This is a genomic window from Pseudomonas sp. GD03862 (assembly GCF_029840855.1).
GTDB classification, from domain to species: Bacteria; Pseudomonadota; Gammaproteobacteria; order Pseudomonadales; family Pseudomonadaceae; genus Aquipseudomonas; species Aquipseudomonas alloputida.
On sequence record NZ_JAOCDI010000048.1, the window covers coordinates 1 to 46109 of the forward strand.

The 46109-nt window shown below is 62.8% G+C and carries 38 protein-coding genes; 32 read left to right on the plus strand and 6 right to left on the minus strand.

The window, feature by feature from the left end:
- The 12 genes from N5D53_RS23465 to N5D53_RS23520 form a co-directional block, all read left to right on the plus strand.
- Positions 1 to 850, plus strand: an 850-nt coding sequence (locus N5D53_RS23465; RefSeq protein ID WP_279840911.1) for a citrate:proton symporter, incomplete at its 5' end; no start/stop codon positions are given.
- Between the two features lie 293 nt (positions 851 to 1143).
- Positions 1144 to 1713: an acyl carrier protein gene (locus N5D53_RS23470; RefSeq protein WP_010953688.1), complete on the plus strand. Its 570-nt coding sequence runs from the start codon at positions 1144 to 1146 to the stop codon at positions 1711 to 1713.
- A gap of 11 nt (positions 1714 to 1724) precedes the next feature.
- A complete protein-coding gene (locus N5D53_RS23475) occupies positions 1725 to 2999 on the plus strand; it encodes a beta-ketoacyl-[acyl-carrier-protein] synthase family protein (RefSeq protein WP_104961901.1) in 1275 nt (424 codons plus the stop codon).
- A gap of 169 nt (positions 3000 to 3168) precedes the next feature.
- A complete protein-coding gene (locus tag N5D53_RS23480; RefSeq protein WP_279840934.1) occupies positions 3169 to 4083 on the plus strand; it encodes a beta-ketoacyl synthase in 915 nt (304 codons plus the stop codon).
- The gene (locus tag N5D53_RS23485; protein WP_279840912.1) at positions 4080 to 5378 is read left to right on the plus strand and encodes a beta-ketoacyl-[acyl-carrier-protein] synthase family protein; all 1299 of its coding nucleotides are present in this window, start codon (positions 4080 to 4082) and stop codon (positions 5376 to 5378) included. Before N5D53_RS23480 ends, N5D53_RS23485 begins: the two co-directional genes overlap by 4 nt.
- The gene (locus N5D53_RS23490; RefSeq protein WP_064493109.1) at positions 5375 to 6586 is read left to right on the plus strand and encodes a beta-ketoacyl synthase N-terminal-like domain-containing protein; all 1212 of its coding nucleotides are present in this window, start codon (positions 5375 to 5377) and stop codon (positions 6584 to 6586) included. The genes N5D53_RS23485 and N5D53_RS23490 overlap by 4 nt, the downstream gene beginning before the upstream one ends.
- A gap of 38 nt (positions 6587 to 6624) precedes the next feature.
- On the plus strand, positions 6625 to 9495 hold the full coding sequence (locus N5D53_RS23495; RefSeq protein WP_279840913.1) for an aminotransferase class III-fold pyridoxal phosphate-dependent enzyme: 2871 nt from the start codon (positions 6625 to 6627) through the stop codon (positions 9493 to 9495).
- 9 nt (positions 9496 to 9504) lie between these two features.
- Positions 9505 to 10242: a 3-oxoacyl-ACP reductase FabG gene (locus N5D53_RS23500; RefSeq protein ID WP_279840914.1), complete on the plus strand. Its 738-nt coding sequence runs from the start codon at positions 9505 to 9507 to the stop codon at positions 10240 to 10242.
- On the plus strand, positions 10239 to 11003 hold the full coding sequence (locus tag N5D53_RS23505; protein ID WP_279840915.1) for an SDR family NAD(P)-dependent oxidoreductase: 765 nt from the start codon (positions 10239 to 10241) through the stop codon (positions 11001 to 11003). The genes N5D53_RS23500 and N5D53_RS23505 overlap by 4 nt, the downstream gene beginning before the upstream one ends.
- Before the next feature lie 2 nt (positions 11004 to 11005).
- On the plus strand, positions 11006 to 12289 hold the full coding sequence (locus N5D53_RS23510) for a DUF1302 family protein (protein WP_279840917.1): 1284 nt from the start codon (positions 11006 to 11008) through the stop codon (positions 12287 to 12289).
- A 50-nt stretch (positions 12290 to 12339) separates the two neighbouring features.
- Complete coding sequence (locus tag N5D53_RS23515) at positions 12340 to 13176, plus strand: outer membrane lipoprotein-sorting protein (RefSeq protein ID WP_190869409.1); 837 nt, start codon at positions 12340 to 12342, stop codon at positions 13174 to 13176.
- Between the two features lie 33 nt (positions 13177 to 13209).
- Positions 13210 to 15819 carry an MMPL family transporter gene (locus N5D53_RS23520; protein WP_274141148.1) on the plus strand — a complete coding sequence of 870 codons (2610 nt, stop codon included), beginning with the start codon at positions 13210 to 13212 and terminating at the stop codon, positions 15817 to 15819.
- Positions 15820 to 15888: 69 nt separating this feature from the next.
- Here N5D53_RS23520 and N5D53_RS23525 read toward each other — a convergent pair whose 3' ends face one another.
- The 3 genes from N5D53_RS23525 to N5D53_RS23535 form a co-directional block, all read right to left on the minus strand.
- The gene (locus tag N5D53_RS23525) at positions 15889 to 16272 is read right to left on the minus strand and encodes a MerR family transcriptional regulator (protein ID WP_003253954.1); all 384 of its coding nucleotides are present in this window, start codon (positions 16270 to 16272) and stop codon (positions 15889 to 15891) included.
- 165 nt (positions 16273 to 16437) lie between these two features.
- Positions 16438 to 17016 (minus strand): NAD(P)H-dependent oxidoreductase, encoded by a 579-nt coding sequence (locus N5D53_RS23530; RefSeq protein WP_003253953.1) that lies wholly within the window; start codon positions 17014 to 17016, stop codon positions 16438 to 16440.
- 418 nt (positions 17017 to 17434) lie between these two features.
- Positions 17435 to 18349, minus strand: coding sequence for a LysR family transcriptional regulator (locus tag N5D53_RS23535; protein WP_003253946.1), 915 nt, complete (start codon positions 18347 to 18349; stop codon positions 17435 to 17437).
- Between the two features lie 206 nt (positions 18350 to 18555).
- Between N5D53_RS23535 and N5D53_RS23540 the strand changes: the two genes are divergently transcribed.
- The 3 genes from N5D53_RS23540 (at position 18556) to N5D53_RS23550 (ending at position 22833) form a co-directional block, all read left to right on the plus strand.
- On the plus strand, positions 18556 to 19578 hold the full coding sequence (locus N5D53_RS23540) for a zinc-dependent alcohol dehydrogenase family protein (RefSeq protein ID WP_014591301.1): 1023 nt from the start codon (positions 18556 to 18558) through the stop codon (positions 19576 to 19578).
- Positions 19579 to 20092: 514 nt separating this feature from the next.
- The gene (locus N5D53_RS23545) at positions 20093 to 21478 is read left to right on the plus strand and encodes a hypothetical protein (protein WP_279840923.1); all 1386 of its coding nucleotides are present in this window, start codon (positions 20093 to 20095) and stop codon (positions 21476 to 21478) included.
- Positions 21478 to 22833 carry a GntR family transcriptional regulator gene (locus N5D53_RS23550; RefSeq protein WP_279840924.1) on the plus strand — a complete coding sequence of 452 codons (1356 nt, stop codon included), beginning with the start codon at positions 21478 to 21480 and terminating at the stop codon, positions 22831 to 22833. Before N5D53_RS23545 ends, N5D53_RS23550 begins: the two co-directional genes overlap by 1 nt.
- A 127-nt stretch (positions 22834 to 22960) precedes the next feature.
- Here N5D53_RS23550 and N5D53_RS23555 read toward each other — a convergent pair whose 3' ends face one another.
- Both N5D53_RS23555 and N5D53_RS23560 read right to left on the minus strand, forming a co-directional pair.
- Positions 22961 to 24262, minus strand: coding sequence for an MFS transporter (locus N5D53_RS23555; RefSeq protein ID WP_104961875.1), 1302 nt, complete (start codon positions 24260 to 24262; stop codon positions 22961 to 22963).
- 66 nt (positions 24263 to 24328) lie between these two features.
- Positions 24329 to 25642, minus strand: coding sequence for an L-fuconate dehydratase (locus N5D53_RS23560; protein ID WP_049586184.1), 1314 nt, complete (start codon positions 25640 to 25642; stop codon positions 24329 to 24331).
- Positions 25643 to 25743: 101 nt separating this feature from the next.
- Here N5D53_RS23560 and N5D53_RS23565 point away from each other — a divergent pair, with 101 nt between their 5' ends.
- From N5D53_RS23565 to N5D53_RS23600, 8 genes are all read left to right on the plus strand, one after another.
- Positions 25744 to 26691 (plus strand): LysR family transcriptional regulator, encoded by a 948-nt coding sequence (locus N5D53_RS23565; RefSeq protein WP_104961874.1) that lies wholly within the window; start codon positions 25744 to 25746, stop codon positions 26689 to 26691.
- A 27-nt stretch (positions 26692 to 26718) separates the two neighbouring features.
- Positions 26719 to 27690 carry a LysR family transcriptional regulator gene (locus N5D53_RS23570; protein ID WP_104961873.1) on the plus strand — a complete coding sequence of 324 codons (972 nt, stop codon included), beginning with the start codon at positions 26719 to 26721 and terminating at the stop codon, positions 27688 to 27690.
- A 146-nt stretch (positions 27691 to 27836) separates the two neighbouring features.
- Positions 27837 to 29378, plus strand: a complete 1542-nt coding sequence (locus N5D53_RS23575; RefSeq protein WP_064493097.1) for an altronate dehydratase family protein — start codon at positions 27837 to 27839, stop codon at positions 29376 to 29378.
- A 35-nt stretch (positions 29379 to 29413) separates the two neighbouring features.
- A complete protein-coding gene (locus N5D53_RS23580) occupies positions 29414 to 30472 on the plus strand; it encodes an Ldh family oxidoreductase (RefSeq protein ID WP_104961872.1) in 1059 nt (352 codons plus the stop codon).
- Between the two features lie 20 nt (positions 30473 to 30492).
- A complete protein-coding gene (locus N5D53_RS23585; RefSeq protein WP_129932676.1) occupies positions 30493 to 31710 on the plus strand; it encodes a fumarylacetoacetate hydrolase family protein in 1218 nt (405 codons plus the stop codon).
- Positions 31711 to 31809: 99 nt separating this feature from the next.
- Positions 31810 to 33117, plus strand: a complete 1308-nt coding sequence (locus N5D53_RS23590; RefSeq protein ID WP_232968798.1) for an MFS transporter — start codon at positions 31810 to 31812, stop codon at positions 33115 to 33117.
- Positions 33118 to 33242: 125 nt separating this feature from the next.
- Positions 33243 to 34892, plus strand: a complete 1650-nt coding sequence (locus tag N5D53_RS23595) for a VRR-NUC domain-containing protein (RefSeq protein ID WP_104961869.1) — start codon at positions 33243 to 33245, stop codon at positions 34890 to 34892.
- Positions 34889 to 37150, plus strand: coding sequence for an ATP-dependent DNA helicase (locus N5D53_RS23600; RefSeq protein WP_104961868.1), 2262 nt, complete (start codon positions 34889 to 34891; stop codon positions 37148 to 37150). The genes N5D53_RS23595 and N5D53_RS23600 overlap by 4 nt, the downstream gene beginning before the upstream one ends.
- Positions 37151 to 37247: 97 nt before the next feature.
- Here the strand turns inward: N5D53_RS23600 and N5D53_RS23605 are convergent, their stop codons facing one another.
- A complete protein-coding gene (locus tag N5D53_RS23605) occupies positions 37248 to 38429 on the minus strand; it encodes an NnrS family protein (protein WP_104961867.1) in 1182 nt (393 codons plus the stop codon).
- A gap of 215 nt (positions 38430 to 38644) precedes the next feature.
- Here N5D53_RS23605 and N5D53_RS23610 point away from each other — a divergent pair, with 215 nt between their 5' ends.
- The 9 genes from N5D53_RS23610 to ureG all read left to right on the plus strand — a co-directional run bounded on the left by N5D53_RS23610 (position 38645) and on the right by ureG (position 45405).
- Complete coding sequence (locus N5D53_RS23610) at positions 38645 to 39559, plus strand: tyrosine-type recombinase/integrase (RefSeq protein ID WP_004576552.1); 915 nt, start codon at positions 38645 to 38647, stop codon at positions 39557 to 39559.
- Positions 39560 to 39836: 277 nt separating this feature from the next.
- A complete protein-coding gene (locus N5D53_RS23615) occupies positions 39837 to 40670 on the plus strand; it encodes an urease accessory protein UreD (protein WP_020193707.1) in 834 nt (277 codons plus the stop codon).
- 9 nt (positions 40671 to 40679) lie between these two features.
- Positions 40680 to 40982: an urease subunit gamma gene (locus N5D53_RS23620; RefSeq protein WP_003253929.1), complete on the plus strand. Its 303-nt coding sequence runs from the start codon at positions 40680 to 40682 to the stop codon at positions 40980 to 40982.
- A 19-nt stretch (positions 40983 to 41001) separates the two neighbouring features.
- Positions 41002 to 41319 carry an urease subunit beta gene (locus tag N5D53_RS23625; protein ID WP_010953752.1) on the plus strand — a complete coding sequence of 106 codons (318 nt, stop codon included), beginning with the start codon at positions 41002 to 41004 and terminating at the stop codon, positions 41317 to 41319.
- Positions 41316 to 43019, plus strand: coding sequence for an urease subunit alpha (ureC, locus tag N5D53_RS23630; RefSeq protein ID WP_014591285.1), 1704 nt, complete (start codon positions 41316 to 41318; stop codon positions 43017 to 43019). Before N5D53_RS23625 ends, ureC begins: the two co-directional genes overlap by 4 nt.
- Positions 43020 to 43028: 9 nt before the next feature.
- Positions 43029 to 43532, plus strand: a complete 504-nt coding sequence (gene ureE / locus N5D53_RS23635; RefSeq protein ID WP_003253926.1) for an urease accessory protein UreE — start codon at positions 43029 to 43031, stop codon at positions 43530 to 43532.
- Between the two features lie 18 nt (positions 43533 to 43550).
- The gene (locus N5D53_RS23640) at positions 43551 to 44096 is read left to right on the plus strand and encodes a HupE/UreJ family protein (RefSeq protein WP_064493089.1); all 546 of its coding nucleotides are present in this window, start codon (positions 43551 to 43553) and stop codon (positions 44094 to 44096) included.
- Positions 44096 to 44770, plus strand: a complete 675-nt coding sequence (locus tag N5D53_RS23645) for an urease accessory protein UreF (protein ID WP_047605152.1) — start codon at positions 44096 to 44098, stop codon at positions 44768 to 44770. Before N5D53_RS23640 ends, N5D53_RS23645 begins: the two co-directional genes overlap by 1 nt.
- Positions 44771 to 44781: 11 nt before the next feature.
- On the plus strand, positions 44782 to 45405 hold the full coding sequence (gene ureG / locus N5D53_RS23650) for an urease accessory protein UreG (protein ID WP_010953755.1): 624 nt from the start codon (positions 44782 to 44784) through the stop codon (positions 45403 to 45405).
- The last annotated feature ends 704 nt before the right edge of the window (positions 45406 to 46109 follow it).

Sequence of the window (46109 nt, forward strand, 5' to 3'; positions counted from 1 at the left end):
CATGAGCCCGTGGGGTGGTCCCGCCACCCGTGCCATTGCCGCGCTCGGCCTGGATGCGACCGAATACTTCATTCCGATGTTGCCCACCGTCATCGGTGGGGCGGCATGGGTCGTGTTCACCGCCTACCTGCTGGGCCGTGCCGAGCGCCGGCGTATCGGCAATATTGCCCTGGAGTCCGGTGGCGGCAACTGCTACATCAAGGAAATCCTCGGCGACAGCCCGCACAAGCGCCCGCGCCTTGCCTATGTGAACCTGGTGCTGGTGATCGCCGTGATGACCGCGCTGGTGCTGGGGCTGATGCACGCGGCCATCCTGTTCATGATCGGTTTCGTCGCCGCACTGATGATCAACTACCCGCAGCTGGACCTGCAGAAAGAGCGCATCCTCGCCCATTCGGGCAACGCCATGACCGTGGTGCTGCTGGTGTTCGCCGCGGGCATCTTTGCCGGTATTTTCTCGGGTACCAAGATGGTCGATGCATTGGCCCAGACGCTGGTGGACTGGATTCCGGAAGCGTGGAGCCACTGGTTCCCGCTGGTGGTGGCGGTGACCAGCATGCCGCTGACCTTCGTGCTGTCCAACGACGCGTACTACTTCGGCGTTGTGCCGATCCTGGCCAATGCCGCGGCCGCGTACGGCATCGACCCGGTGGAAATCGCCCGCGCTTCGGTGCTTGGCCAGCCGGTTCACCTCATGAGCCCGCTGGTGGCCTCGACCCTGCTGCTGGTGGGCATGGTCGACCGCGATATCGGTGACTTCCAGAAAGCCACCGTGAAATGGGCCGTGCTCACCTCTCTGGTGATCACTGCGCTGGCACTGCTGACCGGCGCCTTGTCCTTCATGGTTTGAAGCACTCAGGGCGCCGCTTGCGGGTACGGTGATAACCCACTTCTGGAACTTTCGTGCTGTTTCAAGCAATCGATTTTGTCATTTTACGACCCCTCTCCAAGCCCCATTGAGCTGCATAAACCAAAGGTTTCAGGGCGCGTCGGGATTTCTCGCAAAAAGCACTGATGGCACGTTGACTCTCCCCTTAGGGGGAGACTTTAGACTCCCGGCCCCCGATAGATCTGGCCTCAAAACAGCTTTTTTTGGCCCGATGACTTTATTCATTCAATGCGGCTTTTGTAGGGAAACACTCAATGAATAATCCGTTGGAATTGGACAGCGTTATCAGCAGTACACAGGATATTCTTGCGCAGTTGCTGGTGCTGGATAGGGGCGACGTGACAGAGCACAGCAGTATTGTTGACGACCTCAGCGCCGACTCGCTGGACATCGTCGACCTGAGCTTCCAGCTGGGCCGTCAGTACGGTTGCACCTTGCCGAAAACCAGCGTGCTGGATCACGCGGTAGCGGTGTTCGGCGACGCCACCCGGTTTGTCGAAAATGGCCGAATCACGCAGGACGGCGTGGCCTTGCTGGAGCAGAGCCTCAGTGCTTATGCGCCGGGCCAGTTGCACGTGGGCATGCAGCCGGGCGATGTCTTCTCGGCCACCACCGTGCGTAACTGGGCGCAGCAATGCCATAACGTTTTCAACTACCTCCCCGAGACCTGCCCTGAGTGTGGCGCGGTTCATGCCCAACTCAATGAACGCCAGCAAGTGGTGTGTGGCGGTTGCAGTGCTCGCCTGACCCCTCTGGACGGTGACTCGATCTCGCGTCTGTTGGTTGAGCAGTACGCGGCCGCCCAGTTGAAGGCTTCGGCGTAGGGGGTGCCTTGATGCAGGCCCGAGAGGTTCTGGTCACCGGCTATGGACTGGTGGCTCCCACGGCACTGGATGCGGCCTCGCTGTTCACGACGATCAGCGAAAACCGTTCCTGCATTGGCCAGCACCCGGCGTTTGTCGAACTGGGGTTTGCGAACCCGGCGGCCGGATTTATCGATGAGCAACAATGGCAGGTCATCGCGGCGGCCTTTCCGGGCGACCTGCAGACCACCTCCCGCCAGGAATGGCTGGCGCATTACGTGGCCCGTCAGGCGCTGGCCCATGCCGGGTTGGCCGACGGCGCTTTTGCCCGAGTCGCCAGCGGTATTTTCGTCGGGGCCAACAAATATTGCGTGAGCGGTGATTTGCGGGACGCCAGCCGTTACATGGACGATCAGGGGCGGGTCGATCTCGACCAGTTCCTGGATAACCACACCCTCAGCGGTGGGGCGTTTGCCCGACGGGTTGATCAGCAAACCCGCCATCTCGCCGAATGGCTGGGTGTCCGTGACCATATCTCCACGCATTCCGATGCCTGTGCCGCCGGCACCATGGCCATCGGCAGTGCCTATCGAGCGATCGCCCGTGGCGAGATCGACCTGGCGTTGTGTGGCGCTGTGGAGTTGATGGCCCATGAATTGTCCTACTACAGCTTTGATGGGCTGGGCGCACTCTGCCAGCGCGTGGACTTTTCCCCGCAAGAACAGAGCCGGCCATTCATGCCGGACCGCTGCGGCTTTGTGCTGAGTGAAGGGGCGGCGCTGTTGGTGCTGGAATCCCGCGAGCATGCCGAGCGTCGTCAGGCCTGTTCGCTGGGCCGGGTGCTGGGTTACGCGAATCTGTGCGAGGCAGAGAAAATCACCTCCAGCAGCCGCGATGGCAGCAAGTATGCCGCCTGCATGACGGCGGCCCTGGCCGATGCCGAACTGACCAGTGCGGCTGTGGACCATGTGAATGTTCACGGTACGTCGACACAGGCCAATGACCGTTGCGAGGCCCTGGGCCTGGTGCAGGTCTTCGGCGAAACCCTGGAGCAGATGACGTTCACCGCCAACAAATCTGCCGTAGGGCATTCGTTGGCCGGCAGTGGTGCCATTGAGGCGGTGCTGTCGTTGATGAGCATTCAGTTGGGCGTGGCCTTGCCGACCCTCAATTTTCAGCCGGAAAAATCCGAATTTCCGGCGTTGAAATTCCTTTGCGAACCGTTGCAGCAACCGATCAATGTCGTGCTCTCCAACTCCTTCGGGTTTGGTGGCGTGAACAGTTCGTTGGTGCTGGGCAGGGCATGACATGACCAGATCCAATTCAACCGCTGTTTATATCACTGCGGCGTCGGTACTCAACGCTGCCGGTACTGAATGTGCGCCTCGTGACAGTCAACCTCAGGCCGCGCAACCGCTGGATTTCGACCCGGCACGTCTGGCCCATTGTGTCGCAGCGCCCGCCTTGCCGGCGGGTGTGTACGACCGCAGACTGTCCCGCAGCCTCGAGCCTCAGGGCGCGCGCCTGCTGTATTGCGCCGGCCGTCTCGCCGAGACCTTGCGTGGGCTGGAGCTGCCCGACGAGCGGATCGCATTGACCGCTGCCATTCCGGAAGTGGATGGCCCCAGCTCGTGCTGGGATGCAGTGCAGGCCATTGGCGCACAACCGGCAGATCTGTTGGCGCAATTCTTTGCCCATACACCGCCGCTGCATGCGCTGATGATGCTCAACAGCAGCGTCATGGCCCACGCGGCTGAGGCCTTGCGTTGCAAGGGGCCCATGGGCGGTTTTTGCTCCCAGGGCAATGCGGGGCTGGATGCTTTGATGGAGGCCGCTGCCCATCTGAGCGAAGGCCGTGCCGATGCTGCCGTCGTCGTCAGTAGCAGTCCGAACATCACCCCGGCGTTGTACCTGCGTGACACGAATCACCCACCTGTGAACCCCGGCCCGTGGGTTTTCGGCGAAGGTGCTGCGGCACTGTTGCTGACGACCAACCCGGGCAGCGGTGCTCGATCTGCGTTGCGTATTGCCGGGTTTGCCCGTGGTTACAGCGCGCAACCCGAGCGTGGACTGGCGGTTGGTCGCGACGTCATTGAGCGTGCTTTGAGCAACGAAAAACTGTGCCTCAACGATATCGGGCAAGTCGTCGCCGATGCACAGGATCCGCAGATTGCCGCGTTGTTTACCCTATCGGGGCACACCCTCGAACACTCCAAGGCGTTGCTAGGTGACTTGGGCGCCAGCGCCTTGCTCAGCGAAATCGCTGTGACCTGGGCACTGGATTGCAGCCGTTACACGCTGTTGCTCGAACATAGCCGAGGCGGGCATTGGGGCGCGGTACTGCTGGCCAGAACGTCGTCGGACACAGAGACAATGGAGAGTTACCCATGAGCCCCACACGGATTGTGATCACGGGCATGGGCGCCGTCACCGGCTTCGGTTTCGAGTGGCAGTCCATGTGGCAAAGAATGTTGGCCGGCGAGCATTGCATTCGGCCATGGCAACCGGAAGGCGTCGAGGCGGGTGCGTTCCCCGTGCGTTACGCAGCGCCCGTGGATATGGGCTTGATACCGGCACACTTGAAAGACCATCCGGCCTGGGGATTGTCGCTGGAAAAACGCACCCGCTTTGGCTGGATCGCGGCCACCCAAGCCATTGCCGATAGTGGTCTGAGCCCCGAACAGTTGCGTGGCGCGGCGGTATTGTCAGCGTCCGGCGCACCTGCTCATCGTTTGCAGGACATGCTGCTCAGCCTGGCGGATAACCCGGCGCAGGCGCCGTCCTGGGCTCAATTGATGGCGCGACAGGCGCAGGTCGATCCTGACAGTTCACTGTGTCAGAGCAACGACCGCCTTGCGCGGGTGATTGCCGATGGCATCGGCAGTGAAGGCCCGGTGATCAATGTCAGCAGCGCCTGCGCGGGAGCGTCCCAGGCCATCGGCAATGCATTCCAGATGATCCGTCGCGGCGAGATCGAGCTGGCCATTGCCGGGGGCGCCGATTCGGTGCTGAGCCTGGACACCATGACCGCGCTGTATCTGCTCGGCGCCGCCAGCAGCGAACAGCGTTGGGGCACCGAACTGTGTCGGCCGTTCGACCGCCATCGCAGTGGCTTGATTGCGGGTGAAGGTGGTGGTTTCGTAGTGCTCGAAACCCTCGAACGGGCGCTTGCCCGAGGGGCAACGCCGTACGCCGAAGTGCTGGGTTTCGGCAGCAGCCTGGATGCCTACAAAATCACCGCACCCGACCCGCAGGGCCGGGGCGCGGTGCTGGCGATGCAGGCGGCCCTGACGGATGCCGGGCTGGCGCCGCAACAGGTCGATCTGATCAATGCCCACGGTACCTCGACACCCCTCAACGATGCCGCCGAAACCCTGGCGATCAAGACCCTGTTCGCCGAGCGCGAACATTATCGGCGGTTGCTGGTGACGGCCAACAAATCCCAGTTCGGCCACCTGATTGCGGCCGCCGGAGCACCGGAGTTCATGCTCACGGCCCTGGCCTGCCGGGATGATCGAGTCACGCCGACCCTGAACCTGCAGGATGCCGACGAACAATGCGACCTCGACTACTGCGCCCACCAAGCGGTCAAGCGCAAGGTCGACGTTGCCCTGAGCAACTCCTTCGGTTTCGGCGGCCTCAACACTTCGCTGGCGCTGGGCAAGTACCGGGAGGCGCCGCGATGAAACAGGCGGTCGCGATTGCCGGTGCGGGTTGCGTGTTGCCCAGCGGCTGGGGTGTCGAGTCTTTCTGGGCGGCCGCAACCGAAGGGCGCAGTGCAATTACGGCGCTGAACGCCCGACGGTTCAGCAGCGAACGCGTGGTGGCGTTCGGGCAAATTCAGGATCAGGACCACCAACGCAGCCGACAAGACCTTGCGCAAAACCTTCAGCGTTACTGCACGCCGGCAGTGATCTGGGGTGTCAGCGCGGTACGTCAGGCGTTGGAAGAAGCCGGCCTGGCCGATGAGCAGCCGGATGTCCGTTTCGGTTTGTATTGCTGTCAGGGCGGCTACACCCATCCGTCTCTGGAATCCTATGCCGAGTTGTTGCACGGCTGTCGGCAGGACGGCGTCGCCGACATGGCGGCGTTCGCCAAACGGATCCTGCAAGACCGTGCCCAGGACCCTTTTCTGGTGCTCAAAGGCTTGAGCAACTGCTTGCTGGGTGTCACCAGCCTGGCGCTGAAACTGGTGGGCGAGTGCAACGCCTATATGCAAGGTGTCGCCGGCAACCTGGCAGCCTTGCGTGAGGCTACGGCCGCTTTGCAGGATGGCCGAATTGACGCGGCAATCGTTGTCGGCGCGGGCAGCGAGCTGGATGCCCTGGCGCTGTCCGGGTTGGTCCAGGCGGGTGTCATCAGCGCCAACGGCTCGAACACGCTGCTGCCGTTTGACCTTCGGGGCACTGGCGGCATTGCCGGGGAGGGCGCGGCAGCGCTGGTGCTGCGCCGGCGCGAAGACCTGCCGGCCGGTCCTCAGGCGTGCCTCGCCGACATGACGGCCCATGCCTCCCTCGGTCGCTTGAGCCTGCCCGACAGCCCAACCGATGTGTTGGTGTGCAGCGGCACCGGCGATGCGCACAAAGACCGCGTGTTGTGCCAGACGCTGGCCCTTGCGCGCGCCTCGCACATCACCAGCGGGTTGGCGATCAACGGCATTCTCAGCGCGGCGCCGAGCCTGGTGGATCTGACTCTTGCGCGTTGCGCATTGCTGGCCCAAAGCGTGCCGCCGATTGCCGGTTTGCAGCAACCAGTGGCGAACCTGCCGTTCATTCAGGGCGCGCCCCACGCCGCGAGCCTTGCGCATTGCCTGGTGCTGAACCGCGACGACAACGGATTCAGCGCCGCCTATCAAGTGCTCTACAGCGCAAAGGTCACTCAGGACTGCCGCTGACTGCCGCCTCTTTTTTACTTTCAAGGGATATGACTGTCATGGATTATCGCGATTTCGTTCGGCCCAAATTCGTCGGCCTGCTGCAGGCACTGGGCCTGGAATGTGAATTTCAGCGCGCCCTCGGTAGCCAGTTGTTCTACCGCAACCCCAAGGGCGACATGGTCACGGTCACCGACTTTCTCGGCGGTTACGGTGCGGCACTGTTCGGCCACAACGACCCTCAGTTTGTCGATCAGCTATGTGCGCTGCTGCGCAGCGACGTGCCGTTCAACGCACAAATGTCGATCCGCGGTGCGGCCGGGCAATTGGGGCGAGCGCTCAGCGACGCCTTCAATCGCGTTCTGAAGAACACCGAACGTTATATTTCGACTTTCTCCAACAGTGGCGCGGAGGCGGTGGAAATCGCCGTCAAGCACGCGGAGTTCCGTCGCCAGAAGAGCCTGCAAAAGCAGTTCGACGACATCGATTTCGCCCTGGCCAGCCTGACCGCCAGCGAACACGCTTACCGCGAACTGGATGTGGCCGACCTCGACCTGCCTGCAGGTGTCCTGCCGGCCACCCTGAACAGCGTGACCTTGCGTCAGGTGGTTGAAGCCGTTCGCCAACACAACCTGGCGCAGTTGCACATCGAACCGGTATTCGTCGCCCTGCGCGGCAGCTTCCACGGCAAATTGGTCAATACCGTGCAACTGACCTATGGCCGTCAGTACCGCGCGCCGTTTGCCCGTTTTGGGCTGAACGTCGAGTTCATCGACCCACAGCAGCCCCATCAGTTGCAGGAATTGCCGGCCCGGCACACGCACCATTGGTTGAGCCTGCAATGGGACGGCGAACACCTGCACGTCCTGCAACTGCCGTTCAGTGCGATTACCGCCGTGTTGATGGAACCGATTCAGGGCGAAGGCGGTATCAACGAGTTCGCGGCCGAGTTCTATCTGGGGCTGCGCAAGCTGTGTAACGAGCAACAATGCCCGCTGGTGGTCGATGAAGTGCAGTCGGGTTTTGGTCGCGCCGGGACGTTTCTTGCCAGCAGCCAGTTCAACCTGCAAGGCGACTACTACTGCCTGTCCAAGGCCCTCGGCGGCGGCTTGATGAAAATCGCCGCGACGGTGATCCGCAGCAGCCACTACGAAGGCGAGTTCAGCTACATCCACAGCTCGACCTTCGCCGAGGACGATCCGTCCTGCCATATCGCGCTGTCGGCATTGCGCCGGTTGTTCGCCGATGACGACGCGATGCTCAAAGACATACGCACCAAGGGCGCCTACCTCAAAGCCTCGCTCAATGAACTGAAGATGGCCTATCCGGATGTGATCGCCGATGTGCGCTGGCGTGGCTTGCTGGTGGGGCTGGAACTGCACGATTTGAGTGTCAGCAGCTCGCTGGTACAGGCGTCGGCCCAGTACAATGATGCCTTGGGTTACTTGATCGCCGGTTACCTGTTGCAGTTCGAAGCGTTGCGGGTGGCACCGTCGGGCAGCAACTCCAACGTGATTCGCCTGGAGCCGCCAGCCTGTATCACCCTGGGCGAAATCGACAAGCTGATCGCTGCCCTGCAACGGGTCTGCGACATGCTGCGCCGTGGCGATGCCTTGCCGTTGGCGGCGGGTATCTGCGCGGACTCGATGCCCGCTGTGCCAGCCCGTCAGGACGATTTTCGGGTGACCGAGCCCGTTGAAAACATCGATGCCAAGGTCGAAATCGTCGCTCGGGTAGCGTTCATCAACCACCTGATCGATGCCGATATCCTCGGTGACGTCGATCCCTCGCTGGCAGCCCTGAGCCCGGAACAAAAACGCACGTTCATCAATTGCACCAAGCCTGAACGCCGCGCTGTGCCAGTTGGCCCGGTGATCATTCGGTCGCGCCTCGGCATGGCGGTGGAGTTCACGTTATACCCGCTGTGCATGGACTCGGATGCCATGGCCGAGTACATCCGCAGCGGTGACCTGGACAGCATTCGCGAAGAAGTCGGCAGGCGTGTCACCGATGCCCGCGCCGATGGCTGCAGCATCGCCGGCCTCGGGATGTACACCTCGATCGTCACCAACAATTGTCAGGCGCTGAAGATTGCCGACATGGCGCTGACGTCCGGCAACGCCCTGACCATCGGCATGGGGCTCGAAGCCATCGAGCAAGGCTGTGTACAGCAAGGTCTGGCACTTTGCGAGCAAACCGCTGCCGTTGTCGGTGCCGCCGGTAACGTTGCGTCGACCTATGCCTCGGTGCTGTCCGCCACCGTCGATCACCTGATTCTGATTGGCAGCGGTCGTGACGGCTCGGTTCGGCGCCTGGAGAAAACTGCGCAACAGATTTACGCCGACGCGGCCCGTTCGATCCTCAAAGGCACGGCCGAACACGACCGCTTGGCCCAGCGACTGCTGACCCTTGATGGTTTTCGTGGCTTGTTGCACTCACATGGCCAAAAAGCCGACCTCGGTTTGCACATCGCCCGTCTGGTGGATGAACGCCTTGGCGCGAACGCCTTCATCACGGTCACCAACGATCTCGACGCCATCAAGGGCGCACGGATTGTCCTGTGCGCTGCCAATGCGCCTCAGCCGTTCCTCGGTGCCGAACATTTTGCCGAGCGCAGCGTGATTTGCGATATCGCCGTGCCGCTGAACGTCCATCAAGACCTGCCGAGCCAACGCGAAGACGTGCTCTACATGCACGGCGGCATCGTCCAGACGCCGTTCGACGACGGCCTGGCGCCCAACGTGCGGGCCTATCTGAAAAAAGGTCAGTTGTATGCGTGCATGGCCGAGTCGGTGTTGATGGGCTTGTCTGGCATGAGCCAGCACGGCTCCTACGGGGATATCAGCCGTGAGCAAGTTCAGCAGGTCCGCGCACTGGCCGCGACCCACGGCTTCACCCTCGCGCAATTCAAAACTCAAAATTCACTGTAAGGAGCGGTCATGACTCAGAAAATAGCTGTCGTGACCGGCGGCAGCCGTGGCATTGGCAAGTCCATCGTGCTGGCCCTGGCCGGCGCGGGTTATCAGGTTGCCTTCAGTTATGTCCGTGACGAGGCGTCAGCCGCTGCCTTGCAGGCGCAGGTCGAAGGGCTCGGCCGGGAGTGCCTGGCCGTGCAGTGTGATGTCAAGGATGCGCAGTGCATTCAGGCGTTTTTTGAACGGGTCGAGCAACGTTTCGAGCGTATCGACTTGTTGGTCAACAACGCCGGTATCACCCGTGACGGTTTGCTCGCCACGCAATCGTTGAGCGACATCACCGAGGTCATCCAGACCAACCTGGTCGGCACGTTGTTGTGCTGTCAGCAGGTGCTGCCCTGCATGATGCGCCAACGCAGCGGGTGCATCGTCAACCTCAGTTCGGTGGCCGCGCAAAAGCCCGGCAAGGGCCAGAGCAACTACGCCGCCGCCAAAGGCGGTGTAGAAGCATTGACACGCGCACTGGCGGTGGAGTTGGCGCCGCGCAACATCCGGGTCAACGCGGTGGCGCCCGGCATCGTCAGCACCGACATGAGCCAAGCCTTGGTCGGCGCCCATGAGCAGGAAATCCAGTCGCGGCTGTTGATCAAACGGTTCGCCCGGCCTGAAGAAATTGCCGACGCTGTGCTGTATCTGGCCGAGCGCGGCCTGTACGTCACGGGCGAAGTCTTGTCCGTCAACGGCGGATTGAAAATGCCATGAGCCAGTTACGCACGATTGTGATTACCGGCGCGGCCAATGGTATTGGCCGCGCCGTCGCGGAAAGTTTTGCAGCCCAGGCCGAGCACCTTTTGATCTTGCTTGATCGGGATCTGGCAACCTTGCAGAGCTGGGTCACCGAGGGGGAATTTGCCGCTCGCATCGAAACCCATCAAGCGGAAATCGCCGATCTCGCCAGCCTGCAACTTCTGTTCAAGGGCCTGGCCGACCGGGTCGGCTTTGTCGATGTGCTGGTCAACAGCGCCGGGGTCTGCGACGAGAACGAACCCGAAGATCTCGACAACTGGCACAAGGTCATTTCGATCAACCTCAACGGCACCTTTTACGTCACCTCGTTGTGCTTGCCACTGATGGCGGATGGAGGGCGGATCGTCAACATGTCGTCGATCCTCGGCCGAGCGGGCAAGGTCCGCAACACCGCTTACTGCGCCTCCAAGCACGGCATCATCGGCATGACCAAAGCCTTGGCGCTGGACCTGGCGCCAAGGCGAATCACCGTCAATGCCATCCTGCCCGCCTGGATCGACACACCGATGCTGCAAGGCGAATTGGCGGCTCAAGCGCGCATCGCCGGGATCACCCACGAGCAAATCCTGCGCAATGCCAAGAAGAAGTTGCCCCTGCGGCGCTTCATTCAGGGCGACGAAGTGGCGGCCATGGTTCGTTATCTGGCGAGCCCGCAGGCGAGTGGTGTCACGGCGCAAAGCCTGATGATCGACGGCGGTGCCGGGTTGGGAATGTAGCCATGGCTCGACTGGGATTGAACCGCGGCCTTTTGGCCGCGCTGGTCAGCCTCGGCCCGCCAGTGGCGATCGCCGAGTGGTGGCCGGAGCATCATGAAGCGGAGATCGGCGTTGCCACGGCCGTGCGTCTGCACGGTGACGACCGGGTCACGCAGAAGGCCGTTTACCTCAAGTTCAGCCTGGAGGATGCCTGGGACAGCGGCTACTACAAGGCCAAGGGCCGAGCCCGTTACGACTTCCGTTATGACGGCAACAACCCATACAACGCGCAAGCCCGGGACGATTACCGTGCCACTGCCGATTGGCGGCACCTTTACTGGGGGCTCTACGTCGGTGACGGCGAGCTGACGGTGGGCTGGCAGCAGGTGGTGTGGGGGCGTGCAGATGAATTACGGGTGCTCGATCAGATCAACCCGCTGGATTATCGCGAGGGTGTGATCGGTCTGTTGGAAGACAGCCGCATCGCCGTGCCGATGATTCGCCTGGTGCAGCCGGTCGCCGAGTGGGAGCTGGAAGCGCTGGTGATCACTGATTTTGTGAAAAACCAGGCGCCGGCCGTCGGCAGCGAGTTCGATGCACCGATCTTTGCCACACCCGATCCGCAGATGTTCGTGGTCGATTCGCGGCCCGGTTATGACGGTCACAGTGGCTTCGGTTACGGCGCCAGTGCCAACGGCCGGATCGGCACGGTGGATGTCAGCTTCGTTGCCCTCAACGCCCGCCAACAGGACCCGGTTTACGCCGTCGAAGGCCAGACCGAAGAGGGCCTGATTCGCTTCGAGCGGCAATTCCCGCGCTATTCCATGGGCGGCGCCGGTGTGGCCATCGATGCCGGCCACAGCATCGTGGTGCGCAGTGAAGTCGCCTACTTCGACAATTGGCGCGTCACCAATCCTTACCGCGCTTACGGCAGCGACCAGACGGCGATGACCAAGTCGCTGCTGGGCGTCGATTACCTATTGCGGGACTGGCTGATCTCGACGCAGTGGCAACATCAGCGGCTGCTCGACTGGCAGCCCGGCATGGTGCAAGACAAGCGCGACGACCTGTTCACCGTGTCTGCCGAAGGCTCGCAGTTCCAGGATCGCCTCAAGACCCGTCTGGTTTTCGGCATGTCGCCGCCAGCGCAGGACGACAGTTTCGTTCAGGGGATCTTCACCTACAAACCGGTGGACTGGCTCAAGTTGGGGCTCGAAGTCGATGTGTTCTTCGGCAAGCCCGACCGCCAGTTCGGTGCGTACGACAACCGCGACCAGGTGCGCTTGTCCGCCGGTTATCTGTTCTGACCACACCGGTGCGGTGTGCGAACCACTCAAACAATGAAAAGGAAATCGCCATGTTGCCCATCTTCAAGACCCTGACTGTAAGCGCACTGCTGCTGAGCGCCGCTGCCGCCATGGCAGCTGAAACACGCACGGCCGACGACATCATTCGCCAGGCCCGGGACCGCGATGACGGCAAGAGCTTCATGTCCCAGGTGTCGCTGATCCTGATCGACAAGCAAGGTAACAGCCGCATCCGCGAGTTCAGCTACCTGCAAAAGGATTACCCGGACAGCGACAAGTTCACCATGTATTTCTCTGCGCCGAGTGATGTGCGTGACGTCGCCTTCCACATCGAAAACCCGCGCGAGACCCTGGGCCTCGAAGACAGCCAATGGATGTATTTGCCGGTCAGCCGACAGACCCGAAGGATTTCCACCACCGACAAACGCGGGGCGTTCATGGGGAGCGACTACTCCTATGCCGACCTCGACAAGATTCGCGCCGAAGACTATCGCCAAACGCTGGTTGGCGAAGAGCAGTTGCAGGGCCGCGATTGCTACGTGATCGAGCGTGAGCCGGCGACGCCTGCCGTGCTGGCCAAGACCGGCTACAACAAGCTCAAGGTCTGGGTTGACAAGAAGAACTCACTGGTGCTGCGCCAGGACTTCTTCGATGTAAAAGGTGTGATGTTCAAGCAGATGCGCACCCTGAAGACTGAAACCATCGACCAGATCGACAGCATTACCCTCAGCGAAACCGAGGACTTCATCGCCGGTACGCGCTCTCAGCTGCGCTTCAACCAGTTGCAGTACAACGTCGCGCTGGACGACCGCCTGTTCACGCAGACCGCGATCAAGCGCGGGCTGAAAGCCGGCGACTTGCCGGAATACGCCGTGTCTGCCCGCTAAGCGCCGCTCCCGATTCATCTGGAACCCTCATTCATGGAAAGATACCTGAACTTCGTCGAGCGCTATGCGCGGGCAATTGTGTTCGTGCTGGTGGCGATCACCGCCTACTTCACCTACACCCTCGGCGCGCTGATGTCGGACACCAATCCGTATCTGCTCAAGGACACTCACCCGGCGCGCAAGACGATCATTGATCTGCAGCGCGAGTTCACCGGCACCTATGACTCGGTCATGGTGGCGCTGAACAACCCCGAGAGTGTCTTCAACACCACGTCGTTGAACGCCCAGTTCGAGCTGTCCCAGGCCATACGCCGGTTGATGCTGGCGAACGATGAGGACCGTATCGAACTGCAGCGCATCGTCGGCCTCCACAGTGGCGACCCTGATGCCCAGGGTTTGCTGGTGCAGATCCTCGCCGAGGGTTTTTCGCAGAACGATTACGCTGCCGCCAAAGCGCTGCGTGACCATGGGATTGCCCGGAACTGGGACAGCCATGACCTGCAGTTTTTGAGCTTTCTTGCCGAGCGGCTCAACCCGATCCAGGAAATGGCCTCGATGGCTGACCTGGAAAACATCAGCTTGAGTGCCGATGGCGAGTTGTGGATCCACAAGACCCTGCACGCCCTGGATATGGACCCGATCAAGGTCGAAGCGCAGATCATGGGCAACGAGCAGATGGTCGGTGGCGTCGTCTCGGCGGACAAGAAAGTCGCCATGGTCGTCGCCGAACTGGGCACCAAACAGGACGACGCTCAGGCCCAGTTGCGTGCCTATCACCAGGTCCGCGAGATCATCGCGAAGTACCAGGCCGCCCACCCGGAGTTCACCGATGAGGTGTTCATCGCCGGCATGCCGATCTTCATTGCGGCCCAGCAGGAAATCATCGATCACGACCTGGCGATGCTGTTCCCGATCGTGTTCCTGCTGGTGACCTCTCTGCTGGTTTTCTTCTTTCGCAAGCCACTTGGCGTGGTGCTGCCGCTGTTCAATATCCTGTTCTGCACCATCTGGACCCTTGGCCTGATGGCGCTGCTGCGTGTGCCGATGGACTTGCTCACCAGTGTCTTGCCGGTGTTCCTGTTCACCATCTGTTGTGCCGACGCGATCCACGTCATGGCCGAGTACTACGAACAGCTCAATTCGGGTAAGTCTTTCCGCGAAGCCAACCGTGAAACCCAGCGCCTGATGGTCACGCCGGTAGTGTTGACAACGGTCACGACGATTGCGACGTTCCTGATTTCCACCACCAACAACATTGTCAGCATCCGCAACTTTGGCGTGTTCATGTCCATCGGCCTGACGGCGGCGCTGATCATCTCGTTGCTACTGATTCCGGCGTGGATTTCGATCTGGGGCAAAGATGCCGTCCCGCGCAAAGTGCAACTGAAAGAGTCGCTGATCTCCCACTATCTGGTGGTGTTCTGTGCCTGGCTGATTCGCTGGCGCAAGCCGGTATTGCTGGTGACCCTGCCGTTGTTGGCGATGATGACGGTGTTCACGTTCAAGGTGGATATCGAAGACTCGGGCATTGCCTACTTCAAGAAGGACAGCCCGGTGCGGATGTCCGACGAATTCATCAACCGGGCCGGAGTCGCGGGTACATCGCCGGGCTGGATCGCTTTCGACACCAAGACTCCGCGTGGCGCGCTGACCACTGAAACCGTGCAGTTCCTCGACCGTCTGGACCAGTTCATCAAGGCCCAGCCGAACGTGAGTTACACCTATTCGGTGGCGACCTACATCAAGCGCATGAACCTCGTGCTCAACGACATGAACCCTGCTTTCCTGCGGGTACCGCAGGCGGTGGAGCAGGTGACGGTGGTCGATGATGACGGCAAACCGGAGACCTTCGATGTCGATGGCAACTCGCTCATCGAACAACACATCATGATGTTCGAGAACGGTGGCGGCACTGACTTGCAGAACGTGCTCAATGCCGATTACTCGAAGGCGGTGACGCTGTTCACCATGACCTCCTCTGTGGCGGGCGATTACCAGGCGATGCTCGATAAACTGGACGCCTGGCTGGTCATCAACAAACCGGCCAACCTGCAAGTCACCCATGCCGGTACGCCGTACATATGGACCGGGGTGTTGCAGGAAATCACCCAGGGTCAGGTGCTGAGCTTCTCGCTGGCGTTGCTGGCCGTGACCTTGATGATGATGTTCTGGCTCAAGTCAGTACGCCTGGGCATCCTCGGCATGCTGACGTTGCTGACCACGTCGGTGACGGTGTACGGCAGCATGTACCTGTTGGATATCGAGTTGAACATCGGTACCACACTGGTGACGTTCCTGGTGGTGGGCGTCGTGGATTACGCCGTTCACCTGCTGTCACGGATCAAGATGCTGGTGCAGAAGGGCATCGAGATCGACGAGGCCATCCTGGCGGCCATGCAGGGCGTCGGGCGCTCGACGGTGGTCAACGTCGTGATCTTCTCGATGGGCTTTGTCGCGCTGCTGTTCTCCGCCTACAAACCCGTCATTGACCTGGGTGTATTGGTGATACTGGCGCTGTCATCCAGCGGCTTCATGACCATTTTGTTGGTCACGCTGATTTCGCCGTGGTTCTTTGCCTCGATTGTGCCGCAGCCAGCAGTGCAAGAGGGCGAGCAGCCGGGGGGTGGGGCTGTGCCAGGCTAAATCGCCGGGGCGCCTGCGTGCTGAAAACGGCACCGGGCGCCATGGCCGTTCAGGGGCGGCGGAGCGGATTCAGCGGGCTTTTTCCAGGTGTTCGAACTGGCATTGCATCTGAGCATCCTTGAGGCTCAGCTCAAACTCAACCAAGCCGTCATGCACTTGCTGCAAGGCCTGGATCTGCCCCATCAATTCCTGCTTTTTGTTATCGATGGCCTGCATGGCCAGATCCCAGGGCAGCTCCTGGCCGCGATGATCCTGCAGAATGGCCTGCATTTCCTTGAGCTTGAAACCGAGTTGCTGAGCGCATTTGATGAAGGTCAGCAGCTCTACGCTTTGCTGGCTGTAGATGCGGTACTTGCCTTCGCGTTGCGGTGGGGGCAACAGGCCGATTTCTTCGTAATGGCGGATGCTTTTGACGGTGGTGCCCGACAGCTGGGCGGCTTTGCCGATGTACATGAAAATCCCTTTTTTGACGCATCAGAAGCAAAAAGATGTCGCGTGCTCGTACAGGCGCGCGACATTTTTGCACAAGCGTCAGGGGGTGGGAAGCCAGGCTGAACAAGGCGTCACAGCAGGGCGGCTCGGCTGGGCAGCGCAGGGGCACGGCCCGACCGGGGCTGATCAGCGGCTGGCGACGGCCTGGACTTGTTTGAGCCAGGCTTCACGCTGTTCCGGCTTGGAGCCCAATACCGGACCGAAGGTCAGGGTTTTCAGAGGTTTTATGCCGCAGAACTCCAGGGTGGTCTTGCGCATTTGGTGCAGGCCCGGCATGCGATATACCCACCGGTAGTACCACGGCGGCGTGTCCATGGTCACCAGAAGGTGAGCCGTGCGGCCCTTGAGCAGCTTATCCGGGAAAGGCGAGCCCTTGCGGTACTTGAAGGCAAAACCGGGCAGAAACACGCGGTCGAAGAACCCCTTGAGCAACGCCGGAATGCCGCCCCACCAGATCGGGTACACCAATGTCAGGTGTTCGGCCCAGGTAATGTCGTTCTGTGCGTTGATCAAATCGGGCTCAAGCAACTGGATCTGGTTATAGCCATCGTGCAAGACCGGATCGAAATCCAGGGTATCCAGGCGCAGCAGGCGCACCTCATGGCCTGCTTGCGTGGCAGCCTCGACATAACGTTCGGACACAGCGCCGCAAAAGCTGTCGTTCGAAGGGTGGCCGAGGATTACGAGCATGCGTTTGCGCTTCATGACAAACTCCAGGTAATGAAGTGCCAAGGGTAAAGTCTGCCCCTTACGGTAGAGTCAAGCCTTGCCGGTTAGCGGTAGAGACAAACAGTCCAGCAGCGCTCGGCTGGAGCCCGGCAAACCGTTGAATGAGGGGGCGCAGAAACGCAATGTGCGTTGAGCCCGCACTCGCACTCGCAAGCGCCAACTGGCTTTAAGGGCTTGCGCCTCCAGATAGACGGCGAGGGCACTGTTGGCGTTGAGGGCGACATAAGCGTGGCTGAGGGTGTCGTTGAACGTCAGGGGGGGCAGGACTAGAGCATGTCAAAGCCAGAAAAACCAGGGCTGCCCTGATGTTCAATAATCCTCGCCTACAAATCGAGCTTTTCTGAGCCCGGAAATCAGCCGTTGCCGGGTGCTGGGTGACTTGTCTGGATTTTCCCTAAAGACTATCAGGATCCCCAAAGAACATCTGTATCCGCGACCGCAGCCACCGCTCCGCAGGGTCATTGTCCTGTGCCCCGCGCCAGGCCATGTGCAGTTCGAAACTGCGCACGGGTATCGGCAGATCCTCGGCCCGCAAGCCGCCGGCGGCCGTCAGTGCATCCGCCGTGTAGTCCGGTACCGTAGCCACGATATCGGTGCCTGCCAGCAAGCTCCCCAGCCCGTTGAACTGCGGTACCGCCAGCACCACGTGGCGCTTGCGGCCGATTTCTTCCAGGGCTTCGTCGATGAACCCGGACAAGTCCCCGGCAAACGACACCAGTGCATGGGGCCGGGCGCAGAAGTCATCCAGGGTGATGCTGCCGGGTACGCTGTCGGCGCGCAGCAGTTTCGGCATGCTGCGGCGCAGCACCTTGCGCTTGGCGTTGGCCGGCAGTTCGCTGGTGTAGCTGACCCCCACCGAAATCTCGCCCGAGGCCAGCAGGGTTGGCATCAGCAAGTAGTTGACCCGTCGCACCACCAGCACGATACCGGGCGCCTCGGCGCGAATGCGCTTGAGCAGTTGCGGCAGCAAGGCGAACTCGGCGTCGTCCGACAGGCCGATGCGGAACACCGCATTGCTGGTGGCCGGGTCGAATTCGGCGGCGCGGCTGACTGCCGTGGAAATCGAATCCAGTGCCGGTGACAGCAGGGCGAAGATCTCGTGCGCACGTGCCGACGGCTCCATGCTGCGCCCTGTGCGCACGAACAGCGGGTCATCGAACAGGTTGCGCAGGCGCGACAGCGCCGCGCTGATGGCCGGTTGGCCGAGAAACAGTTTTTCTGCGGCACGGGTCACGCTGCGCTCGTGCATCAGCGTTTCGAACACGATCAGCAGGTTGAGGTCTACACGACGCAGGTCGTTTCGATTCATCGGTGCGCTTCGCCTAATGTGGGGCAGAGGTGAATCTTAAGGCCAAAGGCTGTTACCCTGCACGGGTTTAGGGGGACCAATCGCAGGGAAAGTCAGGTGCCCAATCGATGACAAGCATGTCGACTATTAATGGCCACTGATGGTCTAACGGGCAAAGCCCGGATAGAGTCAGTGGTAATTAGAGGTTCACAAAGGCGAGGTATGCGATGTCCCGCATGATCCGTTTCCACAAGTTCGGCGCTGCCGACGTGCTCCGTTGCGAAGAGCAGGCCGAACCGTCACCCGCTGCCGACGAGGTGCAGATCCGCGTCGAGGCGGTTGGCGTCAGCTGGTATGACGTGCTTTGGCGCCAGAATCTGGCACCGTCCCAGGCGCGTCTGCCAGCGGGGATCGGTCACGAAATGGCCGGGGTGGTGACTGCGGTTGGTGAAGGGGTCGATGACATTGCCGTCGGTGACCGGGTCGCCAGCTTCCCGGCCACCAGTGCCAACGACCACCCGGTGTACGGCGATGTCATCGTACTGCCCCGTACAGCCATCACGCGCTACCCGAATGTGCTCACCCCGATCGAGGCCAGCGTGCACTACACCCCGCTGCTGATCGCCTATTTCGCCTACGTCGACCTGGCACGGGCCAAGGCCGGGCAGACAGCACTGGTCACCGATGCCAGCCATTGCGCCGGGCCTGCCTTCGTGCAACTGGGCAGGGCCCTGGGGCTGAAAGTGTTCGCCGCCACCAAGGAAGCGGCGCAGCGTGACTACCTGCTGGGCTTGGGCGCAGACAAAGTGATCGTCACCGAAGAGCAAGACCTGCTGCTGCAGATTGGCAAGTACACCGATGGCCGTGGTGTGGACATGGTGCTCGACGGCATGGGTGGCCCGCAGATGTCGCTGTTGGGTGATGTGCTGGCGCCGCGTGGCAGCCTGGTGCTGTACGGTCTGCAAGGCGGCAACCAGACGCCGTTCCCGGCCTGCGCGGCATTCCAGAAGAACATTCAGTTCTATGTGCACTGCATCGGTAACTTCACCGGCAAGCCAGAGCTTGGCATCAGCCAGGACCAGGTGGCGCTGCAGCGTGCCTTGCGCGATATCAACCAGTTCACGGCCGACCAGCTGCTGACACCGCAGATCATCAAGGTGTACCCGTTCGAGCAGGTGGTTGAGGCGCATCGCTACATGGACCAATGCCCGTGCGGCGGGCGCGTCGTGCTGGACATGGCGCATCACTGACGGTGGATGGCGCAAGCGACGAACCCGGGCAAGGTCCCGGGTTTTTTGTGCGCGGGATAAAGTGATTCAACACTTAAAGTAGGACTGTTCCTACAATAAATCACGATATGGACTACATATAAGTCCGTAGCTTTCGGGATGTCAGAAATATCCCGGCAAATAATCAGCCTTGAACGCTTTTGCCTTGCGAGTCACTGTGAACTGACACGGATGCTGAATGGTTTTTTTACCCTGAACTGTATCTTCAATTCGCGCTGCCTCCCTCTCGATAATGGCCCAATGATAGTTTGTGCAAGGAACGTGGGATGAGCATGGCTATGCCTGATATGGAGCAGTATGTGACAGCGACAGGCCATCGCAGGGGCGGTTTTTTCTCGATGGCTTGGCGACAGTGAAGGGTTACGTCATTACTTTCATTTTGTTGTAGGAAATTTCTTCTAGGTAAGTTTGGTGCATGTTCACGCTCAAATGTTGGGTGCATGCGCTGGCTGCATGAAGTTGATGAGGTGATTGCGTGACTGCTATTCACGACCAGGCGATGCATTATATCTACCAGCAAGTACTCGAGCGCTTGTTGAATCACATGTCCCAGGCGCAGCGCGCTTCCTTGCAGTTGCTGATACAACGCCTGTTGGTCGCTGCAGGCGGGCCGGAGTACATCGGTACTTTCAGCTTGCAGGTATTGCAAGGGAGCGACCGCCGCAGCAGCCGGCTGCTGGCCATGTTGCGTGCCGCGCAGCTGAGCATTGCCCTGCGTTCGCCGGTAACCTTCCAGCTGCGGGTATTGGTGGTCAGCCTGCCGGTTGCCGATAGCGCCACGCTGGAAGCTCACGAGCGCAGTTTTAGCGCGTTGTTCATGCAGGATGACCCGCGGGTGCAATTGCAGATGATCGAGGGGCGCGCAGTGGTGCCGTTCAGTTGTCGGCTCTCGGTAATGCCTGAGCGCTGGCTGCTGGCGAGGGACGCGATGTTGATGTTCGGCCACATGATCGATGCCAGGCCGGAAGCCCTGCTGGGTTGCCGCCTGCACCTGGAGCTGGCGGGCGCCGTGGTTCAGGCGCTGCAGGCAGCGGTGCCTCCCGATGCGTTGGTCACCGCCATGCCCGGGCTCCAGCGGCGCCGATACCTGGCGTGGGCCCGGCGTAGCCTGCGCCTGGCCGGCGTGCATGCCCCGCATGCAGTGCACCAGTGCCTGGCGGCGCTGGCCCAAGGGCTGAGCCGATTGCACGGTGCTGTTGGGGGCGCACCGTGTGGTCAGCACGAGCCGGTTCCAGGCGCCGTACCGGAGCGTGCGCCGGTACGGCTGATCGCTATTGATGACCTGTTGCCGCACTTGCTTGAAGAGCAGCAGCTTGACGCGATGCTGGGTTGTCACTTCGAGACGGCTGCGGATGCTTTGCCGCTGTCCGAATTCGTCGACTCGCTAGCCACGGCACAGCTGCATGAACTGCGCGCCCGCAGTCTGGAGCCGCTGGCCGGGCGCCCAGCGCTGAGGCTGGCAGGGCAGGCGGGTGGCAGCAAGCAGCGTGACGCCGTGCCGTTGCTATTTGGCAAAGCCTACGGCATCAACCAGGCCCAACTGGTGTGCCTGCTGTTCAGCCCGTTTGCCAGGCAGGGGAAAAACCTCGAGCGGTTCTTGCAGTGTCGGCACGCCGACATGGTGGTGGCGTTGCCGTACCTGCACAGGGCCTTGCAAGGCAAACCCTGCCCCGATGCAGTCAAAGCCTGGCTGGTGAATACCAGTGGCTTGCCGTTGGGGCAACTGCGGCAAATTTATGATGGGCAGTTGCCGTTGGCGGGATGGCGCCTGCTTAACAACCTGGCCCGCCGCGATGTACACCTGAGGCTGCTGCCACAGCTGGCGTTGGGGCGGCGGCGTGGTGTTGCGGGGCTGCCTTGATGGGGCGAGCGGCCCCAGGCGAGTTCGCGTATCGCAAGGTGTATCGCTACCTGGAAGCGTTGATCGAACAAGCTGCAGGCGTTGGCACATGCCGGTTGCCGTCATTGCGTGAGCTGTCCCGGCGGCTGCGGGTGTCGTTGGCCACGGTACAAAGTGCCTACAGCCTGCTGGAAGAGGAGGGCCGTGTACACTGCCTGCCGAGGTCGGGCTATTACGTACAGAACGGTGGCAAAGATCAGGCTGTGGCCGTGGCCCGGCAGCCTCCCTTGCCGACGCAGCCACTGTTGGAGCGCATGCTGCTTGGTCACGAACGGCGTTTGGCCCGTCAGCGTGATCGCAGCGTTGCGTCCTGGGAAGCGCTGGGTAGCGCCCGTTTGCGCAGTGCCGTGGCTGAGCGATACACCCGCTGCTCCAACCAGTACTGGCATGCCGATGACGTCCATCTGGCCCCCGATGTGCTCGCGTTGCTGGAGACGCTGCTCGCGGCGCTGGCCCTGCAAGGTGGTACCGCATTGGTGCATTCGCCCTGTTGCTGGCAAGTGTTGCGCGCCCTGGCGCGTGCCGGCATGCGCGTGCTGGAGGCACCACTGGATGCCCGTGGCAACCCCGAGCTGCACGCGTTGGCCAAGCTGCTGGGTAGCGAGCCGGTAAGCCTGCTGGTCATGCCGTCTTGCCTGGGCATGCCACAAGGGCGGCTGGTTTCCCCGTATTACCAGCAGCAGCTTGGTCTTTTGCTTGGCCAGCACTCTGTATGGCTGCTGGAAAACGACCTGGACAGCGAGCTCTGTTACGACGGGCCGCCGAGCACACGCCTGCGTGACTGGATCGACCCGCGCTGGCTTCTGGTGATGGGCACGTTCGAGGCCGCAGTGGGGGCAGAGGCGCCGTATGCCTATTTACTGAGCCGTGACACCGTGTTGGCCAAGGCATTCGCCGAACGGGCGTTTCGGCTTGCGCCGCTCCGTTTGCAGGCGCTTGCTCACATGCTCGGCAAGGGGGAAATCGAAACGCAGCTGGTACAGCAACGCACAGACTTGCAAAGGCGTACGCAATACCTGGCGCATGTACTGCAATCGCAATTCGGCCAACGGGTGGTCTTCGACATGCCGCAAGGTGGGCAAATGCTGTGGGTGAGCTTTTGCCAGCCGCTGGCGTGGGACGGTATTGCCGCAGCGTTGGCAGGTTCTGCACTGCACGCACTACCGGGCGAGCAGTTCGGCCTGCCGGGGCATTACCCTCAACACCTTGCGCTGATCTGGCTGGGTGGGCGCCCGGATGAACTGCAACTGGCGGTAAGGCGACTGGCGCAGGCGCTTGAGGTGCGCTGCGGGCGAAACACCCGCTTCACAAGTTGAAATCAAGACGCTTGCAGGTGCTGCCAAGTACTGCGAGAGGGCCGACAAGTGAAATGACGGCCTGAAAACCTCAAGGTTCATTCGCAGCACAAAGAGCCACCTGCAGGGGGCGTAAATTGAGTTCTCCTCAGGGTTGCTCTTGCCCCTGACGCAAACGGGTACTGATCAGCGCCGCACATACCAGCAACGCGGCAATGATCCACAACCCGTTGCGGGTGCTGCCGGTGGTCTGCTCGATCAAGCCCATCACCGACGGCCCGACGAAACCGCCAAACAGACCGCAAGTGGTGACGAAGGCCAAGCCCGCCGCCAGCGCGCTGCCGCTCAGTCGGCTGGAGGGAAAGACGAAGATGATCGACTGCACCACGAACAGCATCAGCGCGGTCAGGGAAAACCCGATCAGGCCGATGAACGAGTTGGTCAGCGATGCCAGCAGCAATCCGGCCGCCATGGTCAGCAGGCCAAAGAACAGCAGCGTGCGGCAGCGGCGCGGCGAGGTGGCCAGGCGTGGGAAGGTCGCTGCACCAATGGCTGCTGCAATCCACGGCACCGCTGTCAGCAGGCCGACCTGGAAGGGCGAAAGCGCAGCGTAGGTGCCGATAATGCCCGGCAGGAAGAAAATCACCGTGTAGATGGTGATCTGGTGCACGAAGTAGACCGCGATTGCCAGCCAGATCTGCCGGTCGCGGAACATCTGCCCCAGCTTGCTCTGCTGCGGTGCGGCCGCCTGCTCTGCGGCCAGGCGGCGCTCGATGTCCTGGGCGTCGGCAGCCGTCAGCCAAGGCGCCGAGGCCGGACCGTCCGGCAGCTTCTTCCACACCACATAGGCCAAGGCTACGGCGGGCAGGCCTTCGAGCACGAACAACCATTGCCAGCCATGCCAGCCCAGTACACCGTCCAGCTCCAGCAGGGCACCGCCCAGCGGGCCGCTAAGGATGTTGGCCAGGCACACACCCAGCAGGAAGTACCCCGTGGCACGGGCGCGTTGTTCGCGGTCGAACCAGTAGGTCAGGTACAGCATTACCCCGGGGAACAGGCCAGCTTCGGCTACCCCCAGCAACAGGCGCATGATGTAGAACGAGGTTTCACCTTGAACGAAGGCCATGCCCGCCGAGAGCAAACCCCAGGTAATCATGATACGGGTGATCCAGAAGCGCGCGCCTACCCGGTGCATGATCAGGTTGCTGGGCACTTCGGCCAAGGCATAGGTGAGGAAGAACAAGCCCGCGCCCAGGCCATAGGCGGCTGCCGAAAGGCCCAGGTCGATGCCCATGCTGGCTTTCGCCAGGGCGATGTTGGTGCGGTCAAGAAAACTCATCACGTAGACGATGATGAGCAGTGGCATCAATTTGCGTAGCAGCAGGCCGTTCAAGCGCTGCTCATGGGTGGTGGCAGGGGCGCAAGCCGCTGCGCGGGTGAGGGTTGTCATTGTTTTTTTCCCCGTGAAAAGTGCTGGTGGTGTGCCGCGCAGCAGCGGCACACTCAGGTCTGTGGGTCAGGAACGGTTGATGTCGAGCCACACGGCGCCGTTGGGGTACTGGTAACGTTCCAGGGTCTCAGCGTGCATCTCGATGCTGTAGCCAGGGCGTTGTGGCGGCATGTAGCGCCCGCGATGGATCACCACCGGGTCGATGAAGTGCTCGTGCAGGTGGTCGACGTACTCCAGCACCCGGTTATGCAGCGAGGCAGAAACCGCGATGTAGTCGAAAAGCGCGATGTTCTGCACATATTCGCACAGCCCGACGCCACCGCCGTGCGGGCAGACCGGCACGTCGTACTTGGCGGCCATCAGCAGCACGATCAGGACCTCGTTCAAGCCACCCAGGCGGGCTGCGTCCAGCTGGCAGAAGTCCAGTGCACCGGCCTGGAACATCTGCTTGAACATCACCCGGTTGTGGCAATGCTCACCGGTGGCGACACCGATTGGCGCAATGCGCTGGCGAATGGTGGCGTGGCCAAGAATGTCATCGGGGCTGGTCGGTTCTTCGATCCAGAGCGGTTCGAATGCAGCCAGGCGGCGCATGTTGGCCACCGACTCTTCGACGCCCCACACTTGGTTGGCATCCATCATCAGTGTGCGTTCCCAGCCGATTTCGTCGCGCAGGATGCTGGCGCGGCGGATATCTTCTTCCAGGTCGGCCCCGATCTTCTGTTTGATGTGGGTCCAGCCGTCTGCCACGGCCTCGCGGGCCAGTTTGCGCATCTTCTCTTCGCTGTAGCCCAGCCAGCCCGGGGCAGTGGTGTACCCGGGGTAGCCTTCACGCAGCATGTGTGCCTCGCGCTCGGCTTTGCCCGGCGCCTGGCGGCGCAGCAGGGCGATGGCCTCTTCGGGGGTGAGCACGTCGGTGACGTAGCTGAAGTCCAGGCAGCGCACCAGCTGCTCTGGCGTCATGTCGGCCAGCAGTTTCCACACGGGCTTGCCTTCGTGCTTGGCCCAGAGGTCCCACACTGCGTTGATGATGGCGGCGGTGGCCAGGTGGATCACGCCCTTTTCCGGGCCCAGCCAGCGCAACTGGCTGTCGCTGACGGTAAAGCGATGCCAGAAAGCGCCCATGTCGGCGCTGATTTCTTCGAGCGTAAGGCCGACGATCAAGGGGGCCAGCGACTGCACCGCCGCCGCGCATATCTCGTTGCCACGGCCAATGGTGAAGGTCAGGCCATGGCCTTCGAGGGCGGCAGCGTCGGTGTGCAGCACCACGTAGGCCGCCGAATAGTCGGGGGCGCTGTTCATGGCGTCGGAGCCATCCAGCGACAGCGAAGTGGGGAAACGGATATCGCGAACGCTCAGGTGGGTAATGCGTATGCTCATGGTCGACTCTTGTTCTGCTCAGGCACAGGGAGACCTGACTGTAGGTTGTTGAGCGATACAGGCATAATCGCCAAATCTTAATCAGTGATACCGGATTCGATATGTCTCGCTTGCCACCTGACAAGGCCCAGGCGCCTGCCAGCCTCGGTGCCTTGAAGATTTCCAGCCGTCAGATCACGTTGCTCAATGCCCTGGGTGAATTCGGCAACCTGCGCCGCGCCGCCGCCGCGATGCACACCACGCAACCGGCCGCCAGCCTGTTGCTACAGCAGCTCGAGGAGCGCCTGGGGGTACGTCTGTTCGAGCGCCTGCCCCGGGGGATGCAAGCGACGCTGTATGGCGAGGTGATGATTCGCTATGCGCAAAACGCATTGCATGAGTTCGATCATGCCCAGGCGCAAATCGCCGAACTGGCGCGCGGGGCGTTGGGCCTGGTGCGGGTGGGCAGCGTCATGGGCCCGGTACCGGGCGTACTGACCAAGGCGGTGCTGGCCTACAAGCGCGACCAGCCCAAGGTACGTATCTCGCTGGAAGTGGGCACCAGCGATACCTTGCTGCCGGCCTTGCTACGCGGTGATTTCGATATGGTGGTGGGGCGCCTGCCGGACCAGAGCGACAGCCAGGAACTGAATATCGAGCTGTTCGACGGCGGTGAGCAGATGCGTGTGATTGCTCGCGCAGGTCATCCCTTGGCGACAGCCACAGGGCTGCAGCTGGCCGACCTGGTGAGCTTGACGTGGATCTTGCACCCCATCGGCAGCCCGATGCGCCGTCGCGTCGAAAGCGCATTGCAGGCCGGCGGCATGGTGCAGTCGCTGGATATCGTCGAAACCGCGTCGATCCTGGCGACCACTGCCATGCTCGAAGCGTCCGAAATGATTGCGGTGGTGCCCAATGACGTGGCCCAGCATTATGCCCGCTATGGCATGGTCACCATCCTGCCGCTGGAGCTGCCACTGGCGATGGCCAACCTCGGCGTGCTGACCCTGCGCTCGCGGCCCAATTCGGTTGCCCTTGATACCTTGCTGCGCTACCTGCGAGCACAATAACTTTCACCTGCATGAGGCCCTGCGTCTATGCCGCCGGACATGACCCATTCCAGTTTTTGCAACTGGATCCGCTACAAGCACCTAGTGTTGATCGACACCCTGGCGCGCACGCGCAACATGCACGCCACCGCCACGCGCATGAACCTCAGCCAGCCGGCGCTCAGCAAAATGCTGCGTGACCTTGAGGAGCAGTTCGGCTTTGCCCTGTTCGAGCGCCTGCCTCGCAGCATGCCCCCCACCGAGCTGGGTGAATACGTGGTGCGGTACGCCCAGGGTGCCCTGGCCGAGTCGCAACAGTTCGTCGACCAGGTCAACCGCCTGCGCAACGGCGGGCACGGTTTCATCCGCGTTGGCGGGATCTTTGCCGCGACCGCATTGGTATTGCCGCAGGCCATCGCCGCCATCAAGGCGCGAAGCCCGTTACTGTCGATTGAAGTGGTGGAGCATTCCAGCGATCACCTGCTGACCATGCTCGAGCAGAACAAGCTGGACATCATGATTGGCCGCTTCACCGAGGAACGCTTCGGTCAGCTGTTCGACTTCCAGCCGCTGGAGCCTGAACCCTTCAGCCTGGTGGTGAACAGTGAGCATCCGCTCAACCAGCTCGACAACACACCGCTTGAAGCGCTAGGCGATTGGCCGTGGGTGCTTTATCCGGTAGGTACGCCCATCCGCAACCGCCTGGAGCAGGCGTTCCGGGTGGCCGGAATCGCCACGCCTGCCGACTGCGTGGAGACCATCTCCATGCCGATGTTCCTGCAGTTGCTGCAATCGGCACCGATGATTGCCATGCTGCCGCGCTCAATGGTGGCCGCGCAGTTGGCCAGCGGGCAGTTCAAGGAGCTGCGCAGCTCTTTGCAGGTGCCCGCGCTGGAGTATGGTGTGGTCACCCGCAAGGATGAACCGCTGAGCGCCTCCGCCAGGGCGTTTGTCGAGATTCTGCTGGAGGGCGCGCAACGCCGGCGGCAATCTCCGGAAGATACTGCGTTCTGCCCCTAGCCGATTGAAGATCACGCACCGAAATACCCTTGCGATAACTCCAGGTTATCGCTCGATCGGATCATCTCATTGGGAATGCGGCACCAGGCTTCTTACAGTGGCTACAGCCATAACAAGAAGTCAGCCGCTCCGCCCTGAGAGGTCCCATGCAACTGATTGCCAAATCCGGTGACCCCGCCGTCATCCGCCTCAACCCTTTGGACAACGTCGTCATCGCCCGCCAGGCCCTGCTGCCAGGCGTGCGCCTGGATGCCGAGGCGATTACCGTGCGCCAGCCCATCCCTTCAGGCCACAAGCTCGCCACCGAGCCTGTGGCGCAGGGCCAGCCGTTGCGCCGTTACGGGCAGATCATCGGGTTTGCGTCCCAGGCGATCGACGCTGGCGACCATGTGCATGTGCACAACGTGCAGATGGGCGATTTTGCCCGCGACTATGCGTTTGGTGTCGATACCCGCAGCCTGCCAGGCAGCGCCGCGCAGTTCCAGGGCATCGTGCGCGCCGATGGCCGTGTCGCCACCCGCAACTACATCGGCATTCTCACCTCGGTGAACTGTTCGGCGACCGTGGCCCGGGCCGTGGCCGACCATTTCCGCCGTGACATTCACCCCGAGGTGCTGGCCGACTACCCGAATGTCGACGGTGTGGTCGCCCTGACCCACGGTGCCGGTTGCGCAGTCGACCCGAGCGGTGAAGCCCTGGGCCTGTTGCGCCGCACCCTGGCCGGTTACGCCGTCCACCCCAACTTCGCTGCCGTGCTGATCATCGGCCTGGGCTGCGAAACCAACCAGATCGAAACCCTGCTGGAAACCCAGGGCCTGCAGGCGAGTGCGCAACTGCGCGCCTTTACCATCCAAGGGATCGGGGGCACTTCGAAAACCATCGCTGCCGGTATCGCCCAGGTCAAGGCGCTGTTGGCCGAGGCCAATCAGGTACGGCGCCAGCCGGTCAGTGCCCGCCACCTGGTGGTCGGCCTGCAGTGCGGCGGCTCAGATGGCTATTCGGGGATCACCGCCAACCCGGCACTGGGCAATGCCGTTGACCGCCTGGTGGCCGCCGGTGGTACCGCCATTCTCTCCGAAACCCCGGAAATCTATGGTGCCGAGCACTTGCTCACGCGGCGCGCGGTAAGCCGTGAGGTGGGGGAGAAGCTGGTGGCGCGCATTCGCTGGTGGGAAGACTACTGCCAGCGTATGAACGCCGAATTGAACAACAACCCCTCGGCCGGCAACAAGGCAGGGGGGCTGACCACTATCCTCGAGAAATCCCTGGGCGCAGTGGCCAAGGCAGGCTCCAGCAACCTGGTCGATGTGTATCAGTACGCGCAAGCCGTGCGAGCCCAGGGCCTGGTGTTCATGGACACCCCCGGCTACGACCCGGTCTCGGCCACCGGTCAGGTGGCCGGCGGGGCCAACCTGATCGCCTTCACCACCGGCCGCGGCTCGGCCTACGGCTGTGCCCCGGCGCCATCGATCAAGCTGGCAACCAACAACCGGGTGTTCGAGCACCAGCAAGAGGACATGGACGTCAATTGCGGCGGCATCGCCGATGGCTCCACCAGCATCGAGGAGCGCGGCGCATTCATCTTCGAGCAGATGCTGCGCATTGCCTCCGGGGAACGCAGCAAGAGCGAACAGCACGGCTACGGGCAAAACGAGTTCGTCCCGTGGCAGATCGGCGCCGTGACCTGATCGACCGCTCCCGTCCCATTTGCGAGGCAACTGCAATGATTCAAACCACGCTGTACAACGTGCAAGCGCTTACCACGTTTGTCGAGCAACTGTTCATGAAAGCCGGAGCCGACGTGGACGTCGCCCAGGTGGTGACCCGGGTGCTGCTCGAAGGCGAACTGCTCGGCCACCGTACCCATGGCCTCAACCTGGTCAGCCGCTACATCGACGGCATGCTCAGCGGGCAGGTAAAGGCCCGCGCGCAAGCGCTGGAACAGGTCGCCGACAGTGGTGTTTCCAGCCTGTTCGACGGCCACTACGTGTTGGGGCCCTATTGCGTCAGCCGGGCACTGGATTGCGCGGCCGCGGGCGCGACCAAGCAGGGCATCGGTATTGCGGTAGTACGCCGCGCTGCCCATATCGGCTGCCTGGCCGCCTACCTCAAGCCATACACCGACCAAGGGTTGCTGGCCATGGTCTACTCGTCGGATCCGTCGGTGGGGTTGGTCTGTGCTCATGGTGGCATCGACCCGGTGTACACCCCCAACCCGATTGCTGCCGGTATCCCGACCCAGGGTGAGCCGATCCTGCTGGATGTCAGCATGTCCACCGTCACCCTCGGCCTGGTCGGCCAATGCCGCGATGCCGGCCGGCGTCTGCCGCACCCTGTGCTGGTGAGCAATGACGGGCAGCTCAGCGATGACCCGGGCGATTTCTTTACCCGCCCGCAAGGCAGCATCCTGCCGCTCGGCGGCCAGGCCTTTGGCCACAAAGGGTTTGCCCTTGCGCTGTTGGTCGAAGCCCTCACCTCGGGGCTGGCCGGCCATGGGCGCAAGGATGCACCGGATCAGTGGGGCGCCTCGGCCACTGCGCTGGTGATTGACCCGCGCATGTTCGGCGGCCTGGAGGCGTTCCTCGACGAAACCAGCTTCCTGGGGGGATTGGTTCTGGCAAGCCGCCCGCTCGACCCCGAACGCCCGGTACGCCTGCCGGGGCAAGCAGGCCTTGCCCTGCGTCGACAGGCCTTGGAGCAGGGCGTGAACCTTTCGCCGCAGCTGATAGCCGACCTTGAGCGCGTGGCTGGGCAGTTGCAACTGCCGGGACTTTTCCAATGATGCACAGCAAGGGAACACAGATGACTGATCGAACGAACGCCAATCAACCGCTGCCAGTGAACCATGATGCCAGCGTTTTCGACAGCGGCAGCTGGGTAGGGCGCGTCTGGTTGCCGGAGCAGGGGCCGGCGGTGGTGCTGGTGAAAGCCGGCGCCGTCTACGACATCAGCACCCACGTGGCGACCGTCTCGGCGCTGCTGGAAGTGGACGATCCGGTGGCCTACCTGCGTGCCTTGCCGCTGGCCGAACCCTTGATTGCGCTGCCGGCATTGCTGGACAACAGCGATCCTGCACGGCGCACCCCGCACCAGCCGTGGCTGCTGGCGCCGATCGACCTGCAAGCGGTGAAGGCCGCAGGTGTGACCTTCGCCACCAGCCTGCTGGAGCGTGTGGTAGAAGAACAAGCCAAGGGCGACCCGGCCAAGGCCGACGCCATCCGTGACACCCTGGCCAGCCGCATTGGCGCCGACCTGTCGCAGATTGTGCCCGGCTCGGCTCAGGCCGAAGCGCTGCGCAAGGTGCTGGTAGAGCAGGGCCTGTGGTCGCAGTACCTGGAGGTGGGTATTGGCCCGGATGCCGAAGTGTTCACCAAGGCCCAACCGCTGTCTGCGGTTGGCCACGGTGCCGACATCGGCATCCACCCCAAGTCCAGCTGGAACAACCCAGAGCCGGAAGTGGTGCTGGCCGTGTCGAGCAATGGCAGCATCAAGGGCGCCATGCTCGGCAACGACGTCAACCTGCGCGACTTCGAAGGGCGTAGTGCGTTGCTGCTGTCCAAGGCCAAGGACAACAACGCTTCCACTGCACTGGGCCCGCTGCTGCGGTTGTTCGACGAAAGCTTCGGCCTGGACGATGTGCGTGCTGCCGAGGTGGACCTGCGGGTGGAAGGCGAGGACGGCTTTATCCTCTCCGGGCGCAGTTCCATGCGCCAGATCAGCCGTGACCCGCAAGACCTGGTGCAGCAAACCCTCAACGAAAACCACCAGTACCCTGACGGCCTGGTGCTGTTCCTCGGTACCCTGTTCGCCCCCAAGCAGGACCGCGATCAGCCGGGTAACGGCTTTACCCACAAACCGGGTGACGTGGTGAGCATCAGCAACCCGCAACTGGGTACCCTGTGCAACCGCGTGACCACCAGCGATCTGGCACCGCAGTGGGACTTCGGCCTGCGCGCGTTGATCGACAACCTCGGCCGGCGTGGCCTGCTGGAGGTCGCGGCCACCGCCCGCCCGCTTTGAACGGCTCGCTGCGTCAGGGAGGGGCGCAGCATCATCGAGGGATCGTCAAGGCGCTGACAGCGCGGCAACAATAATAATAAAGGTCATCACATGAACCCAATGAAGAAGTACCAGCGCATTACCGTCGTGTTCCTGCTGCTGATCGGCATCGTCAACTACCTGGACCGTAGTGCGCTGTCGATCGCCAACACCTCCATCCAGAAAGACATGATGATCAGCCCGTCGCAGATGGGCATCCTGTTGTCGGCGTTTTCCATTGCCTATGCCTTTGCCCAGTTGCCAATGGGCATGATCATTGACCGCCTGGGCAGCAAGATCGCCCTCGGCGCCTCGTTGCTGGGCTGGTCGGTTGCCCAGGCGGCGTTTGGCATGGTCAACAGTTTTGCCGGTTTCATGGGCCTGCGGGTGTTGCTGGGGATTGGCGAGGCGCCGATGTTCCCATCGGCGGCCAAGGCATTGTCGGAGTGGTTCGACGCCAACGAGCGCGGCACCCCGACCGGTGTGGTCTGGTCGTCGACCTGTCTTGGCCCCTGCCTGGCGCCGCCGTTGCTGACGCTGTTCATGGTCAACTTTGGCTGGCGCGGCATGTTCATCATTACCGGCGTGATCGGCGTGGTGCTGGCGCTGTGCTGGCTGACCTTCTACAAGAGCAAGGCCCGTTTTCTGGCAGAGCTTGCCGCCGAAGGCAAGCCGCTGCCGAGTGAGCGCCAGGCTGCGGCCGCCACGGCAACCGCGCCGAAGGCTTCGTACTTTGCCGGCTGGCTTGATCTGTTCAAGCACCGCAGTACCTGGGGCGCGGTGTTGGGTTTCATGGGGGTGATCTACATGCTCTGGCTGCACCTGACCTGGCTGCCGGGCTACTTCGAGCGCGAGCATGGCCTGGACCTGTACAAGACCGCCTGGGTGGTGTCGCTGGCGTATGGCTTCGGTGCGGCGGGGACCATCGTTGCCGGGCGCTTCTGTGACTGGCTGGTAAGGCGTGGCATGAGCGTGCTGGGCAGCCGCAAGTTCAGTGTCATCACTGGCCTGGTGCTGGCAGCGCTGTTCACCTTGCCACTGTCGTTCGTCACCGGCCTGACGGGGTGCATCATGCTGCTTTGCCTGGCGCTGTTCAGCATCAATATGGCCAGTGCCACCGCCTGGATGATCGTCAACACCATTGTCGACAGCCAGCGCGTGGCCTCGTTTGGTTCGATCCAGAACTTCGGCGGCTACATCGCAGGCTCGGTGGCACCGATCGCGACGGGCTTCAGCATCCAGTACTCGGGCTCGTTCACCACGGCGTTCATGATCAGCGCGGTGGTGGCGCTGTGCTCGGCGGTGGCGTACTTCCTGCTGCTACAGGCACCCATTGGCAGTGCCAAGGTCGAGGCGGGCGGGATGGCTGGCGCAACTGAACAGGCGTGAACGCTACGGGGGCTGCAGTGCAGCCCCTGAACCCTTGGTTGATCTTGAGGCGACCCGCGGCGCTTGTCATGGAGGGGTATCTGTATGTATAAACAGTGCCTGTTGCCGCAACCTGACCTCCGCCCGTGATCGCCCATTCCGTCGACGACCCGTTCTACTACCTGCATAACTTCCGCCAGGTCGTGCTGTGGGTCGAACAGCGCTACCAGGACCTGCTGGATGACCAGGAACTGGCCTTCATCCGTGCCTTCAGTCAACTGCAAGCGCCAGCCCAGGCCTTGATGGTGCGCATGGTGATGCGCAAAGGCGAGTTGTTTCGCAGCGATCGGCTCGACTACGCCGAAATCGGCGATACTGCGCTGGCGGTGCAGCCGTTGCTGGCCCTCGGCTGGGTACGGGAGCCCGAGCAACTGGACCTTGAGCAGCTGTTCGCGTTGCTGCGCAAGGAAGAACTGGCCCGCTGCTTCGCCCGGCAACTGAACCGCCCGCGCGCGGCCAAGCATGAGTTGTTGGCACAGCTGCAACCCCTGGCGCTGGCAGCCCGGTCACTGGTCGAATGGTTTCCTGACAGCGATGTGCGCATCCTCCAGTGGTGCCTGCAACCTTTGTGCGACCGCATACGCCTGCTGTTTTTCGGCAACCTGTACCAGGACTGGTCAGACTTCGTCCTCGCCGACCTGGGCTTGCTGCGTTACGAGCAGGTGCCGTTCAGCCCTGATTCGCGTGCCTTGCAGCAACGTGACGATGTCGACCTGGCCATGGCGCTGCACCAGTGCGCCGAGCGCCTGGAGCAGGGCGGCGACCCGCTGCCGATCCTTGCCACCCTGCAGGGCCTGCACAGCGACAACCCCTGGCTGGCCCGGCGCCATGCGCGGCTGCAATTCGCTGTGGGCCAACAATGCGAACGCCTGGGTGAATGGGACCTGGCCACGGCGGTGTATGCGCAATGCAACCACCCCCAGGCGCGCATTCGCCAGGTGAGGGTGCTGGAGCGCAGCGAACAGTGGCACCAGGCCCATGCACGGGCGTTGCAACTGGCAGCGGCACCTGCCAATGCGCTGGAGGAGCAGGCGCTGCAACGCATGCTGCCACGCCTGGCGCGCAAACTCGGCGGCCCGCCACAGCGGCGCCAGCGCACCACGCCGCTGGAACTGATCGAGCTCGAACTGCCCCGTGGGCACGCTGCGCTGGGTGTTGAAGAAGCCGTGCGTCAGCACCTGATGCAAGAGGGGGGGCAGGCGCATTACGTGGAGAACACGCTGTTCAACAGCCTGTTTGGCCTGTTGTGCTGGGAGGCCATCTTCGCTCCGGTGCCCGGCGCATTCTTCAACCCGTTCCAGGCCGCGCCACAGGACCTGCACGACAGCGACTTCCAGCAGCGGCGCAGTGCGCTGTTCGAACGCTGCCTCGGGCGGCTCGACGAGGGTAGCCATCGCCAGGCGATTCTCGACTGCTACGTGGCCAAACAGGGATTGCAGTCGCCGTTCGTGTCCTGGTCCATGCTCAGCGAGGAACTGCTGGAGCAGGCCTTGGCGTGCCTGCCGGCCGCAGCGCTCAAGCAATGTTTCCTGCGCCTGTTGCAGGACATTCGCAGCAACCGTGCCGGCATGCCCGACCTGATTCAGTTCTGGCCCGAGCAGGGCCGTTATCGCATGGTCGAGGTCAAGGGGCCCGGTGACCGCCTGCAGGACAACCAACTGCGCTGGCTGGAGTTCTGCAGGCAACACGGCCTGCCGGTCGCGGTGTGCCACGTGCGCTGGAGCGAAACACCTTGAGCTACAGCGTAGCGGTGCGCGCCTTGTGTGAGTTCAGCGCCAAGGTCGGCGACCTGGACCTGCGCTTCACGCCATCGCCCACCGCCCAGGAGGGTATCGAAGGGCATCAGCGGGTGGTGGCACGGCGGGCTGCTGGCTACGAGTCGGAAATCGCCCTTGAAGGCCAGTTCGAAACCCTCAGGGTGCGGGGCCGTGCCGACGGATATGACCCTGCCAGCAATCGTCTGGAAGAGATCAAGACGCACCGTGGCGATCTGGCGCGTCAACCGGCCAATCACCGTCAGCTGCACTGGGCACAGGCCAAGGTCTATGGCTGGTTGATGTGCCAGGCACGACAACTGCCGGCCATCGAGGTGGCGCTGGTGTACCTCGACGTGGACAGCGACGGCCAGACGCTGTTCACTGAGCACTGTTCGGCTGCCGAGTTGCAGGCCTTCTTCGAAACCCAGTGCCAGCGCTTTCTGGGCTGGGCTCGATGGCAGCAACGACGCTTGGCCGAACGTGACCAAGGCCTGCTGGCGCTGAGTTTCCCCTACCCACAGTTCCGAAAAGGCCAGCGGCAGTTGGCTGAAACCTTGTACAAGGCGGTGAGCACCGGCCGTTGCCTGATGGCCCAGGCCAGCACCGGCATTGGCAAAACCCTTGGTACCTTGTTCCCGCTGCTCAAGGCCATGGTGCCGCAGCAGCTGGACAAGCTGTTTTTTCTCACCGCCAAGACACCAGGCCGGGCACTCGCCCTGGATGCCATGCGCCAGATCACCGATGCCACGCCGCAACCTGCCCTGCGCACACTGGAGCTGATCGCTCGCGACAAAGCCTGTGAATACCCGGACAAGGCCTGTCATGGTGAGTCCTGCCCATTGGCCGCAGGCTTCTACGACCGTTTGCCGGCTGCGCGCGAGGCTGCGGCAGCACTGCCGTTGCTCGACCGCGCCAACCTGCGTGAAGTGGCTTTGGCGCACCAGGTGTGCCCGTACTACCTGGGCCAGGAGATGGCGCGCTGGGCCGACGTGCTGGTCGCTGACTACAACTACTACTTCGATGCGCATGCTTTGCTGTTCGGCCTGACCCAGCTCAACCAGTGGCGAGTGGCAGTACTGGTGGACGAAGCACATAACCTGGTCGAGCGGGGGCGCGGCATGTACAGCGCCAGCCTTGACCAGGGCCAGCTGCTGGCGTTGCGCCAGAGCAAACCGCCTGGGCTGGTCAGTGCGCTGGACCGCCTGAACAGGCAGTGGAACGCGCTGTATAAAGAGCAGCGTGCGCCGTACCAGGCCAGCGAGTCGCTGCCTGAAGGGCTACTGCGCGCCCTGCAGCAGTGCGTCGGGGTGATTCAGGAGCAGATGAACCAGGCGCCCACGCACATCGACCCCCAGGTGTTGCAGTTCTACTATCAGGCCTTGCAGTTCTGCCGGGTTGCCGAGCTGTTTGACGAGCACTTTCTGTTCGACATCAGCCAGCGCCAGGGCCCGCGCAAGCGGCGGCTGGCCACGCTGTGCCTGCGCAATGTCACCCCGGCACGGCTGCTGGCACCGCGCATGCAGGCGGCGCGCAGTGTGACGCTGTTTTCCGCCACGTTGAGCCCACGGCATTTCTACAGCGACCTGCTGGGCATGCCAGCCGATACCGCCTGGCTGGACGTGGCCGCGCCGTTCCGTGCCGAACAGCTGGAAGTGCGCATTGCCAGCCAGGTGTCCACCCGTTACCAGCAGCGCCAAGCCTCCCTGGCGCCGATCGTTGACCTGATTGCCCGGCAGTATGAGCGCATGCCGGGTAACTACCTGGCGTTCTTCAGCAGCTTCGAATACCTGCAACAGGTGGCAGGGCTGTTGGCTGAGCAGCATGGCCAGATTCCGCTGTGGTCACAGGAGCCGGGCATGGACGAGGCGGCTCGCCAGGCATTTCTCGATCGCTTTGTCGCCGATGGCCGAGGTGTGGGCTTTGCTGTATTGGGCGGTGCTTTCGGCGAAGGGGTGGATTTGCCCGGCACGCGGCTGATTGGCGCGTTTGTCGCCACCCTGGGGCTGCCTCAGGTCAACCCGGTCAACGAGCAGTTCAAACAGCGCCTGGGGCGGCAATTTGGAGCGGGTTTCGATTACGCATATCTCTACCCGGGCGTGCGCAAGGTGATCCAGGCGGCGGGCCGGGTTATTCGGGGTGACCAGGACCGTGGCGTACTGGTGCTGATTGACGAACGCTTCGCCGAGCCCCGGGTGCAGCAGATGTTTCCAGGGTGGTGGGCGGCGGCTATTGTCTAGCGGTCTTTCGCCTTTGACGATCAGTCGCAATCAGGGGGGATCAAACCATCCACCAAGTTCCCCTCATGGCACACCGCCGCAAGGCGGCCCAAGCACGTCAACCGGGCATTCCGTCTGCCCGGGGCCGGAGCAGGATGGGCAGGTAATGGCGCAGGAACAGCAACAGCGCCAGGCTCCAGCACAGTGCCGAAACGCTTACCCCCAGCGATGTGAACAGCGGCAGAATCACCCGGGCCAAGGTCGCCAGTTGCATCAGGGCAAAGGCCCAGGCAATGCTGGTCGGCACCTGCAATGGCCTGCCGGTGTGGCCCAGGCTGACCCGCGCCATCATGGCCAGGATCAGCCCGGTCATGGCGCCAACGGTCAGCGCGTGGGTCACCAGGCTCGGGCTCAGGGCCACCCCGCTATGCCACAGCGCCATGCCCAGGCAGGCCAGGGCGAGCCAGGCGTAGGCCAGGTGTAGCGACCACAGCAACGGTACGCGCCACAGGCCACGGTCGTGCCACAGCACCAGTCGGGTCGCATGCAGCGCGAACAAGGCAAAAAACAGCACCGCCAGGCTTGCTTGCGGCGTATCGGCCAGGCCGGTGGCAAACGCCAGCGGTACTGCGACGCCGAGCAACAGGCAGGCTCGGTCCAGCCATGGGCGGGCAGGGGCCGCGTCAAGGTAACCCAGGCCACGGCGGGTAAAGAATGGTATGACCCGGCCGCCGAGTACGGTCATCATCGCCGTCACCAGCCACAGCCCGGCAAATATTCCACGACGCTGCCACAGTTCGTCCTGGTGCAACCAGCCGGCCAAGGTCAGCCACTGGCAGGCGGCAATCAACAGCACCAGTACGACGATCGGGTAGTTGTTGCGCAGGCGCCGTTGCAGGACCGGTCGTGCCAGGCTCAATGCCACCAATGGCAGGAAGCTGCCCTCGACCAGTACCAGCAAGCTACCCGGTAGTGGCATAAACCAGCTTACCCGCCCCAGCAACCAAAGCAGGAACACACCCTGCAGCGCCCGCCCGCTCAAGCCTGGGATGCCGCTCCAGTTCTGCACGGCGGTCAGCAGAAAACCCGCGATAATGGCGGCGGCGAAGCCGTAAAGCATCTCGTGGCGGTGCCAGGCGAGCATACCCCCGGGCGGTGCAGGGGCCAGTGCCCCAGCCAGTACGCCGGCCCACAACAGCAGGGCGATCAGCGCAAACAAACTGCCACCCAGGAAGAACGGGCGAAAACCCAGGCCCCAGACGGCTTGGCGTGGGCGTGAAGCAGTGGGTTGCAAGAGCATGGGCAGTCCTTGGTTCGTTCAGTAGGCTTCAATTGGGGTAAGATCACGATCCGTGCCAGTTGCAAAGCCCTTGAATATCAAGGTGATGGCACTTCTCAGGGTCCGAATGACACGCGCGTATTGCGGTCATTCAGACTGGCTTGTATGTCGTTTTGACTTGCTTCAGGGTTTGCCTGGTTCAGTGCCGGCTGACGCTTCGCTACAGGATTCACGTTTTGTCCGACCTCTCGAAAAATCCGCTGCTGCAGTACATGGCCCGTCTGGCCCCATCCAGCCAGCAAACCATGCGCTACATTCTTCAGGACGCCGCCGACCGGCTAGGTTTTGTCGACTGCAACATTGTCGATGTGCCTTGGCATCGGCTCGAGCCGGGCCATGTGATTGCACTGGTGGCTGCCCTGCGTGCCGATGGCTACGCGCCCAACAGCTCGTCGCTGTACGTCAACGCGATTCGCGGGGTGATGAACGAGGCCTGGCGTCAGGGCCTGATCGACCACGAGCAGCTGTTGCGTATTCGCGAGGTCAAGCCCGCCACGGGCAGCCGCCTGCCGCCAGGGCGCAACCTGCGCCGCAGCCTGATCCGCGAGCTGATGGATGTGTGCGCCGCCGACCCGCGGCCACAGGGGGTACGTGATGCGGCGATCATTGCCTTGCTTTACGGCACCGGCATGCGCAAGTCGGAGTCGGTCGACATCGACCTCGACCAGGTCGACTTCGAGGCGCGCAGCCTGCAGGTAGTGGGCAAGGGCAACCACCAGCTGGTCAAGTACGCACCGCCGTGGGCGTTCGAGAAGCTGCAGGCCTGGCTTGAACTGCGCCGCCAGGACCTGCCTGCCGGGGCGGAAGATGACCCGTTCCTGTTCAACCGCATCCGTCGCGGCAACCACATTACCCGGGCGCGCATTACCAAGCATGCGATCTACTACATTGCCCGCCAGCGCGGCGCGCAGGTGGGGGTGAAGATCATGCCGCACGATTTTCGCCGGGCATTCATTACCCGGGTGATCGAAGAGCACGACCTGTCGATTGCGCAGAAGCTGGCGCACCATGCCAATATCCAGACCACGGCCATCTATGACCGGCGTGATGACAACGAGCGTCGGCGAGCCGTGGACCGCTTCGATTACTGAGGCTTGATATTGTGGGGCTCAAAGCAGCCCCATTTTCACGTATGCCGGCACCGAAACAGGGCCGACACACGCCCCTGCTTTGTGCGCCATTGCCCCGCATGCTCGATGCCAGAGCGGGCACTGCACAGGTTTCATCATCGTTCACCTGCGAAGTTGGCCCGCAACCTGCTATATCCAGCCTGCGAATTTGATCGAGTGGTCAGGCCGTGCGCGCTAGCAGGCGCCCGCGCCGGACCCTCTAAACGGCCAGCAGGCCACGGATTTCAGGGGCCGCAGGATGTCGCTCGCGGAGCAGATCGAACAACAGCAAGACGATGCGGGCTGGAGTGCTCACCTGCAGTTGCGCTTTGTCCAGCGTGACGGCGTGACCCGCCTTGGTGCGTGGAAGCATTTCGGACCTCTTTTGGTGCAGCGGCCTTTCTATCCTGAAGGTGCGCCGTGCCATGTCTATGTCCTGCACCCGCCAGGCGGCATCGTCGCCGGCGACCGCCTGGAACTGGACATTCACCTGGAACCGGGTAGCCACGCGCTGCTGACCATGCCCGGCGCCAGCAAGTTCTACCGTAGCATCGGCCCGACCGCGCGGTTGGCCCAACGCTTCCATCTGGCCGCGGGCAGCACCCTGGAGTGGCTGCCGCAGGACAGCATCTTCTTCTCCGGCGCCCGTGCCAGCCTCGCCAGCCGTTTTACCCTTGAACCGGGCGCCCGCCTGCTGGCCTGGGAAACCCTGTGCCTGGGCCGTCCGGTCATGCACGAGCGTTTCGACCACGGCGCCCTCGACAGCCTTTTGCACATCGAACTGCCTGACGAGGTTGGCCTGCATGAGCGCCTGCGTCTCGAAGGCGGGCATCTGGACAAGCTGGGTGGGCACCCGCTACTCGCCACCTTCTGCGCCGCACCTGCCGATCAGGCCGTGCTGGAGCAGGTTCGCCCGCTACTCGATGAATTGGGCAACCCGGCCGGTGCGACCCTGCTCGGGTCGTTGCTGGTGATCCGGGTGCTCGACCATGACAACCAACACCTGCAACGCACCCTGCAACGCCTGTGGCATGTGCTGCGCCCGGCCATCCTCGGCCTGCCAGCCTGCCCACCGCGAATCTGGGCTACCTGAGAGAGCGCCATGGAGCTTACCCCGAGAGAGAAAGACAAACTGCTGCTGTTCACTGCAGCGCTGCTGGCGGAGCGGCGTCTGGCCCGTGGCCTGAAGCTCAACTACCCGGAGGCCGTGGCGCTGATCAGTGCCGCGGTGCTCGAAGGCGCCCGCGATGGCCGCACAGTCGCCGAACTGATGAGCCTGGGGCGTGAAGTGCTGACCCGTGAGCAGGTGATGCCCGGTATCGCTGAAATGCTTCACGACGTGCAGGTCGAGGCGACCTTCCCGGATGGCACCAAGTTGGTGACCGTGCATGACCCCATCGTCTGAAACCGCCAAGGAGCGTCGCATGATCCCAGGTGAAATCCAGGTCGCCGCGGGCGACATCGAGTTGAACAGTGGCCGAGAAACGGTCAGCGTCAGTGTGGCCAACCATGGCGACCGGCCGGTGCAGGTCGGCTCGCACTACCACTTCTATGAAGTCAACGACGCGCTGGTGTTCGACCGGGCGCCCACCCTGGGCTTTCGCCTGGACATCCCGGCCGGCACTGCCGTGCGCTTCGAGCCGGGTCAGGCGCGTACCGTGCAACTGGTGGCTTACGCCGGCAAGCGTGAGGTCTATGGTTTTCAGGGCAAGGTGATGGGCGCGCTGGAGGGCAGGGCATGAGCCGTATTTCCCGTCAGGCCTATGCCGACATGTTCGGGCCCACTGTTGGTGACCGCGTGCGCCTGGCCGACACTGCGCTGTGGGTGGAGGTCGAGAAAGACTTCACGATCTACGGCGAAGAGGTGAAGTTCGGCGGCGGCAAGGTCATTCGCGATGGCATGGGGCAGGGCCAGATGCTGGCGGCCGAGGCCATGGACCTGGTGTTGACCAATGCGCTGATCATCGACCACTGGGGCATCGTCAAAGCCGACATCGGCATCAAGCATGGACGCATCGCGGTGATCGGCAAGGCCGGCAACCCCGATGTGCAGCCGGGCGTGAACGTGCCGGTCGGGCCAGGGACCGAGGTGATCGCGGCCGAGGGCAAGATCGTCACCGCCGGGGGGGTCGATTCGCATATTCACTTCATTTGCCCACAGCAGGTGGACGAGGCATTGAACAGCGGTGTCACCACGTTCATCGGCGGTGGAACCGGGCCGGCCACTGGCACCAATGCCACCACCTGCACGCCCGGCCCCTGGTACCTTGCGCGCATGTTGCAGGCTGCCGACAGCTTGCCGATCAACATCGGGCTGCTGGGCAAGGGCAATGCCTCGCGGCCAGACGCGCTGCGCGAGCAGATTGCCGCAGGTGCTGTCGGGCTCAAGCTGCATGAAGACTGGGGCTCTACGCCAGCAGCCATCGACTGTTGCCTGGGCGTGGCCGAGGAAATGGATATCCAGGTGGCGATTCACACCGACACCCTCAACGAGTCGGGCTGTATCGAAGACACGTTGGCGGCCATCGGCGACCGCACCATCCACACCTTCCATACCGAAGGTGCCGGTGGTGGCCATGCCCCGGACATCATCCGTGCGGCGGGGCAGGCCAACGTGCTGCCATCTTCGACCAACCCGACCCTGCCTTACACGATCAACACCGTGGACGAGCACCTGGACATGCTCATGGTCTGCCACCACCTGGACCCGAGCATCGCCGAGGACGTGGCCTTCGCCGAGTCACGCATTCGCCGCGAAACCATCGCTGCCGAGGACATCCTCCACGACATGGGCGCCTTTGCCATGACCTCGTCCGACTCCCAGGCCATGGGCCGGGTTGGCGAGGTGGTGCTGCGCACCTGGCAGGTGGCGCACCAGATGAAGCTGCGTCGCGGGCCGCTGGCACCGGACACCCCGTACAGCGACAACTTCCGGGTCAAGCGCTACATCGCCAAGTACACCATCAACCCGGCACTCACCCATGGCATCGGTCACGAAGTGGGCTCGGTGGAGGTCGGCAAGCTGGCCGACCTGGTGCTGTGGTCGCCAGCGTTCTTTGCGGTCAAGCCGGCCCTGGTGCTCAAGGGCGGGATGATCGTCACCGCGCCCATGGGCGACATCAACGGCTCCATACCCACCCCCCAGCCTGTCCACTATCGGCCGATGTTCGGCGCGCTGGGGGCGGCTCGGCATGCCACACGCATGACATTCCTTCCCCAGGCGGCAATGGACCGCGGGCTGGCCGAGGAGCTTAACCTGCGCAGCCTGATTGGCGTGGTCAACGGCTGCCGGCGGGTACGCAAGCCGGACATGGTCCACAACACCCTGCAGCCGCTGATCGAAGTCGATGCGCAGACCTATCAGGTGCGTGCCGATGGCGAGCTGCTGGTCTGCGAACCGGCCAGCGAACTGCCGCTGGCCCAGCGCTATTTCCTGTTCTGAGGAGCACCCATGATTGTCTTGAGCCGCCGTATCTCCGAACCCGGCACGCGGGTTGTCAGTGGCACTGTCACCCTCGACGTGGACAGCCGTATCAAGAGCCGCCTGCGAGTAACCCTGGACGATGGCCGCGAAGCCGGGCTGATGCTGGAGCGCGGCCACCTGCTGCGCGGAGGTGAACTGCTGGCCGATGCCGAGGGCACCCAGCTGATCCGCGTGCTGGCGGCGCCCGAGGCGGTGTCGACGGTGCGCTGTGCCGATCCACACCTGTTGGCCCGCGCCGCCTACCACCTGGGTAACCGCCATGTGCCGCTGCAGATCGAACCCGGGCTGTTGCGCTTCCAGCACGACCATGTGCTGGACGACATGCTGCGGGGGCTGGGCCTGACGGTAGAGGCCGAACAGGCCCCGTTCGAGCCTGAAGCGGGCGCTTACCAAAGTGCACCGCATGGCCACAGCCACAGTCATGCCCATGGCCACGATCACCCGTTCGTACGCCTGCCTGCCCATTCCTGAACTGCCCTGGAGCAACCGATGAAAAAGACTTTCGCCCTGTTTCTGTTGATGCTGGCACTGCCAGCCTTCGCCCATCCGGGCCATGACAGCAACCCGCTGCAGGACGGCCTGCTGCACCCGCTGACCGGGCTCGATCACCTGCTGATGCTGCTGGGTACCGGCGTGCTCGCCGCGTTGACCCGGCGCAACCTGACGTTGCCTCTGGCGACCCTGGCGGCCATGTTCGGAGGGGCCGTGTGCGGTCACCTGTTCGGCGATGTGCTGGGCATGGAGACCCTGATTGCCGTGTCGCTGCTGGTGGCTGCCGGGGCGGTGCTGCTGCCGAGCCGCCAGTTGCTGCTGGCCATGGCCATGCCGGTGTTCGCCCTGTTCCATGGCTGGGCCCATGGCGTAGAAGCCACCCCGAGCGCTTTCTGGCAATTCAGCGCAGGGTTTGTCGCGGTCAGCGGCTTGCTGCTGGCGGCGGGCTTTGCAGTCGGTTGCCTGCTGCGCCGCCACAGCGGCCTGCAGAAGGCCTTTGGCGGTGGCCTGTTGGCCGGCGCCGCGCTGGTACTGGCCGGTTGATGAACAGCGACCTGGCGCTGCTGCGCCTGCTGCAGTTGGCCAGCCCCGGCTTGCCGGTGGGTGGTTTTACCTATTCGCAAGGCCTGGAGTGGGCGGTCGAGGCCGGCTGGGTTCGGGGCGTGGACAGTTTTGCCGGCTGGCAGCGTGAGCAGGTTCACGACACCCTGGCCTGCCTCGATTGGCCGGTGCTGGCGCGTCTGTACCAGGCCTGCCAGGCTGAGGACGCCGAAGCGTTCGGTCACTGGAGCCGGTTCTTGCTGGCCAACCGCGAAACCGCCGAGCTGCGCCTGGAAGAACAGCAGCGCGGCGCAGCGCTGGCGCGGTTGCTCGACGGCTGGCAACTGGGCCAGGCACCGGCCTGGCGCGCCAGCCTTGAGCTGACTCAGTTGGGCGGTATGGCCTGGCTGGCTGCACACTGGGCCATCCCGCTGCGCCAGCTGGCATTGGGCCATGGCTTTGCCTGGCTGGAGGGCGCGGTCATGGCCGGGGTCAAGCTGGTGCCGTTCGGCCAGCAGGCTGCCCAGACCTTGCTGCGCGACCTTGGCGCCGACTTGCCTGCTGCACTGGACCAGGCACTGGCCCTGGGCGATGACCAGCTTGGCGGCGGCCTGCCGCTGCTGGCCATCGCTTCATCGCGTCACGAAACCCAATACACCCGTTTGTTCCGTTCCTGAGGACTGCCTGCATGCAAAGCTATCAACAACCCCTGCGCGTCGGTGTCGGCGGCCCGGTCGGCTCTGGCAAGACCGCACTGCTGGAAGCGCTGTGCAAGGCCATGCGCGATCACTACCAGATCGCCGTGGTTACCAACGACATCTACACCAAGGAAGACCAGCGCATCCTCACCGAGGCCGGCGCCCTCGAGCCGGAGCGCATCGTTGGCGTTGAAACGGGTGGCTGCCCGCACACGGCCATTCGTGAAGACGCCTCGATGAACCTGGCGGCGGTCGAAGCGCTGGCGCGCAAGTTCGGTAATCTTGAAGTCATTTTCGTGGAAAGCGGCGGTGACAACCTCAGCGCCACCTTCAGCCCGGAGCTGGCTGACTTGACTATTTACGTGATCGACGTGGCTGAGGGCGAGAAGATCCCGCGCAAGGGCGGCCCAGGCATTACCAAGTCCGACTTCCTGGTGATCAACAAGACCGACCTGGCGCCTTATGTAGGGGCGTCACTGGAGGTGATGGAGCGCGACACCCAGCGCATGCGGCCGCAGCGACCCTGGACCTTCAGCAACCTGAAGAAGGGCGAGGGGTTGCAGGCGGTGATCGACTTTATCGTCGAGCGCGGGATGCTGGGGGTGCGAGGCTGACAGATCGAGGACTCTGTGCGGGCATGTCCGCGAAGAAACCAACGCGGTGGATGGCACCGGCTCTGCCGGTGTTCGCGGGTGAACCCGCTCCTACGACGGGCTGTGTCCAATCACCGATGTGTGTCCACCCCCGATCAGGTGTAGGAGCGGGTTTACCCGCGAATACGGTAGCGGCTGCGACGGTGAACGGCGGGTGAAAATTGGCCAGCAGGCCCGGCCCTTTCGCGGGTGAACCCGCTCCTACACGACGGCCTGTGTCCAACCTCCGATGTGTGTCCACCACCAATCTGTGTAGGAGCGGGTTTACCCGCGAATACGGTAGCGGCCGCAACAGTGAACGGCGGGTGGAAATTGGCCAGCAGGGCCGGCCCATTCGCGGGTGAACCCGCTCCTACGACGGGCTGTGTCCAACCTCCGATGTGTGTCCACCACCAATCTGTGTAGGAGCGGGTTTACCCGCGGATACGGTAGCGGCCGCAACGGTGCACGGCGGGTGGAAATTGGCCAACAGGGCCGGCCCTTTCGCGGGTGAACCCGCTCCTACGACGGGCTGTGTCCACCCCCCCGTGTGGGTCCACCACCGGTGTAGGAGCGGGGTTTACCCGCGAATACGGTAGCGGCCGCAACAGTGAACGGCGGGTGGAAATTGGCCAGCAGGGCCGGCCCTTTCGCGGGTGAACCCGCTCCTACGACGGGCTGTGTCC

Bases quoted from the DNA above. Each gene is read 5' to 3' on its own strand.
- N5D53_RS23525 (WP_003253954.1), bottom strand. From the start codon at position 16,272: ATGTACATCGGCAAAGCCGCCCAGCTGTCGGGCACCACCGTCAAAAGC.
- N5D53_RS23490 (WP_064493109.1), top strand. From the start codon at position 5,375: ATGAAACAGGCGGTCGCGATTGCCGGTGCGGGTTGCGTGTTGCCCAGC.
- N5D53_RS23585 (WP_129932676.1), top strand. From the start codon at position 30,493: ATGACTGATCGAACGAACGCCAATCAACCGCTGCCAGTGAACCATGAT.
- N5D53_RS23515 (WP_190869409.1), top strand. From the start codon at position 12,340: ATGTTGCCCATCTTCAAGACCCTGACTGTAAGCGCACTGCTGCTGAGC.
- N5D53_RS23510 (WP_279840917.1), top strand. From the start codon at position 11,006: ATGGCTCGACTGGGATTGAACCGCGGCCTTTTGGCCGCGCTGGTCAGC.
- N5D53_RS23535 (WP_003253946.1), bottom strand. From the start codon at position 18,349: ATGAATCGAAACGACCTGCGTCGTGTAGACCTCAACCTGCTGATCGTG.
- N5D53_RS23550 (WP_279840924.1), top strand. From the start codon at position 21,478: ATGGGGCGAGCGGCCCCAGGCGAGTTCGCGTATCGCAAGGTGTATCGC.
- N5D53_RS23495 (WP_279840913.1), top strand. From the start codon at position 6,625: ATGGATTATCGCGATTTCGTTCGGCCCAAATTCGTCGGCCTGCTGCAG.
- ureE (WP_003253926.1), top strand. From the start codon at position 43,029: ATGATTGTCTTGAGCCGCCGTATCTCCGAACCCGGCACGCGGGTTGTC.
- N5D53_RS23485 (WP_279840912.1), top strand. From the start codon at position 4,080: ATGAGCCCCACACGGATTGTGATCACGGGCATGGGCGCCGTCACCGGC.
- ureC (WP_014591285.1), top strand. From the start codon at position 41,316: ATGAGCCGTATTTCCCGTCAGGCCTATGCCGACATGTTCGGGCCCACT.
- N5D53_RS23620 (WP_003253929.1), top strand. From the start codon at position 40,680: ATGGAGCTTACCCCGAGAGAGAAAGACAAACTGCTGCTGTTCACTGCA.
- N5D53_RS23590 (WP_232968798.1), top strand. From the start codon at position 31,810: ATGAAGAAGTACCAGCGCATTACCGTCGTGTTCCTGCTGCTGATCGGC.
- N5D53_RS23560 (WP_049586184.1), bottom strand. From the start codon at position 25,642: ATGAGCATACGCATTACCCACCTGAGCGTTCGCGATATCCGTTTCCCC.
- N5D53_RS23645 (WP_047605152.1), top strand. From the start codon at position 44,096: ATGAACAGCGACCTGGCGCTGCTGCGCCTGCTGCAGTTGGCCAGCCCC.
- N5D53_RS23555 (WP_104961875.1), bottom strand. From the start codon at position 24,262: ATGACAACCCTCACCCGCGCAGCGGCTTGCGCCCCTGCCACCACCCAT.
- N5D53_RS23605 (WP_104961867.1), bottom strand. From the start codon at position 38,429: ATGCTCTTGCAACCCACTGCTTCACGCCCACGCCAAGCCGTCTGGGGC.
- N5D53_RS23575 (WP_064493097.1), top strand. From the start codon at position 27,837: ATGCAACTGATTGCCAAATCCGGTGACCCCGCCGTCATCCGCCTCAAC.
- N5D53_RS23470 (WP_010953688.1), top strand. From the start codon at position 1,144: ATGAATAATCCGTTGGAATTGGACAGCGTTATCAGCAGTACACAGGAT.
- N5D53_RS23640 (WP_064493089.1), top strand. From the start codon at position 43,551: ATGAAAAAGACTTTCGCCCTGTTTCTGTTGATGCTGGCACTGCCAGCC.
- N5D53_RS23625 (WP_010953752.1), top strand. From the start codon at position 41,002: ATGATCCCAGGTGAAATCCAGGTCGCCGCGGGCGACATCGAGTTGAAC.
- N5D53_RS23520 (WP_274141148.1), top strand. From the start codon at position 13,210: ATGGAAAGATACCTGAACTTCGTCGAGCGCTATGCGCGGGCAATTGTG.
- N5D53_RS23500 (WP_279840914.1), top strand. From the start codon at position 9,505: ATGACTCAGAAAATAGCTGTCGTGACCGGCGGCAGCCGTGGCATTGGC.
- N5D53_RS23580 (WP_104961872.1), top strand. From the start codon at position 29,414: ATGATTCAAACCACGCTGTACAACGTGCAAGCGCTTACCACGTTTGTC.
- N5D53_RS23530 (WP_003253953.1), bottom strand. From the start codon at position 17,016: ATGAAGCGCAAACGCATGCTCGTAATCCTCGGCCACCCTTCGAACGAC.
- ureG (WP_010953755.1), top strand. From the start codon at position 44,782: ATGCAAAGCTATCAACAACCCCTGCGCGTCGGTGTCGGCGGCCCGGTC.
- N5D53_RS23505 (WP_279840915.1), top strand. From the start codon at position 10,239: ATGAGCCAGTTACGCACGATTGTGATTACCGGCGCGGCCAATGGTATT.
- N5D53_RS23540 (WP_014591301.1), top strand. From the start codon at position 18,556: ATGTCCCGCATGATCCGTTTCCACAAGTTCGGCGCTGCCGACGTGCTC.
- N5D53_RS23565 (WP_104961874.1), top strand. From the start codon at position 25,744: ATGTCTCGCTTGCCACCTGACAAGGCCCAGGCGCCTGCCAGCCTCGGT.
- N5D53_RS23615 (WP_020193707.1), top strand. From the start codon at position 39,837: ATGTCGCTCGCGGAGCAGATCGAACAACAGCAAGACGATGCGGGCTGG.
- N5D53_RS23570 (WP_104961873.1), top strand. From the start codon at position 26,719: ATGCCGCCGGACATGACCCATTCCAGTTTTTGCAACTGGATCCGCTAC.
- N5D53_RS23475 (WP_104961901.1), top strand. From the start codon at position 1,725: ATGCAGGCCCGAGAGGTTCTGGTCACCGGCTATGGACTGGTGGCTCCC.